This window comes from Streptomyces sp. ME19-01-6, assembly GCF_033793745.1.
In the GTDB taxonomy this organism is placed as follows: Bacteria; Actinomycetota; Actinomycetes; order Streptomycetales; family Streptomycetaceae; genus Streptomyces.
In genome coordinates, this window is sequence record NZ_JARAXF010000015.1 from 115,344 (window position 1) to 173,014 (window position 57,671).

A 57,671-nucleotide genomic window follows, 5' to 3' on the forward strand; every position below is an offset into this window, starting at 1 on the left:
CGCCTCCTCGGTCATGCGTCCGCATCGGGGCTCGTTGGAGCGCCGCACATTACAGGAGGGTAGCCACGGAGGGCGGATGATGCCGGACATCCGCTCCCTGGGATATCCACTGGTACAGGCGTTGAGATGGCTGGGGCAACACATCCCGGCGTCCGGTGCAGATGGCGACGCGCGCTGCCAGTTCCCGCAGTGCGGTGATCCCGCAGTCGGCAGCCAGGGCCAGCAACCTGTCGGGGACATACGAGGCTACTTCCTGGTGCCGGCCAGCGAGAGCGAGCAGTCGGGCGACCGCGAACAGATTCCGATGGGCTGCTTCCAGCAGTTCCCGCACGGCCTCATGGCCTGCCGATGTGTTCACGACGCGGTCGAGGTAGTGAACGGCACGCGGCAGCAGCGTCGGCTGCGCGCGCACGATTCCGGGGATGCGCCGAGACACCTCCGCCTCGGGGTCGATACGGGGCAGCGCATATCTGAGGGCGCGCACGTCGTTGTTCTGTATGCCGCGGCGCCACACCTCTGGTGGGCTCCCTGCGACATCGCGTGCCGACCCGGTGAATAAGCTGGCCACCGGTTCGGTGGCGCTCTTCTCCGCTGACAGACGAAGCCCGAGAGCTTCGAGCTCGGCTTCCACTGCGGCACGGACATGCTCAGCTTCGGCGGTGTCGTGAACGAAGACGTGCCAGTCGTCGCCCCAGCGAATCCACCGATCCGGCGCCATCACGGCAAGACGCGCATCGATCGTATGTAAGGCGGCTGTGCCGAGCCGGTTGGCCCAGCGATGCCCGGGGAGAAGAGGGCGGCCGGTCCTGCGGTGCAGTTCCGTCAGCTGCTGGGCGAGCGTGTCGGTCATCCAGGGCGCATCGACTAGCACGTGCAGAGGAAGCGACTCACCGAAACGATGAACGTCGAGTTTCAGGACGAGCGGTAGATCCGTCTGGCGACCGAGCGCGTGCATTCGGTCCCGTCGCGCGCGGTAGGCGCGGCGGTAATCCCAGTCTGTAAAGCGGTAGCTGAATACCTCAGGGTACGGCCGGTGGTGGTGTAGAGAGCGTTCGACCAGGAGGTGCATGTGGGCGCGTACCGCCGCGTGCACGACGGGTATGTCTTCCGTGCGCCGGGCGAGTGGGACCCGAAGCCACCCGACGTCGAGCTGCGGCGGCGCAGACAGGGTTCCGTCGGCCAGCGCATGGGTGACGTCGGCGGCGCCGAGAGCGTCGGGGATCCAATCCGTCATCAGGTCGTGGCTGAAACTCATGCTGATCGCCCTGTTCGGCGGGGTGGCGTCGCCTCTCACAGCGGCATGATGTCACCCCGCAGGCAATTGCCCTGTGGTATCGCCAGAGGGACTGCGCGGCGCAGAGGGGGAACATGGTCAACGGTTCGACGTCGCAGGAGGGGTTGGACGTCCTCGCGGCGCTGGGTGTCTTGGTGGGAAAGACGCCCAGCCATGCCGACGGAACGATGAATCTGCTGCTGTCGCACATGCTGGACACCGCGGCCGTCGCCGACATCATGTGGGAGCAGTTTTTGGCCCCGTCCACCCGGCGGCTTCTTGACGAGATCGCCGGAGGTACGGGCAAGGGGCGCGGGTTTTTCGTGTGGCTCTGCGGAGTGCACGACTGTGGGAAAGCCACTCCAGCCTTCCAGAGGAGATGGCAGACCGAGGCTGCGGCGGTACGGGCGGCTGGGCTGCGATGGCATGAGCCGACCGCCCAGCGGTTCGATTGGCATCACGGGCGTGCCGGAGGACACCTGCTGCAACGGCTGCTCAGGGATGCTGAATGGCCGGACGAGCAGATCGCTTGGGTATGGCCGATTGTGGCAGGCCATCATGGCTTCTTTCCCCTCGCGAGTGCCCTGAGGCCGGACCCCAGAGCGCGTGGCCAGTTGGAGGGCGACGAGCGCTGGGCGACAGTGCAGCGGGCTCTCGTTCAGCGCCTCACCGAGGAGCTGGAGCTAAGCTCGTTCGCAGACCTCGCGCCTGTGCTGGTGCCGACACGTGCTGCTCAGTTGCACCTGAGCGGGTTCGTCGTGATGGCGGACTGGATCGCCAGCGGCTCCAAGCAGTTCCCCGGTGTCGACTCGTTGGGTGAGGTGAGCTTCGCCCGGGCGCGGGATCGTGCCGACAAGGCATGGACGAAGATCGGTCTGCGGCGTGGCTGGGGGAAATTGCCCGAGCCGGATTCCGATGCTTTCGTGCAGCGGTTCGGGTGCGAGCCGCGTCCCTCGCAAGTGCTGGCCGTGGAGACGGCACGGCAGATGGAGGCTCCGGGGCTGTTGATCGTCGAGGCTCCTATGGGAGACGGCAAGACCTGGGCCGGGCTGATGGCGGCGGAAGTGCTGGCCGCGAAATTCGGCGCGGACGGCGTGTTTGTCGGTATGCCGGAATGGGCGACTCATGACCCCATGTTCGGGCAGGTCAGACGGTGGGTTAGCCGCATTGACGAGAGCTTGGCCGCGCGCGTCTCCCTGCTGCACGGGAAACGTATCCTCAACAAAGACTGGAGTGAGCTGCTGAGCCAACCGCCCGAGGCTCGGCTCAGCGCGGTCGGCGAATGCGGAGAGTCGGCGGAGGGCGGTCGGCGCGTACCCGGAGGCAGTGGGCAGGTACACGCTGAGCCATCGGGGTCGCAGGTACCTGCCGAGTGGTTCTTCGGCTACGGGCGCGGGCTTCTGTGTCCCTTCGTCGTCACACCTCTTGACCAGCTGCTGTACGCCACGACCCGCACCAAGTTTGTCATGCTCCGTATGGCAGGGCTGATGGGCAAAGTCGTCGTGCTCGACGAGGTCCACGCCACCGACGTCTACACCTCGCAGTTTCTTCTGGAGGGCGTGCGCTGGTTCGGCCAGGCTGGCGTACCTGTAGTGCTGCTGTCCGCGACGCTGCCGGCCTCACAGCGTCAGGCTCTGGTGGACGCCTATCTCGCGGGGGCCGCAGGACGTGAGGAGTACACGGCTGACGATCTCAGCCAGCCTGAGGGCTACCCTTCCATCACTGCGGCTTGGAGAGCACCGGAGGGCATCGGACACCGTTCCACTGCACCATCCTGCGCGAGCCGACGTGCGGACTTGCCCCTCACCGTCGAACTCATGCCGGAGCCGGTCCCGCAACCACGTGCCGATCCTGCTCTGCATCGGATGGCACAGGACGCCGCCGACGCGGCTGTCGCCGATCGGCTCGAGGAAGAGCTGACACATGGCGGATGTGCCCTGGTTATCCGTAACAGTGTGGAGCGGGCCCAGACACTCTGCACCGCGTTGCGTAAGCGCTTCGGTGACGAAGTAGTGCTGCTGCACGAGCAGCTCCCCCTCGGAACACGCGCCGATCGCACGGCGCACTGCCTGCGCCAGCTAGCCCCGCAACAGGATGGCCCCGAACGCGAGTGGCCCACCCGATTCGTCGTGGTCGCCACCCAGGTGGCAGAGCAGGCATTTGATGTTGACGTGGACCTTCTGATCACAGACTTGGCCCCGATTGACCTGCTGCTGCAGAGAATCGGCCGTCTGCACCGTGGTGACAAATCGCTCCGTTCCAATCGGCTTGCAGCGCCACGTGTGATCGTCACGGGTTACGCCTCCGGGGACGCCACAACTGGGGCAGACGACATCGACAGGGCTGCGGGTGGCCGTGGCATCCCGCAGTTCCTTGCGTGCACCGAATCCCTTTACGACCGCCATCTGCTGCTGCACACGGCGGCTTTGGTGTTCAGTGCTGCCGGACGCCAGGGCGCATGGAGCATCCCGGGAGACATTCCCTCGCTCGTGGCGGCCGGATACGGCAGCGAGGATGTGACTCCGCAACCGTGGCGGGACGCAGCACAGTCAGCCCGATGGCGTTGGGAAGATGAGCAACGCAAACGGGCACATAATGCCTCACATCACCTTCTGACAAGACGCGGTGACAAAGAAGGGCCGACGCTGGCCGGTCTCCATTACCTGACCGTTCCTCCCGGCAGTGGTGACAGCGGCCTGACCGCCTTGGTGCGGGACCGGGATCCGGGCGTGGAGGCCGTCCTCCTGGTGCGGGATGGCAGGAGATACCGGACACTTTCGGGAAGTGTTCTGGCGGAGGACGGCGCCCTCCCGGATGAAGAATGGGTCAACGACGTTCTCGCAGGCGCGGTGAGACTCCCCGCGAGTTGCGGCCCCGGGGTGGCCGATGCTCTCCATGTCCCGCCTGGCTGGGACAAACACCCTTGGCTGGGCCGTAGCCGCGCTCTGGTTCTCGAGGCCGATGGAACCTCTGTCCTTTCCGGGCGGCGGCTACGCTTCGACACCATTCTCGGGCTCATGGACGACGGCCCTGTTGGCTGAGGGGCCGTGGAGGGAGCGCGGCGTCTTTCGCGTGGCGTTGCAAAGAGGTGCCCGGAGGTCATCGTTTCCGCCCGTCAGCCCTTTTGACCTGGAAGTGGGGCGAGGGTGAGCAGGCCGCAGCCGTAGGCCTTGGCTGGGCCGATTCCTTCCAGGAGCCGGGTGGTGAACGCGGCAGGGTCGGTGACACGCAGGCGGCCTTCGAAGGTGGCGCTGTGGAAGGTGACGCGGGGGCCTTTGCCGTTCTTCGTGAATGAGTGGCGACGGTGGGCGGTGATGCGTACCTCACGCGCCGGGTTCGGATCCCAGGCCCCCTTCTCAGCCCCGGGGTCGCTGTCGGCCGTCGTTTGGGCCAGACCGGGGGCAGGGGCGTCGGTGCGGGATACGGGAATGTCGAAACCCCACCGTTCAGTGCGGGTGAGGAACCAGTCGAGCTGTGCGGCTGCGGTGCGATGGGCCATCCTGAAGCCCCGCCTGCGCTTACTGTCTGAGCCGTCCGCAATTCGGGCTGCCTGGGCAGGCGTGGGCTTGGTCGGATTCTGAGTGTTCTGTACCGGGTTGGCGGTCAGACGGAACGCGAACTCCCGTCCGGTGGCGATCTGGTCGAGTAGGGGGGTGTAGTCGCGGACGGCTGCGTGTTCCCCCTCAGCGTCGGGCCATCCGGCCTTCTCGACCACGTGGGTCCAGTCGGGCTTGGACCGGGTGAGGACGAACAGGTATGGCCGGTGGGGGTTGTCGGCGTCAAGTCGCCACAGAATGCGCTCCCCTTCCGGGCTTCCGGGGATGCCGCCCACGACGGCGGCGTGCATCGCGCGGGGATTGGCCAGCAGTACGCGGCTCTCGGCGCGGAGTGGATTGATACGGATCCGGGAGAGGTAGGTCATGGCGGTCACCAGCCCAGCAGGGCGAAGGGGTCATGTCCGGCGGCCTCGTCCTGGCCGTTGATGACGTTGGCGTCGGGCTGTGGGAAGCCGGTGGGGATGCTCAGCCAGCCGTGGCGTACGCGCCGGCTCGTGAAGCTGCGGGCGTAGGGGTCGAAGGACACTGGGGAGTCGTGGAGGACATCGTCGCCCTCGGGGTCCTCGATGGTGACCGAGCGGTCGATGCGCGCTGGATACAGGGGATGGTCGAGGTCACGCTCGCGTCCGCACTGAGCGGCGTACTGTTCGCGAGCTCGCCGGGAGGCCTGCCACGGCTCCTCTGCCAGAATGTCCTCGAGGCTTCCCTCACGGAGCCCGAGGGATACCGGCTGGGTGGGCGGGCAGGAGCGGCGCCCGAGTGCGAGTGGGAACGCGGGGGCACGGACGGCGTGGTCCAGCGTCTTCATCAGCTCGCGAGGACCACTGACGGCGGCCAGGAAGACCGCATCCTGGAGGTAATAACGGGTGGTCACATGGGTGTGTTTGGGCGGTGAGGTCGGCTTCTGGAGGCCCTTGGTCGAGACGCCGGCCTGAGGCAGGGGGCGGCCCCGGTAGTCGCTGACGGTGTGGTAGTCACGCAGCATCGTCCCGGGCTGGTCGACGCGGATACCCAGGCGCAATGGAAGCAACTCGTCGAGGGGTTCCTCGCGGGCACGTCCGGCCGCCGCAGCCAGCAGGCCGATCACGCCGGATTTAGTGGGTTCTGCGCTAGTCTCGCGCCGGTTGAAGGCACTGCGTGAGCCCCATGCCTGGAGCGGCCCGGCCAGCCGGAGCAACAGTACCGTCTGGCTATTGCTTTGCGTTTCTTGTGAGCCGGTGGAAGGTGTTGTCATCAGGCGGCCTGCTTGACGGTGTCGGTGAGGTAGGCGCGAAGACCGGCCAGGAGCTGGGGGAAGGTGACGGCCTCACCGAAGGTGTCCGTGAGCAGCTCTGTGGTCTGTCCGCTGTCGGTGAAGGTGTGGCACAGGGAAGTGAAAGCCGGCGTGTCTCCCCAGGCCCGGGTGGCCGTTGCGTACTCGCGTGCGAGACGGCGGGCGGAGGCCGCTGCGATACCGGAGGAGGTCGCGACCGGCTCTTCGAAGGCGGAGACGAGATTGACGGGCTGGTCGTCGCGCACCACGACCGCAACCAGGCTGGGCAGAGTCCGGTGGGCAAAGGAATTGCCGTAGCCGGTGGGCATGGAGCGAGCGAAGGAGGTAACGAACTCCTCGACCGCGGTGACGGCCGCCTCCTGATCCGTGAGGTTGTGCAAAAGCTGGTGCAAGCCGACTGACGCGTAGCGGTAGAGGGTGGCGGAGTTGAAGCCGATGGTCCCGATCATGCCCGCACCGGTCTCCTCCCCCTTCTTCGTCTCGTCGTCGACCGCTGTGAAGTAGTCGAATTCCAGCTCGACCGCATGGGTGGACAGCGCATGAGCCACCTGTGTGGCCGCGTCGACGTTCAAGGCCGGGATGTCGGCGACCATGCGGCCGAACAAGGCGACGTCCATGGGGTGACCAGTGCTGAATTTTTTCTGGACCGGCAGCTGCTTGATCTCGGCGGCCAGCTCCGTATCGTCGAGAGCGGCGAGTTCGGCGGCCCGGTCGTGGATAAGCGCGGCCACGTCGTCGAGCTGGCGATGGCCGTAGAAGAACAGATAGGCGGTGTCGCCCTCCTTCTTGCCGGCACTGATCTTCAGCGGTGCCAGCAGTGCGCCCGCCAGGCGGGCCGAGGCCTCGGTGTCCAGGCCGGTCCGATCGGCGATCCTGTCGGCGAGGGCCCCGTTGATACGCCGGGTGCGGGTGGCCAGGTCCTGCTCGGGTACCCGCTCGGTGAAGTGGACGCGGGTGGCACGCTTCCACGCTTGGGAGGAGACCCGGGACCGGCGGACACCGCCGTAATACGCCTCTTTGGGGTTGCCCTGGTCGTCGCGGTTGAGGTTGGCCGGAGGCACGGTCTGCAGGATATGGACATCGACGTAGGTACGAGGCGGGGGAAGTGCCATGGGGTCCTCCGGTGAATCGGTCGGTGAAGTGCAACGGGTGCGGTCTTTACACGCTTCGCTCGGCGAGGTCTTCCAGGACGGTGGCGGCGTGGCTCGGCGTGAGCAGGCGAGCACCCAAAGGTCTGTGGGTGAGCTCTAGGAGGCGTTCACGGGAGCTTCCGTGTCCGGTCGCGACCCCCAGGTGTGGTACGCGAGTCCCCAGGTGCGGCGGACACGCCGGCGCGATTCGGGGTAATGCCAGTCCTTGATGTCACGCAGCAGTCGGTCGTAGTCCAATGGCTGCCCGATGGTGCGCAGTTGTGTGACCAGTCCGCGCAGTCGGTACACCAGGGTGGGCACGGAAGTGGCGTTCACCGCGGCCGCGACCCGGCGGTCAATGGCCTCCTCGCTGAAACGGTCGCTGCGGCGCAAGGCGCGCAGGGCGTCCCCCACACTCGCTCTGGGCTTGTGCATGGGGCGACGCTGGCTTTGCTGATGGAGGCCGTAGAGCGACAGGGCCGCGTGCTCAGCCTCGAGTTCCGGGGTGACTTGCCCGTCAGTAGGACTGGTGTAGAAGGGCCAGAGCGCAGGAACGGTGGCCGCGGTATGTCCCAGCCCGGACCTCAAGGCGGCCAGATCTTCGCCAGGGGGCTCCATGGGTGCCTTGCTCCTGGGATCCATGCGCCAGGTTCCGTCGGTTCGGACGTACTGGGCCCAATAGCGTGTGGTGGAGGTCGTCGAGGTGCTGGTGGGGTCAGGGGTGGTGGGCACAGCGTGCACCCTTCCTGCGGAGAGCTCGATGGTGGTGGTGTCCTACGCCGAGTTGCCGCGGCCAGCGCTCAGGCGGCCTTACGTCGAGCAGCCCGGCGGGGGAGGATCGCGTCCATCCGGTCTCGGAATCCGCGCTCGGCAGTGCTGAGCCGATACACACGCTCCTTGCCGTCTTTGGCCACGATCCGACCGCTGAAGAGATTGGGAGCCGCAGTGGAAAAGACCTGCTCGGCTACCTTCCATGTCTCCCGCCCGGCTTTCTCCTCCCACGCCTCGAGCCCTTGCTCGGATCGGTCGAAATCCTCACCGACCTCACGCAGCCCGACCAGCAGGCGTCGCATCAACGGATCGAGAGCGTGCAGCAGGGTCTCCCCCGGGCGCTGTCCCTTGTCCCAGGGAATCGGCTCACTGCCGGCGGCCCGCCGCAGGTCGGAGGAGAGATTGTTCACCGCACCGGCAAGCTTCTCCGCCTGCGCCACAGCCTCCAGCACGCAGCCGAAGATGATGCCGTCCGGGTTCAACGCGGCCAGTGGCAACGGGATTTCATCGAAGAACACATCTTCAATAACTGATGATTGGATGCCGTAGACCATGCCGGTCAGCTCCAGCCGCAGCGGATACCCCAGAGGCAATCCTTCCCGCACCACACTGAGCTGATCAAGCAGGACGCTGGTATGGAAACCAGTGTGAGTGTCCGTCGCCTCACGCTGTTCGCTGACATGGCTGACGGCCAGTAGAGCCTCCAGACCACGCCAGGCCGCCCTGCCTGGCTGATGCCGACGAGGGCGTACAGCGGATGCCGCCCCAGGCTTTCCGGCCTGCTTCTTCCGGGCTTTTGCGCTCTCGACAATCCACGAGGTGTGCGGTTCGTGATCGGGCGCCGTATCGAGCCGGTCACCAGCTGCGACAATGACTCGCTGGACCCGTACTCCCCCCTGAGTGTCCTCAGGGACAAGCCGGATACGCCGCGCCTGCCACGTCCACACATCCAGCAGCCCGCGGGACGGGCGGATCTGCCAAGCAGGCGTGGCACACGACAGCGTGTCCTCGACCCTGCCCTCGACGGCGCGCCGCCGCCATTGCGGCAGGTCATCCGACAGCGGAGCCTGACCGAAGGGGATGTTCAACAAGAGAGTTTCAAAAATGGTGCGCCCCACCGGCATGACGACGCCCAGCTGCCCCAGGGGCCCGACTGGGTTACCGGTCGTCTTGCCTGCTTTGACCTGCGGGTCACCGACGACACCGGTTTTGATGGCGGCCGTGTCCCAGCAGTGCGTATGGACCAGCCAGCGGGCTGCCTGCGCCGGGGTGAGGGGCAGCGGATCTCCCTCAGTGCGGGAGGAGAACAACGGCACGTTATTACCCGTAGCGGCTGTGGCGACCAGCAGGCTTGATCCCTTGGTCTCACCCTTCGCCGTGTGCAACCCCGCCACCTGAGCGAAGGGATCGACGGCATCGAGCAGATCGAAGGACCGGCGGTGTTTATCCAGGTATGCAGTCAAGGCTGCACTCTGCTGAGGCGAGAAGGCCCCCGCACGGAACATGTCCAACCACTCGGCCGCATCCGCAGGCGGACCGAGAGCGTCGACGACGATCGGCAACAGCAACTGGCGGAAGATCGCGGGCTTCTGCGTGGGCAGGTCGACCACGATGTCCTGGAACTGATCTGCGCTCAGAAGGAGACGCCGCACGCCAACCTTCTCGAGCGAACCAAGCCCGCCCTGCGGCCCTCCCCTTGCAACCGTGCCGACAGTCCTCGCAGACAGCCACGGCTCATCCAGCAAACTGAACAAAATTGGGCTCCCCTCCCAATTTCCTCCGTCTAGCGACGTGGCGTCAGCCTTGCACACCGGCCCACAGCTCCGCATGATGAATGCCAGAATCCACCTGCCCCAGTCTTACTCGCCAGCACACCATCGCGGGTCGGGGATGTTCCGTTCCTACGTCTGCACCGCGGGTTGTCCCCGCGAGCGCGGGGATCACCAGGGGTGAGCGCGGGTGAGGCCCGCGCCCGCCCTCGGTACAACCCTTAGCCCGCGCAACGGGGTGATCCGATCCGCCAGAGGCGGGCCTGGGACGACCCCGCAGACGCGGGGAGCAGCAAGCCTTCAAGGCCATGTGCCTCCCTTTTCGACACCACCCCAGGCCCGGGAAGCAGGCCGACACGGCCGCCTTCTCCAGAGCGGTCACTTGACCACCCCCGGGGTGCGGTAGCAGTCCAGCCCGCCCGCAAAGTCCTTGGTGGTCTTGGGACCATGCCTGCGGGCGCGGGGAGCAGCTTGTGGGCGGGCTTCCGCTTGGAGTCGCGGAGGGGACCATCCCCGCCGGTGCGGGGAGCAGCCCGCGACTTCCCTCGCAACCGGCCCGCCGCGGGGGACCATCCCCGCGGGCGCGGGGAACAGGGACTGCCAGTGATCACGCCCGCGCAGGCGGCGGGACCATCCCCGCGGGTGCCGGGAGCAGGCCAGGCTGCGGGCCCAATAGAAGACGACGGTGGGACCATCCCCGCGGGTGCCGGGAGCAGATCCGCAGCAAGACCTCGGCGTCGAGTCCTGCGGGGCCATCCCCGCAGGTGCGGGGACCAGTGTTCGATCTGCAGCCGGATGGCCGGCAGCGTAGGGCCATCCCCGCGAGTGCGAGGAGCAGCATCCCACGGCCTGACGGTCGCGCTGCACCGCGGGACCATCCCCGCAGGTGCGGAGAGCAGTATCGAGTGGCGGACCTCCTACAGCCGCACCGGGGCCGTCCCCGCGGGTGCGGGGAGCAGACATCCATCTCAGGCTCGCCACGCAGACCCGCGGGACCATCCCCGCAGGCGCGGGGAGCAGTTGGGGCTGGAGCCGCCGAAGCGGGCAGAGCCCGGGACCACCCCCGCGGGTGCGGGGAGCAGCGCGCGTTCACCGCGGGGTCGTACAGCGCCGTGGGACCATTCCGCGGGCGCGGGGAGCAGAAGGTCGTCGGCCCGGTGAGGCGGATCCGCCGGGGGCCATCCCCGCGGGTGCAGGGAGCAGTGGTGGCTCAGAATCCAGCCCAGCACGCCCGCGGGACCATCCCCGCGGGTGCGGGGAGCAGGCTGGGGTTCTGATGGCCATCGCCTTCGAGGCGGGACCATCCCACCGGGCGCGGGGAGCAAACTGCCTCTCCCCTGTTCTTCTCTATACGTGTGGGACCATCCCGGCGGGCGCGGGGAGCAGCTCTTCGAGGAGGACCGCACCGACCGTGCCGAGGGACCATCCCCGCGCGCGCGGCGAGCAGTCCCTACGTTGCCGGTACCGCCGTACATGTTGAGGACCATCCCCGCGGGCGCGAGGAGCAGCGAGACTTCTCAATCTCAGCCTTGAGGCTCACGAGACCATCCCGCGGGCGCGAGGAGCAGACCGGCGACAAGTTCGCCGCCGGGTTCGTCAAGGGACCATCCCCGCGGGCGCGGGGAGCAGGTGGACACTGCAGCCGTGCTCTCCCTCGTCGCGAGACCATCCCCCCGCGAGTGCGGGGAGCAGAGCTTGCGGGCCGCGATGGTGACCGGCGGCTGGGGACCATCCCCGCGGGTGCGGGGAGCAGCCGGCCCCGGGCCTCAGGGGCCGCAGACTCAGGGACCATCTCCGCGGGTGCGGGGAGCAGTGAGTTCGGCGAGGTTGATGTATGCCGAGTTCGGGACCATCCACACGGGAGCGGGGAGCAGGGGTCGATGAGGTTCGCGCCGTCGCATGGCCCGGGACCATCCCCGCGGGTACGGGGAGCAGCAGACTCCGCGACCTGCGGATTTACCGCCGAGCGTCCCCAGTATTGAACACTTCCAGAGATTCCGACATCAAGAACATAAGGACATCGCTTCCCGTCGAGACTTTGCCCAGGGCTCTCACGCTACAACCTTACGGCTGGTCGACGCTCCAAAGGGGTCGCTGCCGGTCAACCTCCTTGAAGAACTTCTTGTGATGGCAAGGTGATGGCACTCGCCCTCACTACGCCATGATCAGCCACCTGTTACGCCGGGCATCGGCGCATCCAGGGTGGAGTCACGCACTCCCCCACCGGAGGTGAACCAAGTGGCTTCTCAGTCTCCTGAACGCGGCCGGGTGTACCGGCGTTGCGGCTGCCGTCGCCCGGACGGCCGGCAGTTCGGCGCCAGCTGCCCCCGGCTCCACAACGGTTCAAGGCACGGATCCTGGGCTTTCGCTGTAGACCTGCCCTCGGCCGACGGCAAGCGCCATCCGCTGTGCCGTAGCGGATTCGCCACGCGCAAGGCCGCCGAGACAGCGCTCGAGCGCGCCCTGGAGTCCGAGCGGACCGGCCTGGACTGCAGCGAGGATCTCACTCTGGCCACGTATCTGGGCGAGTGGCTGCGTCTCAAGGAGAAGGTGCTCAAGCCCACCACGTTCGCCCGCTACCGCGACCACGTGCACGCCGATCTCATCCCGTCCTTCGGACGGCTGCTCCTGACCGATCTGCGGGCCCGGCACGTCACCGCCTGGAGTGAGGCCGAACTCGCCCGCGGACGCGGGCGCACCGCCGTCTACCGGATCGGCGCCACCTTCTCCAGCGCGCTTGGCCATGCCGTGCGCACGCGTGTGATCGCGGCCAACCCGTGCCGGTATGTGCTGCTGCCCCGTCCGGTCGCGCCGGAGCGGATCTGCTGGAATCCCACCCAGGCCGCGGCGTTTCTGCGGCACAACCACGCTCACTACGGCGATCAGATGGCCGATCTGTTCGAGCTGCTTCTGGGCACCGGCATGCGGCGTGGTGAGTCCCTGGGGCTGCACTGGACGGATGTCCACCTGGCCGAGCGGATGCTGCTGGTGCGCTGGAGCCTGACGGCCGTGAACAACAACCGCCTCTACCTCGGCCATCCCAAAACCAAGGCCAGCCGGAACTGGGTGAGCCTGGCCCCTCGCGTGGTCGCCGCACTCGAGCGCCAGGCCGCGCTCGCCCGGGCCAGCCAGCCCAAAGGCACACCGCTGGAGGGGCTGGTCTTCTGCCGCCCCGACGGCTCGCCGCTGCGCCCGCAAGGGGTGCTGGTCGAGCTGCGGCGGCGCGCCACAGAGCTCGGTCTGCCGCGGATCGGGGTGCACGACCTGCGACACACGGCCGCCACCATCATGATCAGCTCGCGGGTGCCGCTGGCGGTGGTCTCCAAGACGCTGCGCCATTCGACGCTGGCCACCACGGTCAACCTCTACGGCCATCTGCTCCCCCATGCCGCCCGCGACGCTGTCACTGCCATCGGCACCGCCCTGGAACGCGCCGACCGCAAGCACGCCACCGCCGATACTGGCGGTGCGTCAGAACAGCGGGCGGCCTGAACTCTCCGCCCGCCCTGCTTACCGCTTGGGCTTCTCGCTGCTGCGGTGCCCCTGGTCAGGGGCACCGTGGCGGTGGCGGCTTAGCGTTCACCGGATGTCATCACGTTGCCATCACGTGTCACACGAACGCAAACAGCGGGCCTGCCATCACTGGCAAACCCGCTGGTCACACCGTCGGGACGACAGGATTTGAACCTGCGACCCCTTGACCCCCAGTCAAGTGCGCTACCAAACTGCGCCACGTCCCGGTGCTTGTCCGGCTGGGGCTCTGGCCCTGGCCGGTCGCGCAAGAGAACAATACCGCACTTCAGGGGGTGGTCGCTGCCACCTTTCGGTGGGGGCCTGGCGGGCTGGGGATGGATCTCTTGGTTACGGTGGGTTCGAAGGCGATGGCACAGCGTGCCCAGATTTGGCTGGTTCTCTGACTGAAGGGGGCTGGCGTGAGGGGCTCAGGCGTGGGTGTTCAGCCAGGTCAGTAGGTCCTGCTGGACTTGGTCACGGTTGGTCTCGTTGAGGATCTCGTGCCGGGCGTCGGGGTAGCTCGTCCAGCTCAGGTCGTGGGTGCCGAGGTAGCGGAAGTCCTCGAGGAGTTCGTGGACCAGTGTCAATCGCTGGTTGCACGGGTCCTCGGCGCCCACGGCGATGTGGACCGGCAGCCGGGTCGGGATGCGGGCCTGGTTGTGGGGGTTGTTGATCTTGCGGACGGCGCGGACCCAGTCGAGTGACAGGCCGGCACTGAAGGGGAAGCCGCATCGCTCGTCCGCCCTGTAGGCGGCCACCTCCGTGGGGTCACGCGAGAGCCATTCGTAGCCGGTGCCGGGTTCGTAGGGGTCGTTGAAGGAGGCAAAGAGTTCGGTGGTGAAGCCGGACAGGGCGGTGCGGCCGCGCCTCTCGATTTCGGTCTCGAGGCGGGCGATGGCCTCGTCGGGATCCGTCGCGGGCAGTGAGCGGAAGGTGCCGGAGAGGATCAGGCCGGACAGTTCGCCGCCGTACTCCTGGGCGCAGTCGCGGGCGAGCATCGAGCCCATGCTGTGGCCCAGCAGGAACAGTGGCGTCCCGGGGAGCGCCTGCCGGGTGCGGTCGCCGATGGTGCGCAGGTCCGTGACGATGGCCCGCCAGCTGTCGCCCTCCTCGCCCACGACGCCGAAGCCGCCTGTGGAGGCGGCGGTCGCGCCGTGGCCGCGGTGGTCCGAGGCGACCACGGCGTAGCCGTGGTCGCACAGGAAGCGGGCGAAGCGGTCGTAGCGCTGGGCGTGTTCCGCGGCGCCGTGGGCGATCTGGACGATCGCGCGAGGGGTGCGGGCCGCCTCCGGTAGCCAGGTGTAGGTGGCCAGGCGTACGCCGTCCGGGGTGGGGAGGTGGTCGGTGTGGTGGGTGATGCCGTCCGTCGGCATGCCGTCTCATCTCCTGTGCGGGCGGGGAGGGGACCGGATCACTCTTCCCTCTGAGGGACGGGATCACTCATTCCCCCTGAAGACGGGGTCCGCTTTCCCCTGCGCCGCGCCTCGGCGTCTTCTCCTCACACGATCCGGTCAGAGTGTTGACCCCGGGCCCGTGGCCTGTGAAACGATCAAGCGCTGCACGCACCACTGCACACTCCTGCTCCGCACAACTACGTGTTCCAGGAGGACCGTTGGAGACCGCAGACACTGCCGCCACAGCCGAGCCCGTCGCCGACGACGAGCCTGTTGCCGATGACGCCGCGCCGCCCTCTCTCTCCCGCCGCCGCTTCCTGCAGGCCGCCGCCGGTACCGCCGCCGTGGCCGGGGCGACGGCCGGGTTGCCCGTGCAGAGCGCCGCCGCCCAGGCGCGGCAGGCCTCGCTCACCTTGTCGTTCACCGGGGCCACCAACGGCGCCGCGACGCTTTCCCCCTCCGGTGACCGGCTGGTCGTCGAGGTCCAGAACGTCCTGTGGTCCCTCCCCCGGAAGGGCGGCGCCGCCACCGCGCTCACCCCGCCCGACCTGGAGCCCACGCGGCCCGTCTTCTCCCCCGACGGCAAGCTGCTGGCGGTCTGTGCGTACCGGGGCGGCGGCTTCCATCTGTGGACGCTGCGCCCGGACGGCTCGGATGTGCGTCAGCGAACGGACGGGCCCTGGGACGACCGGGGTCCGGCGTGGTCGCCGGACGGCACCCGGATCGCCTTCGCCTCCGAGCGCGGCGGCGACCCGGTGGCGGGCAGCCCGTACCGGGTGTGGGTGCTGGAAGTGGCCACCGGGGAGCTGACCCGGCTGACCGGGGTGCCGGGGCAGGACGGGCCGCTGCAGGACGGCGCCTGGGAGGACTTCGACCCCGGGTGGTCCCCCGACGGCGAGCGGGTGTTGTTCGTCCGTGGCCGGCTCGCCGGGACGGCGCTGGACGCCCGTACGGTCGCCTCGGTACGGGCCGACGGCAGCGGGCCGGTGACATTGGAGCACACCGAGACGGCCGCCGGGGTCCAGGTGCTGGCGCCCTCGGTGTCGCCCGGCGGCACGCTCGCCTATCTGCGGACCACCCCCGCCCCCGAGGCCTCCTGCACGCTGGTCGTGGACGGTGCGGCCGTCCCGGTGGCGGGCGATGTGCAGCCGGTGCCGCCGCGCTGGACGGACGGTGGGGAACTGCTGCTCACCGTGGACGGGCGGTTCCGGCTGGTGCGGCCCGGGGCGCCGGGCGACGGGGAGGAGATACCGTTCAAGGCCGCCTTGCCGGTCGACCGGCCGCGCTACCGCGTCAAGCGGTACGACTTCGACAGCGGCGGCGGGGCGCGGCCGGTGCGCGGGGTGCACCTGCCCGCGCTGTCCCCGGACGGGCGCCGGGTGGCCTTCGCCGCGCTGAACTCCCTGTGGGTCGCGGACACCACCGGCGGCCGTGCCCCGCGCCGGATCGTGCGGGCCGCGCCCACCCGCTATCTGCTGGCGCCGACGTGGACGCCCGACGGGCGCGCGCTGGTCTACGCGGACGACCGCGACGGGCTGCTCGCCGTACACCGCCGGGACCTCGCCTCGGGTGAGGAGACCGAGCTGGCCTCGGGGGGCCGGGTGCATCCGGCACTGTCCCCCGCCGGCGACCGCCTCGCCTGTATCGACATGTCGGGAAACCTGATCGTGCGCGACCTGGCCGCCGGCACCGAGCGCGCGCTGGCCGCGCCGCTCGGCGGCGGTGGGCTGCCCGGCAGGCCGAGCTGGTCGCCGGATGGACGCTTTGTCGCCTATTGCGATCGCAACCGGCTGAACCAACGGTTCCGCGAGGGCTACAACCTCATCCGGGTCGTGGACGCGAGCAGCGGCGCGGCCAGGCTGTACGCCCTGGCGCCGCACACCTCGCTCTCCGACCGCTACGACTCCGGCCCCGTCTGGTCCCCCGACGGCCGCCATCTCGCCGTGATCGCCGAGTCCGCCCTGTGGCTGCTGCCCGTACGGCCCGACGGGACCCCGGACGGCGAGCCGCGCCGGCTGACCGAGGAGAGCGCCGATCACCCCTCCTGGTCGGGGGACTCGCGCTCCATCCTGTATCTGTCGGCGGGAAAGCTGCGGCTGCTGGACGTCGAGCGCGGCACGGCCCGCACCGTGCGCGTCCCGCTCGAGCACCGGCGCCCGAGCCCCGCCGACACCGTCGTCCACGCCGGGAGGTTCTGGGACGGCACCGGGGACGACGGCACCGTCCGCGACGACGTGGACATCGTGGTGCGCGGCGGGCGCGTCACCGCCGTCGAGGCGCACCGCGCCGGCCGCCCGGCGAAACGCCGCGTGGACGCCTCCGGGCGCACCGTCGTGCCCGGTCTCTGGGATGCTCATACGCACCCCTGGCAGTACACCTACGGCGCTCGGCAGACCGTGCTGCAGCTCGCCTACGGCATCACCACCGCCGTCTCGCTCGGCGGCTTCGCGTACGAGCAGGCGCGGCTGCGCGAGGCCATCGCGGCGGGCGCGCTGGCCGGGCCCCGGCTGCTGGCGACCGGGGAGCTGCTGGACGGGCCGCGCGTCGCGTACAGCATGGGCCGGGCGCACCGCACTCGGGAGGGGCTGCGCCGCTCGCTGGAGCGCGGCGCGGCGCTCGACTGGGACTTCGTCAAGACGTATGTGCGCGCGCCCGGCTGGATCATGGAAGAGGCCGCCCGCTTCGCGCACGACCGGCTAGGGGTGCGCACCGGCAGCCATCTGTGCTCGCCCGGGGTGCAGCTGGGGCAGGACCTGACCACCCATCTGCAGGCCACGCAGCGCCTGGAGTACGGGCATGCCACCACGGCGACCGGGCAGTCCTTCCAGGACGTCACGGAGATCTACACCGCCACGGACTTCCGTCTGATAGCCACGCCGTTCACGGCTTCGCCGCTGGTGGGGGCCGACCCCTCGCTGGCCGAGGACGAGCGGGTGACCCGGCTCATGCCGCCGTGGGACACCGCCTTGGTGCGGCAGCTCGCCGAGACTCCGCCCACCACCGCCCAGCTCGCCACCCTGCGCACCGAGATCGGGGTCTACCGGCGGATCCTCGCCGGCGGCGGGGTGGTCGCCCTGGGCACGGACGCGCCGCTGGTGCCGGTGGGGCTCCATCTGCACCTGGGGCTGCGGGCGCTGCACCGATACGGGCTCTCGGCGGCGGAAGCGCTGCGCACCGTGACCCTGCTGCCCGCGCGGGCGTTCGGCGCGGACCGCGACCTGGGCACGCTGGAGGTGGGGAAGCTGGCGGACCTGACGGTCGTGGACGGCGATCCCTTCACGGACTTCGACTCGCTGGTGCGCACGGTGTCGGTGCTGCGCGGCGGCGTGCCGTACGGGCGGGACGACCTCGTCCGGGCCTTCCCGGAGGGCGGCCGGGTACGGCACGGGAAGTCGGCGGAGCACTGGCTGGAGGTGGGGCGGCTGCTGCGGCGGGACACCTGCTGCGACGCGGAGAGGTGAGGGCGCCCGGTGGTTGGGCGTGGCGTGATGACGGCGTGCGATGGCGGCGCGTGGTGTGTCGTACCGCGCATGACTTGATCGGGGCGTGGGCGTGCGTGCCTTGGTTCCGTACGGCCCCTCATTCGCCCGCCCGCCTCCCCAGCGCCGCGCCGAGGGCAGCCGGCGCCTCCGCCAGCGAGGGGCCGTACCAGGTGAGATGGCGGCCGCTGACCAGCGCCGCGGGCAGGTCCGGGAACGCCTCGGGGCCGTCCTCGGCGGTGAAGCGGTACGGCTCGTCGGGCAGCACCACCAGGTCGGCGCCCGACGCGTTCAGCTCGGCCAGCGGGACACGGGGATAGCGCTCGGCGTGCTCGGCGTGGACCAGGTCCACGCCGAGCCGCGCGAGCAGGTCGCCCGCGAAGGTGTCACGGCCCAGCACCATCCACGGGCGGCGCCAGATGGGAACCACGGCGCGCCTCCTGGGCCCGGCGGTGGCCGGCAGCCGGGCCCAGGCCGCCTCGGCCTCGTCCAGCCAGCCGGGGCGGGCCAGGCCGCAGCCGTCCACCAGCACCCGTTCCAGCTCGCTGAACGCCTGCTGAAGGCCGCGCACCTCGGTCACCAGGACCGTCAGGCCGGCGGCCCGCAGCGCGGCGAGATCGGGCGCGCGGTTCTCCTCCTCGTTGGCGATCACGAGATCCGGGGCGAGGGCGGCGATGCGCGCGGTGTCCGGGTTCTTGGTGCCGCCGATCCGCTCCGCGCCCAGCCCCGCCGGGTGGCTGCACCAGTCGGTCACCGCGACCAGCAGGCCGGGGGCGGTGGCGGCCACGGCCTCGGTGAGCGAGGGGACGAGGGAGATCACGCGCCGTACGGGGATACCAGGGCTCATGGACTCAACCGTACGGATGGCATCAACCGTACGGTTCGAAGGCGGCACCGCGGCCCTACGGCCGCCGCCGCGGGCCGGAGCGCTTTCTCCGGCCCGCGGCGGCGGTTACTGCTTGCGGCTGGTTCCGGTGGCCGTCAGGGGCTCACCGGGGCCATCTTGTCGACGATGCCCGGATGGGCGTCGATCCACTTCTGGACGCCCTGCTCGACATTGCCCTTGCCGGCTTCCTGAACGGCCTGCTCCAGGCTCGCCAGTTCCTTCTCGGTCATGTGCCAGTTCTTCAGCCACCCGTAGAACTCGGGGTACTTCTTCGGGAAGGACTTGTGGCCCAGCGAGCGGATCTCGTTGTTGGCCCCGAACGCCTTCTTCGGGTCGGCCAGCTTGGTGAGCTGGTACTTGTTGTACGCCCAGTGCGGGGTCCACAGCACGACGGCGACGGGCTCCTTCTTGGCGTACGAGCGCTGCAGCTGGGCGAGCATGGCCGGGGAGGCGTTGTTGGTGACCTCGTACTCCTTGTCGAGGTCGTACTCCTTGAGGACCGTGCTCTTGAGCAGCTGCATCTCGCCGGTGCCCGGCTCAATGCCGATGATCTTGCCCTTGAACTCGTCGGCCTTGCCCTTGAGATCCGCCAGGGACTTCACGTCCTTGACGTAGGAGGGCACCGCGATCTCCAGCGAGGTCTTGTCGTACCACGCCCCGATGTCGACGAGGTTCTTCTTGTACCGGTCCCAGTACTGCTTCTGGGCGACCGGCAGCCAGCCGTCGAATTCGACGTCGATCTGCCCGGCGCTCATCCCGGTGAACATGGAGCCCACGTCGTACTGCTTGATCGACGGCTTGTAGCCGCGCTTCTCCAGGACGTTCTTCCACAGGTAGGTGGTGGCGATGTCCTCGTCCCAGGGGAAGTAGCCGATCCGCGGCTCGGCCCCGGCCTGCTTGCCCTTCTGGGCGGCACCGGCGGCGCCCGCCGGGGCGAGCTTGTCGACGAGGCCGGGGTTCTTCTTCAGCCAGGCGCGCACGCCCTCCTGCTGCTTGCCCTTGCCCGCGTCCTGGATGGCCGCTTCGAGGCTGGTGAGCTGCTTCTCGGAGAGCTTGAAGTCCTTCATCCACTTGGCGATCTGCGGCTCCTTCTGGGAGAAGCCCTTGCGCCCGATGGTGTGGATGCCGTCGCCCTTGCCGAAGGCGCCCTTGGGGTCGGCGAGCTTGGTGAGCTTGTACTTGCTGTACGCCCAGTGCGGGGACCACAGGGTGACGGCGACCGGCTCCTTCTTGGCGTAGGAGCGCTCCAGCTGGGAGAGCATGCCCGCGGTGGAGCCCTTGACCAGCGTGTACTCGCCGTTCAGGTCGTAGTCCGGGAGGACCTTGTCCTTCATGATCTTCATCTCGCCGGCGCCCGGCTCAATGCCGATGATCTTGCCCTTGAAGGTGCCGGCCTTGCCCTTGAGGTCGTCCAGGGACTTCACACCCTTGACGTACGAGGGCACCGCGACCTCCAGCGAGGTCTTGTCGTACCAGGTGCCGAGGTCCTCCAGCTGGCCCTTGTACTGCTTCCAGTACGAGGCGTGGGTGGCGGGCAGCCAGGCGTCGGTCTGCATGTCCACCTTGCCCGCGGCCATACCGGTGAACAGCGCGCCGACGTCGTACGCCTGCAGATTCGGCTTGAAACCGCGCTGCTCCAGAATTTCCTTCCACAGGTAGGTGGAGGCGACGCCCTCGTCCCAGTTGATGTAGCCGATGTTGACCGCGCGGCCGTTGCCGACGTCGGCGGCGACCTTCTGGCCGTCGTCGTCGCCGCCGAAGACATTGAGGCCGCCCGCGACGAGTGCGAGAACGACGACGCCGACCATCGCGACCGAGGTCGCGGGGCGCCACTGCAGCACCTTCCATCCGCCCACGGCGTTCGCGGCCTGCTTGGCCAGGGCCCGCCGGCCGAGCGGCGAGACGCGCTGGTTGAGGGCGCCGGTCATCCGGTCCAGGTACATGGCGAGGATGACCACCGCGATGCCGCCCTCGAAGCCGAGGGCCACGTCGACCGAGCTGATCGCCTCGAAGACGGAGGAGCCGAGGCCGCCGCCGCCGACCATGCCCGCGATGACGACCATGGACAGCGCGAGCATGATGGCCTGGTTGATGCCCGCCATGATCGTGGGCAGGGCGAGCGGCAGTTGGACCCGCAGCAGGGTGCGGCCCGGGGTGGTGCCGAAGGCGTCGGCCGCCTCGACCAGCTCCGAGTCGACCTGGCGGATGCCCAGCTCGGTCATCCGTACGCCCGGCGGCATGGCGAAGACGATGGTCGCGATGACGCCCGGGACCACGCCGACACCGAAGAAGAAGATGCCGGGGATGAGGTAGACGAAGGCAGGCATCGTCTGCATGAAGTCCAGCACCGGGCGGAGCACGGCGCTCACAGCGCGGTTGCGCGAGGCCCAGATGCCCAGCGGTACCGCCAGCACGATCGTGATGGCACCGGCGACCAGCACCAGCGACAGCGTCTCCATCGCCTCGTCCCACTGCTCGATCGAGTCGATGAGCGCGAAGCCGGCGAAGGCGAGGACGGCGGGCAGCAGGCCGCGCAGCCACCAGGCGAGCACCGCGAGGATGCCCGCGAGGAGCAGGGGGCCGGGGGCGGCGAGCACATCGTGCACGCCGTCGTACATCCCCTGGACGACCTGGGCGATGAAGTCGAAGAGCCATGCGAAATGGTCACGGAGGAAGTTGATGCCGGACCGGATCCAACTTCCGAGCTCGATCCTAGGCACCGGCGATCACCTTCCCCTCAGGAGCGTCAGGAGCCCCCGGGCTCTTGGTGGCCTTGAGTGCCTCGGGCCCCTTGGGGGCCGCGGCCGCCGCGCCGTCCGCCCCCGGCTCCGGCTCGCCGAGCACGGCGAGCAGCCGGGCGCGGGGGACGACGCCGATGAGCGAGCCATCTTCCTCGTCGGTCACCGCGACCGCGACGCCGCTGCGCGAGCAGGGCGTGAACAGCTCGATGATCGGAGTGTCGGCGGTGACGGTCGCGGGGGCGGCCGCCAGGACGTCGCTCTCGGTGCGCAGCACCGTGCCGTCCGGGGTGGTGGTGCCCAGCGCCTCCTCGGGATCGGCCATGATCGCGCCCGCGGTGAGCACCCGGGTGCGGTCGACGTCCTGGGTGAAGGAGGCGACATAGTCGTTGGCCGGGGTGACCAGGATGTCCTCGGCGGTGCCGATCTGGACGATGTGGCCGTCGCGCATGACGGCGATGCGGTCGCCGAGGCGCATGGCCTCGTTGAGGTCGTGGGTGATGAAGACGATGGTCTTCTTCAGCCGCTTCTGCAGCTCCAGCAGCTGGTCCTGCATATCGCGGCGGATCAGCGGGTCGAGCGCGCTGAAGGACTCGTCCATCAGCAGCAGGTCGGCGTCGGTGGCCAGCGCACGGGCCAGGCCGACGCGCTGCTGCATACCGCCGGAGAGCTCGTCGGGCCAGGACTTCTCCCAGCCCGCGAGGCCGACGAGGCCGAGCGCCTCGGCGGCGCGCCGCTCGCGCTCGGCGCGCGGCAGGCCCTGCACCTCCAGCCCGTACGCGGCGTTCTCCAGGACGCTGCGGTGCGGGAAGAGCGCGAAGTGCTGGAAAACCATGCTGATCTTGTGGGAGCGCACCTCGCGCAGCTCGCGCGGGGCCAGGGCCGTCAGGTCCTGGCCGTCGAAGAGGACGCGCCCGGCGGTCGGCTCCAGCAGTCCGTTGAGCATGCGCAGCAGCGTGGACTTACCGGATCCGGACAGACCCATGACGACGAATATCTGACCTGCCTCGACGGCGAAGGACGCGTCGATGACCGCCGCCGTCGTGCCGTTCGCGCGCAGCTCGTCGCGGTCCGTGCCGCCCTCGAGCTTCGCCACCGCCTCATTGGGTCGTCTGCCGAACACCTTGTAGAGGTGTTCGGCTTGCAGCCTGGACACATATACCTCTCGGGTCGTACCAAAAAACGACCCGCCACCCCCGCCGGCAGGTCGTGGAGCGGGCGGTGTCCGACCGCGTGCCCGGCGCAATAGTTGTCTTGCTCTCACGGGTCCGCTCCGGGTGCGCGCCTGCCCTGAACCTTTTGGCGTAAACCAATCGGTGACCCAGATCACATCGCCGGGGCGTTCCTGTCAGTGTCGTGCGGCATCATCGAGGCGTGACCCGACGCCTGATGCTCCTCGACACCTCGTCCCTCTACTTTCGCGCCTATTTCGGGGTGCCGGAATCCGTCCGGGCCCCGGACGGCACCCCGGTGAACGCCGTGCGCGGGCTGCTCGACTTCATCGCCCGGCTGGTCCAGGACCACCACCCCGACGACCTGGTGGCCTGCATGGACTTCGACTGGCGCCCGAAGTGGCGGGTCGACCTGATCCCCTCGTACAAGGCGCACAGGGTGGCCGAGGAGGCCCCCGCGCAGGGCGCTGTGGACCAGGAGGAGGTGCCCGACACACTCTCCCCGCAGGTCCCGGTGATCGACGAGGTGCTGGACGCGGTGGGGATCGCCCGGGTGGGCGCCGAGGGCTATGAGGCGGACGACGTCATCGGCACGCTCGCGGGCCGGGCGGCCGGCCCGGTCGACATCGTCACCGGCGACCGCGACCTGTTCCAGCTCGTCGACGACCGGCGCGCGGCGCGGGTGCTCTACCCCGTCAAGGGGGTGGGCACGCTGCAGGTGATCGACGAGAGCGCGCTGCGCGAGAAGTACGGCGTGGGCGGCGCGGGGTACGCGGATCTGGCGCTGCTGCGCGGCGACACCAGCGACGGGCTGCCGGGCGTCCCCGGGATCGGCGAGAAGACCGCGGCCAAGCTCCTCGCCTCGTACGGCGACCTGGCCGGGATCATGGCCGCGGCGGCCGATCCCGCCTCCAAGCTGACCCCGGCGCAGCGCAGGCGACTGGAGGAGGCGCGGGAGTATGTGGCGGTCGCACCGAAGGTGGTGCGGGTCGCCTCGGACGTTCCGCTGCCCGCCTTCGACCCGGCCCTGCCGCGCGGACCGCGGGACCCGCGGGCGCTGGAGGGGCTGGCGGAGCGGTGGGGACTCGGTGGATCACTGCGCAGACTGCTCTCCACTCTTGAGGAGTGAGGTGTTAGGTTAGGTAACCCTAACTCGTTTGTGGATCAGGGAGGTGGCTGTGGCAGATCGTCCGGCCCGCAAGACGCCGCAGGTCAACCGGGCGCGAGTGGCGCGCACCGAGCGGCTGACGCCCCACCTGACGCGGGTGGTGCTCAGCGGCGGGAGCCTGGCCGGCTTCTCCGCCGGCGAGTGCACCGACCACTACGTCAAGCTGCTCTTCCCGGCCGAGGGCGTCGTCTACCCCGAGCCGTTCGACCTGGCGCGGGTCCGTGCCGAGTTCCCGCGCGACCAGTGGCCGCGCACCCGTACCTACACCGTGCGCGCCTGGGACCCCGCCGCCCAGGAGCTGACCTTGGACTTCGTGATCCACGGGGACGAGGGCCTGGCCGGGCCATGGGCCGCGCGCGCCGAGCCGGGCGAGGAGATCCTCTTCGTCGGCCCCGGCGGGGCGTACGCGCCGAGCCCGGAGGCCGGCTGGCATCTGCTCGTGGGCGACGAGAGCGCGCTGCCCGCGATCGCCGTCGCGCTGGAGCGGCTCGCGGAGCGGCCGACGGGCGCGCCGGTGCGCGCCCTGATCGAGGTGGCCGGGCCCGAGGAGGAGCTCAAGCTGAGCGTGCCGGGCGGGGCGGAAGTCAGCTGGCTGCACCGGGGCGGCGGGCGGGTCGGCGAGTCACTGGTGACGGCCGTGCGCGCGCTGGACTTCCCGTCCGGCCAGGTGCACGCGTTCGTCCACGGCGAGGCCGGCTTTGTGAAGGAGATCCGCCGCTGTCTGCGGATCGAGCGGGAGGTTCCGCGCGAGTGGCTGTCGATCTCCGGCTACTGGCGGCGCGGCCATGACGAGGACGGCTGGCAGGCGTCCAAGCGGGACTGGAACCAGCAGGTGGAGGCGGAGCAAGAAGGGGCTGAGAGCGGTGCGGGGGCCGCGGGCGGCGCAGAGGCTGCGGGCGGCGCGGGGGCCGCGGCGGCCTGACGCGCCGGACCGGGCCTGACCTGCGGGGCCCGGTTCGATACACGCGGCAGCCTGGCCTGACGCGGGTCAGCCTGGCGACGCGCGGCAAGCCGGCCCGACGCACGACCCCGGCCCGACAGGCGGGGCAACCCAGGCTGATCCGCGGGCCCGGTCCGTTACGCGGGGCCCTGCTTGTCTCCGCGGGGCTACTCGCCCTGGCGCGCGGCCCCGGCCGACGCGCGGAGCTGCCTGGCCTGGTCCGCGGGCCCGGACCGATGCGCGGGGGCGGCCCCGGCGGTGTCGTTCCACCGCCGGGGCCGCCCTTCATGGTCCGCGTGTACGGTCAGACCGACCGCTGGTACGACCGGAAGGTGCGGGTCGACAGCCGGACCGCGACCAGCGCGAGGGCCAGCAGCGCTCCGCCCCGGCCCGCCACATCGCCCCAGTCCGGGTCTGCCGCCATGGCCGAACGGCCGGTCACCAGTGCCCAGTTGACCGGGTTGAAGTCGGCGATGTGCCGCATCCACCCCGGCATCAGGGACGGTGCCATAAAGGCCTCGGAGAGGAAGGTCAGCGGCAGCAGCAGGAAGGTGTTGATGCCGATGATCGACTCGCGCTCCCGGACCAGCATGCCCAGGGCGTTGGAGAGCGCGCCGACGACCGTGCCGAGCAGCACGGACGCCACGATCAGCAGCGCCAGTCCGGTGATGCCGCCCGGGTAGTCGGCGCCGCCGAGCTTGCCGAGCGCCACGATGATGACGGACTGCACGGCGGTGTTGATGCCCTGGGAGACCACATTGCCGTTCATCAGGGCGCCGCGGGATACGGGTGTGGTCAGAAAGCGGTTGAGGGTGCCCCGTTCGATCTCCTCCAAGGTCCCCATGCCCGCCCACATGTTGGAGGACAGGGCGCTCATCACCACGATGCCCGGGACCAGGTAGTCGAGATACGAGCTGGTGCCGAAGCCGCCGAGGTCGGTGATCTTGCGGAAGAGGGAGCCGAAGAGGAACAGCCAGATGACCGGCTGGATCAGGTTGATCAGCAGGAAGACGGGCTGGCGCCAGTAGGCCATCAGCTGGCGCTGCGTCATGTACCAGGTCTGGGTGAGGGCCGCGCTCATCGGGCACCTCCGGCGGCGCCGGCCGGCACGGGCGCCTGGGCCGCGGCCTGCGCCTCGGTGAAGCTGCGGCCCGCGTAGCGCAGGTAGACGTCGTCCAGGGAGGGGCGCGCGACGGTCGCGGCGGCCACGGCGGCGCCCGCCCGCTCCAGGGCGGTGAGCAGCGTGGGCACGGCGGCGGCGCCGTCGTCGGCGCGGACGCTGACCCGCCGTCCGTCCACGCCCACCTCGTGCACGCCCGGCAGCGCGGTGAGCGCGTCGCGCAGCGGCGGCTCCGCGCCGTCCCCGACGGTTTCCCGCAGCTCCAGGTGGACGGCGTCGCCGCGCAGTTCGCCCTTGAGTTCGTCCGGGGCGCCCTCGACCACGACCCGGCCGCGGTCGACAATGGCGATGCGCTCGGCGAGGCGGTCGGCCTCTTCGAGGTAGTGCGTGGTGAGCAGGATCGTCAGGCCCTCCTCGCCCGCGAGCCGGGCGATCTCCTCCCACATGGCCGCGCGGGCCTCGGGGTCGAGCCCGGTCGTGGGCTCGTCGAGGAAGAGCACCTCGGGGCGGTGGACGAGCCCGAGCGCGACGTCGAGCCTGCGGCACATGCCGCCGGAGTAGCCTTTGACCGGGCGGTTTCCGGCATCGGTGAGGTCGAAGCGCGCCAGCAGTTCATCGGCACGCCGGGCGCAGGCGGCGCCCCGCAGCCCGTACAGCCTCCCCTGCAGCAGCAGGTTCTCCCGCCCGGTGGCCACCGGGTCGGCGCCGGACTTCTGCGCCACGACGCCGATGGCGGCGCGCACCCGTCCGGGGTGGCGGAGCACATCGTGTCCGGCGACCGCCGCCGTGCCCGCGTCGGGCCGGGCGAGGGTGGTGAGGATCTTGACGGTGGTGGACTTCCCGGCCCCGTTGGGCCCGAGCAGGCCGAAGACGATGCCGGACTCGACGGCCAGCTCCATGCCGTCCAGGGCCTTCACCCCGCCGGGGTAGGTCTTGGCCAGTTGGTGCGTTTCCACTGCGAGCGTGCGCTTGCGCGTGTGGTGCGGGGTGTGTCCCCCGTTTGTTGGCGCCATGATGGCGTATCTCCACTCTGATCTGTCGTACGACGTCGATTTGTCGCGTGCGAAATCCGCCGTACCGATCCGCGGGTGGAGAGCCGGGCTATCCTGGGTGTGCCGCACCTCGATCGCCTGGCCTGCCAACACCGCAGGTCCGGTCCGGGGTCAGGGCCTCGGCGCGCACTGTTGGCGCAGCGCGCGCCGGGGCCTTCTTCGCTCTTTCTCACTCTTTGGGCTTGGTTCTCTCCTCTATTTCGACCCATTCCGCCGGCATCTCGCCGGTCCGGCTCAGCCTCTGCCATGCGGCCGTGCCGGAGAGGCTGCCCGCCGCGAGCTCCTCACGCAGGGACCGGACCCACTCCGTCTCGGCGCGGGTCATGTGCAGTTGATACTCCGTCTCCAGCAGGAACACCCTCGGCAGGCCCTTGGTCAGGGCGTCGAGCGTGCCGTCGAGGGCCTCGGCCTGGGCCTCCAGCGCCTCGGCCCGCTGCCGCAGCAGCTCGTCGGCCTCGTCGACGGGCAGAACCAGGATCAGCGAGAGCGCGGCAGAGAAGACGGGGTACTCCCGGGCGGGGACGGACACCAGCTCCGCCAGCCAGTCGTGCAGCTCCCGTCGGCCGTCCTCGGTCAGTCCGTACACCGTGCGCTCGGGGCGGAGCCCGTGCCGCTGAGTGCCGGCGACCTCGACGAAGCCGTGCTTCTCCAGGTTCTGGACGACGGTGTAGAGCGAGCCGTACTTGATCTTGATGCTGTGGTCCTTGCCCCGTCGCCGGAGCACCTGCGCGATCTCGTACGGGTGCATCGGCCGCTCACTCAGGAGCGCCATCACCGCGAGCGCCAGGGGGTTGCCCAGCTTGCGTCGCTTCGCCGTCACCATCATCACCTCGCCCCCGTATATCCGTCGACGAACATATCGCGACTCAGCAGGGAGCGTCAACAACCGCGATGTATCGCGACTGCTCCGACTCCGCGGCCGCGGGCGGCCCCCGGGAAGCGGCGTGGGACGGGCCGTGCCCGCCGGGGAGTCGCCCCGGCCGGGCACGGCCCGTGAAGAACGCCGCGCGGTGGGCTCAGCCGACGGAGGAGTACGCCACCACGCCGCGCAGCAGCGCGTCGACCGCCCGGCGGGCGCTGCGCGCCACCGTGCCCTCCGGGGCGGCCGCGGCGATCTGGCCCAGCACATCGATCACCTGCTTGCACCAGCGCACGAAGTCGCCCGCGGGCATTTGGACTTCGCGCAACACCTCGTCCAGTCCATGTCCGGAGGCCCAGCGGTACGCGGCCCAGGCGAAGCCCAGGTCGGGCTCGCGCTGGCCGACCCCCTCCGCCTGCTTGATCTTGTGGTCGTCCTCCAGGGCGTCCAGCCGGCCCCAGACGCGGACCATCTCTCCCAGCGCCTCCTTGGCCCGGCCCGCGGGCAGCTTGGGCGGCAGCGCGTCGTCCGCCGCCCGCGCCTCGTAGACCAGCGCGGAGGCGCAGGCCGCGAGCTCGGCGGGGGCCAGCCCCTCCCATATGCCGTCGCGCAGGCACTCGCTGGCGAGCAGATCCAGCTCGCCGTAGAGGCGGGCGAGCCGCTTGCCGTCGTCGGTGACCTCCTCGCCGCTCAGATAGCCGAGCTCGGACAGCAGGGCGCAGATCCGGTCGAAGGTGCGCGCGATGGTGTTCGTACGCCCCTCGATGCGCCGCTCCAACTGGCGGGTGTCGCGCAGCAGCCGGTGGTAGCGCTCGGCCCAGCGGGCGTGGTCCTCGCGCTCGTCGCAGCCGTGGCAGGGGTGGGCCCGGAGGGCGGCGCGCAGCCGGGCGATCTCGGTGTCGTCGGCCGCGGCCGAGCGCTGCTTGCGATGGCGGCGCGCCTCGTGGTGGCCCGCCTTGGTGCGCAGCGCGGACGCCAGATCCCGGCGGGACTGCGGGCTGCGCGGATTGAAGGACCTGGGGATCCGCATCCGCTCCAGCGGCTCGACCGGCACCGGAAAGTCGATCGCGCCCAGCCGCTTGACCTGGCGCTCGGCGGTGAGCACGAGCGGGCGCGGCCCGTCGTGGTACTCCAGGCCGCGGTGGCCACCGGTACGCCCGGCCGGCAGCCCGGGGTCCAGCACCAGCGCGAGCCCGGCGTACTTGCCGGTCGGGACGTGGATGACATCGCCGGGGCGGAGCTTCTCCAGCGCGTCGGCGGCGGCCGCACGCCGCTGCGCCACGCCCTGCCGGGCCAGCTCGGTCTCGCGGTCCTTCAGGTCGCGGCGCAGCCGCGCGTACTCGTCGAAGTCGCCGAGATGGCAGGTCATGGAGGCGCGGTAGCCGCGCAGGCCCTCCTCGTTGCGCTGCACCTGCCGGGAGATACCGACGACCGCCTTGTCGGCCTGGAACTGCGCGAAGGAGGTCTCCAGCAGCTCGCGGGAGCGGTGCCGCCCGAACTGCGAGACCAGATTGACCGCCATGTTGTACGAGGGCTTGAAGGAGGAGCGCAGCGGGTACGTGCGGGTGCCGGCCAGGCCCGCGAGGGCGGCCGGGTCCATCGCGCGCTGCCACAGCACCACGGCGTGGCCCTCGACGTCGATGCCGCGCCGGCCCGCCCGGCCGGTCAGCTGGGTGTACTCGCCGGGGGTGATGTCCGCGTGCTGCTCGCCGTTCCACTTGACGAGCTTCTCCAACACCACGGAACGCGCGGGCATGTTGATGCCGAGCGCCAGGGTCTCGGTGGCGAACACGGCCTTGACCAGCCCGCGGACGAACAGCTCCTCCACGACCTCCTTGAACGTCGGCAGCATCCCGGCGTGATGGGCGGCGATGCCCCGCTCCAGGCCCTCCAGCCATTCGAAGTACCCCAGCACATGCAGGTCTTCGTCCGGGATGCCGGCCGTGCGCTCCTCGACGAGGGAGCGCACCTGGGCGCGCGCCGCCTCGTCGTTGAGCCGCAACCCGGCGTACAGGCACTGCTGTACGGCCGCCTCGCAGCCGGCCCGGCTGAAGATGAAGGTGATCGCGGGCAGCAGCCCCTCGGCGTCGAGCCGCTCGATGACCTCGGGCCTGCCGGGGGTCCAGATCCGGCTGCGCTGGCGGCGCTCGCGCTCCCGGTCCGCCTCGCGCATGTTGTTCCGGCCGCGGCGCTTGTCGCGGCCGAAGCTGGGCCGGGTGTTCTCCATCCGGGCCAGCCGGACCAGGTCGGGATTGACCTCCCGGCGGCCGGCCTGGCCGTCCCCCTGCGCGCTCTTCTCCTCGAAGAGGTCGTACATCCGGCGCCCGGCCAGCACGTGCTGCCACAGCGGGACGGGGCGGTGCTCGGCGACGATCACTTCGGTGTCGCCGCGGACCGTGTCGAGCCAGTCGCCGAACTCCTCCGCGTTGGAGACGGTGGCGGACAGCGACACCAGCGTCACCGACTCGGGGAGGTGGATGATGACCTCTTCCCAGACGGCGCCGCGGAACCGGTCGGAGAGGTAGTGGACTTCGTCCATCACCACATAGCCGAGCCCCAGCAGCGACTGGGAGCCCGCATACAGCATGTTGCGCAGCACCTCAGTGGTCATCACGACCACCGGGGCCTCGGAGTTGATGCTGTTGTCACCGGTGAGCAGGCCGACCCGGTCGGCGCCGTAGCGCTTGACGAGGTCGGTGTACTTCTGGTTCGACAGCGCCTTGATGGGCGTGGTGTAGAAACACTTGCGGCCCTGGGTGAGTGCCAGGTGGACGGCGAACTCGCCCACGATGGTCTTGCCCGAGCCGGTGGGGGCGGCGACCAGCACGCCCTTCCCGGCCTCCAGGGCCTTGCACGCCTCGATCTGGAACGGGTCCAGCCCGAAGTCGTACATCTCGCGGAAGGGGGCCAGCGCGGTGGCCTCCTCGGCCGCCCGCAGACGGGCCGCGCTATAGCGCTCGGCGGGAGATAGCTCGTCGGTCATCGTACGTACGAGACTACCGGCCGCCTCTGACAACGCACGCGATCTTTCTTGCCGATCGGGACGGGCGGCGGGGGCACGCGCCGGCCGGGGTCAGGCGCCCGTGCCCGGCCCGGGCGTCCCCAGCAGCCGCACGGCGCCGGGGACCGTCGTGGCGGTGAGCGGCAGCGGCCCCAGGCGCTCGCCGTCCGCGTACGCGGTGAGGCCTTCGGCTGCCAGGGTCACCGAGGCGGCCCGGTGGGTGGTGACCACCCGGTGGCCGAGGTGGGTGCCGCGGTAGACGCGGGGGAAGACCGTCAGCAACGTGGTGCGGCCGCACGGGCCGACGACCGTGATGTCGAAGAGCCCGTCGTCGAGGACCGCGCCCGCGCAGATCCGCATGCCGCCGCCGTACGAGGTGGTGTTGCCGACGGCGATCAAGGCGGCCTCGACCTCCCGCTCCGGCCCGCCGTCGAGGCTCATCCGGTAGCGGACGGGCCGCAGGGCCGCCAGTTCGGCGAGCATGGCGAGGTCGTAGCGGAGTCGGCCGCGCGGCCGGCGCATCCGGTTGCCTCGCTCGTTGACCCGGGAGTCGAAGCCGGAGGCGAGGACGGTGCCGAACCAGACGTCGCCGACCCGCCCCAGGTCGACCTCGCGGCCGCCGTCGCCCTTGAGCGACGCGGCGATCACCCGGGCCGCGGCGCCCGGGTCCCGTATCGGCAGCCCGGTGGCCCGGGCGAAGTCGTTGCCGCCGCCGACGGCGATCACCCCCAGTGGGGTGCCCGTCCCGGCGACCGCCTGGAGGGCGAGCGAAACCATGCCGTCGCCCCCGACGGCCACCAGTGCCCCGGTGCCGCCGGCCACCGCCTCGCGGGCCTGCCGCAGCGCCTCCGCGGCGTCGGCACCCACCACGGCCCGCGTGGTGAATCCGGCGCCCCGCAGGGCCCAGGCGGCGGGCCGGGCGGCGTGAGCGCCGCGCCCGCGGCCCGCCGTCGGGTTGACGAGGAGGGTGATGTCGCAGGTCACCCGCGGACCCTATCGGCCGGCTCAGGTGGCGTCGTCGTAGCCGTTCCGCCGGGTCGGGCCCGGGTCAGCGGCGTCGGGAGCGTCGTTGGGGCGGGACGACGGGGACACCTGCTCGATGTCGCCGATGGGCGCGGGGGTCAGGTCGAGGTCGGAGGCCTCGTCGTCGCTGAGCCCGGCGTCCGGGTTGCCGCGGCGGCGCCGGCGGTCGTTGAAGAGGGCGACGCCCGTGGCGCCGAAGTACAGCACCACGATGGGCGCCGCGAGCAGCGACATGGTCAGCGGGTCGCCGGTGGGCGTGGCAACGGCGGCGAAGACGGTGATGCCGATGACCATGCCCCGCCACCAGCCGAGCATCCGGCGACCGGTGATCACCCCGCCGAAGTTCAGCAGCACCAGCAGCAGCGGGAGCTCGAAGGCGAGGCCGAAGACGATCACCATGCGCGTGACGATGTCGAAGAACTCGTCCGCGGGGAACAGGTTGTCCCAGTTCTCGGGGGTGAGGCCGACCAGGGCCCCGGCCGTGGTCGGCAGTACGGCGTAGGCGAGCCAGGCTCCGGCCAGGAACAGCGGCACGCCCGCGGCCACGAAGCCGAGCGCGTACTTCTTCTCGTGGTTGTGCAGGCCGGGCGCGAGGAAGGCCCAGAGCTGGTAGAGCCAGACCGGGCTGGAGACGACGACGCCGGTCATCATGCCCACCTTCAGCATGATCGTGAAGGGGGCGAGAAGGCCGTTGGCGGTGAAATCCGCACAGGGCTTGGCGTGCCCGGACCCAAGGCCTTCGCCGTCCTTGCAGCCGACGGTGTCGCTCACCGGGCCGGTCAGGAACTCCGCGATCTGCTTGTAGTAGATCAGCGCGACGACCGTGACCACGATGATCGCGACGACCGCCTTCAGCAGTCGGTTGCGCAGCTCACGCAGATGCTCCGCGAGAGGCATCCGCCCCTCAGGGTCCTTCTGCTGTTTGCGGGCAGACTTGAGCAACCCACGTCCTCGTCTCGTGCGAAGGCCGTCGCGGGCTCAGCGAGCCGCGGCGGCACTCTCGGCTTGCGTCGGCTCCGTCAGCCCTGGGCGGTGCGGTTGGGCTCGGTGACCGGGCGGGAGCTGGTCACGTCCCCCGGGGCCGCCTGGATGGTCCGGGGCGCGGCCTGCGCGGCGGGGTCGGCAGGCGCCGTGGTCGGGGCCTCGGCGGTCTTCGCCGCCTCGTCGTCCTTCTTCATGGCCTTGGCCTCGCTCTTGAGGATGCGGGCCGACTTGCCGAGGGACCGTGCCATGTCCGGGAGCTTCTTGGCGCCGAAGAGCAGCAGGATGACAACGAGGATCAGAACGATCTCGGTGGGCCTCAGATTGCCGAGCATGTGCGACTACCTTCTCGCCGGGGCGGCGTAACTTTCATGCCTGCCGTTTGGGATCGGACTGGCGTGCTAGTGCTGGCAGCGATCGTAACCCGCAGGGGTAAACCCTGGGCAATGCCCGTGCATACTTCCCGTTTCGACCACGGCACCGCCGCCACGACTGCGCCATGCAGCCTACCCCGCGGATCCGTGCGTCAGTCCCTGGCCTCGGTCAGCCGCCGCTTCTGACGAAAGTACGTCTTCCGACAAAGGTGCGTCGTGCCGCCCGTTGCGCAGCGCGTCCATGTGGCCGCCCAGCGGGGCAGTGGCCCGTTCCAGGTCCTCGGCGGCCCGGGTGATCCGCCGCGAGCTCTCCCCCACCTGCCGGGCCAGCCTCCGCACCTCCACGAAGACCCGTACGGCGAGCACCGCGAGAACCACGATTCCCGTGAAGGCAAGGGCGAGGGCAAGCATCGGCCAGAGCATGGACCAGAGCCTATCGGGGGCCCGGGCCTCGGACCTTCACCGCTGGGGGTCAGACCTTGGAGTGCAGCCGCAGCGTGCTCACCCCGCCGCCGGTGAGCAGCTCCACGATCCGCTCCCCCGCCGGTTTGCGCACCGCCGACCCGCAGTCGGGGCAGGTGAAGGAGTAGAACGTGGTGCGGTCACTGCCTCCGATCGCCAGCCGCAGGGCGGTGGCCGCCAGCTCGAACCGGCCACGGCAGTCCGGGCAGGCTGCCTTGAAGATCACCGAGGTGGGTTCCCCCCCAGCGGTCACTGTGCGTGTCCCTTCACTCGCCATAGGCCGCGAGCGCCCGCTGCGCCGCGTCCCGCGCGCTGTCCGCCAGCCCCCGCGGGGAGACGATCCTGCCGTCCCTGCCCAGCCGCAGCGCCAGGCGGCGCAGCGAGCCGGGCTCGGGGGTGCGCAGCGTGATCCTGAGGCCGCCGTCGGGCAGCTCCTCCGCGCTGTCGTGCGGGTAGTACTCGGCGACCCAGCGCCCGCCGGGGCCGACCTCGACGACCACCTCGGGGTCCTCGGCGCCGGTCTGCACCAGCCCGGCGGACAGGTCCGACAGGTCGCGCAGCTCGATCGGCGGCGGGTCCGCGGGCTCGTCGAGCAGCTTGATCTCCGCGACCCGGTCCAGCCGGAAGGTGCGCCGCGCCTCGGAGAGCCGGCACCACGCCTCCATGTACGTGCGGCCCACGGCGAACAGCCGGATCGGGTCGACCTCGCGCTCGGTGAGCTCGTCCCGCGCGGGTGAGTAATAGCGCAGCCACAGGCGGCGGCGCTCGGCGATGGCCCGGTCGACGTCGGCGAAGACCCCGCCCTCCGACTCGAAGGTGACCGACAGCCGGGAGCTGGCGCCGGCCGCCTCACCGGCGGCGGCCTCCAGCTTGGCCGTGGCGCGCAGCAGGGCGTCCCGGTCGCCCTCGCGCAGCCCGGGGAGGGTGGCGACGGCGCGGGCGGCGACCAGCAGCGCGGTGGCCTCGTCGGCGGCGAGCCGCAGCGGCTCGCCTGTGCTCGTGCCGGTGGCATCGGGGTTGTGCCACCAGATGCGCTCGCCGTCGGTGTCGATGTCCAGCAGGTCGCCGCCGCGGAAGCTGGTGCCGCACAGCGGCAGCACATCCAGGTCCGAGATCAGCTCGTCCTCGCTGATGCCGAAGGCGCGGGCGACATCGGCGACACGGGCGCCGGGGCGCTCGCGCAGATATGTCACCAGGGACAGCATCCGGCGGGTCTGGTCAATGGCGTTTCCGGCCATGCGAAGCCGTCCCTCCCTCAGCCCTTGGCCACGGCGCGCAGCCGGTCGACGACATCGGCCCGCAGCTCGTCGGGCGCCAGTACGACCACGTCCGGGCCGAACTCCACCAGCCAGGCGTCGAGCCCGTGTCCGTACGGGATATCCAGCTCGTCCCAGCCGTCGCCCAGCGAGCGGGTGTGCAGCGCCCTGGCCCGCAGCGGGTAGCCGTGGCCGGAGCGCAGCTTGATGCGCGCGGTGCGGGTGGCGGTCTCCCCCGACCACCGCTCCACGGTCTCGCGCACGGTGACGTGGTCGGGCACCTCGGCGGTGTACGACCCGGCCCGCAGGCGCACCTTGCCGGTGATCCGGGAGAGCCGGAAGACCCGCTCGGCCGTGCGCTCGCGGTCCCATCCGGCCAGGTACCAGTGGCCGCGCCAGCACTCCAGCGCCCACGGCTCGACATGGCGCTGCCGGGGCTGGGCGGCATTCGACTTGCGGTAGTCGAACATGACGGGGCGACGGTCGCGGCAGGCGAGCATCAGGGGTTCGAAGGCCGCCTCGTGGACCGGGATGCGCGGCTCCAGGGCGCCGGCCGGCTGGGTGTCGTACGGGTCCTCGGCGAGCGGCATCCCGGCGGCGCGCAGCTTCTGCAGCGCGCCGCTGGCTGCGCCGGCGAGCCGGGCCTGCTGCCAGACCTTCGCGGCCAGGCCGAGGGCCGCGGCCTCCTCGGCGTCCAGGGTGATCGGGGGGAGGCGGTTGCTGTCGCGGCGGGCGAGGTAGCCGATTTCGCCGTCGACGCTCTCCACGGTCTCGATGATCAGGCCGAGTTCGCGCAGGTCGTCCTTGTCCCGCTCGAACATGCGATTGAAGGCGTCGTCGCCGGCGCCGGAGCCGATGGCCCCGGTGGCTGCTGCCGCAGTAGCCGCCGCAGCCGCCGCAGCCGCCTCAATGTATGCCTCTATGGATTCCCGCAACTCGCGCTTGGTCAACGGACGCCGGGTTCCCAGCAGGCACAGCGCCAGATTCATCAGCCGCTCGGCCTTGGCAATCGCCATCGACGCCCCTTCTTCGTGACCTTCCGACCGTGACCGTACCGCTACCGGGACGCGGGACAAAAGCCGAGGGCCCCTGCCGGACGGCAGGGGCCCCGGGCGGGCGCTTCGGCCACGGGCTCAAGGCTCACCCGCGGGCCTTCGGCGCGCCGGGCCTCAGACGGCGACCAGGTCGCACACGAAGATCAGCGTCTCGCCCGGCTTGATCCGGCCGCCGCCGGCGCCCCGGTCGCCGTAGGCCAGGTGCGGCGGGATGGTCAGCTGGCGACGGCCGCCGACCTTCATGCCCTGCACTCCCTGGTCCCAGCCGGAGATGACCTGGCCGGCGCCGAGCTGGAACTCCAGCGGGGTGCCGCGGTTCCAGCTCGCGTCGAACTCCTCGCCGGTGCTGAAGGCGACGCCGACGTAGTGGACCCTGACGGTGGCTCCGGCCTTGGCGACGGGGCCGTCGCCCTCCCAGATGTCCTTGATCTCCAGGTCCTTCGGCGGCTCGCCGCCCGGGAAGTCGACCTCGGGCTTGTCGATGCTCACGAACTTGCTCCTCTTACGTGGTGGGCAACCTGCCCAGTCTTACAGAACCGCCGTCTCACAGAACGGCCAGGATGTCGACGGAGAAGACCAGCGTGGAGTTGGCCGGGATGCCCTGCTGGGCCTCTTTTCCGTAGCCCAGGTCCGGCGGGATGACGATCAGCACGCGGCTGCCGACCTTTTTGCCGGTCAGCCCCTGCGCCCAGCCCTTGACGACCTGCTGCAGCGAGAACTGCGCGAGCTGGCCCTTCTTGTAGGTGGCGTCGAACTGCTTGCCGCCGTCCCACACCACGCCCTTGTACTGGACGAGCAGCGTGTCGCTGGCCTTGACCTTCGGCCCGTCGCCCTCGATGACGTAGGCGGACACGAGCTTCTTGGGCGCGGCCTTCTTGGGGACATCGATGGACGGCGCCTTGCCGTCGGTCTCGGTGCCGACCTTGGGCAGGTCGAGGTTGGTCTGCGCCACCGTGTCGCCCTTGGCCGAGCTCTTGCCGTTGAAGGCGTTCACGATGTCGACGACGAACACCATGGTGTCGGTGCCCTTGATCCCGGCCTGCGGCTGGCCCTGCTTGCCGTATCCGAGGGACGGCGGGATGGCCAGTTCCACGCGGCTGCCGACCTGCTTGCCCACCAGCCCCTTGTCCCAGCCCGGGATGACCTGGCCGATGCCGATCTGGAAGACGGCGGGCTTCCCCCGGTCGTAGGAGTTGTCGAAGACCTTCGCGGTGTTCCAGATCTGGCCGAGATAGTCCACCTGGAGGTAGTCGCCCGCGGCCACCTCGGCCCCGTCGCTCTTGATGACCGTCTTGACGGCCAGATCCGCGGACGGCTGCCCCGTGCCCTTGGCGACCTTCGGCTTCTCGCCGAACTTCGTACCGCCGGTGATGGCCGGCACCGGCCCGCTCACGATCTCGCCGGTGGGCTCCGCGGCCTTCGGGCTACTGCTCTCCGGAGAGGGCGAGGCCTTGGAAGACTTGGATCCTGCTTTCTCACTGCCGCAGCCCGCGGCGGTGAGCAAGCCGGCGGGCACGGCAAGAAGTACGGAACGTCGGCGCACGAGAGTCCTCGTCGGGTAGATCCTGCGGGGGCAACGCGCGCCACTCTACGACGTGCCAGGGGCCCCGTACGCGAAACGTACGGGGCCCCGTGCCGGACATGGGCCGTCCGGGCGCCGTGGTCACATTCCGGCGATCAGTTTCTCCACCCGGTCGTCCACCGAGCGGAACGGGTCCTTGCACAACACCGTGCGCTGCGCCTGGTCATTGAGTTTGAGGTGCACCCAGTCGACGGTGAAGTCGCGGCGCTGCTCCTGGGCGCGGCGGATGAAATCGCCGCGCAGCCGGGCACGGGTGGTCTGCGGCGGCACCGACTTGCCCTCGAAAATCTTCAAGTCGTTGCACACCCGGGCCGCCTGACCCCGCTTCTCCAGGAGGTAGTACAGCCCCCGGCGGCGGTGGATGTCATGGTAGGCGAGGTCTATCTGGGCGACCCGCGGGTGGGACATGGTGATGTTGTTCTTGGCGCGGTACCGCTCGATCAGCTTGTATTTCATCACCCAGTCGATCTCGGTGGCGATCCGGTCGAGCTCTTCGGTGCGCACCGCCTCCAGGGTGCGGCCCCACAGTTCGAGGACGCGCTCGACGGTGCCGGTACGGATTCCGCGGCGCTCGCAGAAGTCGACCGCCTTTTCGTAGTACTCCTGCTGGACCTCGAGGGCGGATGCCTCGCGCCCGCTGGCCAGGCGCACCTTGCGCTGTCCGGTGATGTCGTGGCTGACCTCGCGGATGGCCCGGATGGGGTTCTCCAGGGTCAGATCGCGCATGACCGTGCCCGCCTCGATCATGCGCAGCACCAGGTCGGTGGCGCCGACCTTGAGCAGCATGGTCGTCTCGGACATGTTGGAGTCGCCCACGATGACGTGCAGCCTGCGGTAGCGCTCGGCGTCGGCGTGCGGCTCGTCGCGGGTGTTGATGATCGGCCGGGAGCGGGTGGTCGCGGAGCTGACGCCCTCCCAGATGTGCTCGGCGCGCTGGCTGACGCAGTACACCGCGCCGCGCGGCGTCTGCAGCACTTTGCCGGCGCCGCACAGCAGCTGCCGGGTCACCAGGAAGGGGATGAGAATGTCGGCGAGGCGGGAGAACTCGCCGTGGCGTGCCACCAGATAGTTCTCGTGGCAGCCGTAGGAGTTCCCCGCCGAGTCGGTGTTGTTCTTGAAGAGATAGACGTCGCCCGCGATTCCCTCCTCGTGCAGGCGGCGCTCGGCGTCCACGAGCAGACCTTCGAGAATGCGCTCGCCTGCCTTGTCGTGGGTGACCAGCTCGGTCACGTTGTCGCACTCGGGGGTTGCGTATTCCGGGTGCGAGCCCACGTCGAGATAGAGGCGGGCGCCGTTGCGCAGGAAGACATTGCTGCTGCGGCCCCAGGAGACGACACGGCGGAAGAGGTAGCGCGCCACTTCGTCAGGAGACAACCGGCGCTGTCCCCTGAATGTGCACGTGACGCCGTACTCGTTCTCCAGCCCGAAAATGCGGCGGTCCATGCCTGAACATTACGCCTGACGGCCTGCTCTGAAACCGGGTTCGACGGCACGGTTGCGATCATTTTCCGTCTCAGGTTCACCCGGTGTCACCTCTGGTGCGCCGGCGAGGAAGCGCGCGGTGGCCAGAAGTACGGCCAGGGCGACCGCCCCGGCCGCCCCCGGGACGGCGAAGCCCGCCGCGACCCCGCCGAGCTCCATCACGGGCCCCGCGGCAGCTGTTCCCGCGGCGTTGCCGACCACGAAGGTGGTCACCAGCCAGGAGAACGCCTCGGTGACCGTGCCGCGCGGGGCGTGCCGGTCGACGACCACGAAGACGCAGGCGAGCGCGGGGGCCAGGAAGAGGCCGGAGAGCCCGGCGAGGGCGGTCATCGCGACCACTCCGGGCACGAGGACCAGCGGCAGATAGCCGAGCGCCAGCGCGGCCACCAGGGCCCGCAGCCGGCGCTCCGGCGGGCCGGCCCAGGGCCGCGCGCCGTACGCGAGGCCGCCCACCAGCGCGCCGGCGCCGAGTGCGGAGAGCAGATAGCTGGAGACCATGCCGCCGCCGTGCTCGTCCGCGTATCCGACGGCCGCCACGCCGATCGCGCCGAGGGCGACGCCGACGAAGAAGAACGTGCCGAGGAGCACCAGCAGGCCCCGCGAGCGCAGCGCGCCGAGCCAGTGCGCCTCGCGCGGGGCCGAGCGCCACCGCCGGGAGGGCGGCGAGACCACGACCGACAGCGCGCCCGCGACCCCGATCGCGTTGATGACCAGCAGCGCCGCCGCCTCCGACCAGAGGGCGACAAGGGCGGTCACCAGCAGCGGCCCGACGGAGAAGATCACCTCCTGTGCGACGGCGTCCAGCGCGTAGGCCGCGTGCACCCACTCCGCACGCCCGAGCACCCCTGGCCACAGCGCCCGCAGCCCGCCCTCCAGGGGCGGGGTGAACAGGCCTGCGGCCAGCATCGTGGCGTACGCGACGGGCAGCGGGTCGAGCCCGACCGCGGCGAACGCGGCCATGGCGAGCGCGGACGCCACGGCCGCGGGCAGCATCACCCGCGGCTGCCCGTAGCGGTCCACGGCCCGGCCGAGCAGCGGCTGGCCGACCGCGTTGCCCACGCCGTAGACGGCGGACAGCGCGCCGGCCAGGGCGTAGCTGCCGCCTTCGGCGCGCGTGAAGAGCACGACGGCGAGGGCGGCGGTGGCATTCGGCAGCCGGCCGATGAGCGTGCCGATGAGGAGGCGGGCCGCGTGCTTGCTGCGCAGCAGGTCCCCGTAGCCAGCGGCCATCGTCTGCCCTTTCTGTTCGCGATCTCCCCGGGCGCGTCCGCCCGAGGTTTTACGTATAACGTCCGCCGTTATACGTACCATGGTTGCCGACCGCGGTCCACCTCACGGTGGGTGGGCGACCGTGATGACCATGACAAGGGGAAGCCGCGATGGTGGCGAGCGCGAAGGGCGACCGCGCGCCGGGGGCGCACGCTCCCGATACGCGGGGTGGGGGCGCGGGCGCGTTCGCGGGCCCGGCAGCCCTGGAGGGCCACGGCGCGGCGAAGACCGAGGCCGACGAGGGCGGCCGGGCCCCGCACCGGGAGCACACGGGCGACGCGGGCGACGAAGGCGGCCGGACGACGCCCGAGACGAGTGCCGTCCCGGGGTCGGGCGCGGGGCGCGGGGGCCGGCCGGGAGCGGGGGCTCGGGCGACCAGTCGGGACGTGGCGCGGGTCGCCGGCGTGTCGCAGGCGACCGTCTCACTGGTCCTGGGCGACAAGTGGGCCGGACGGGTGTCGGAACGCACCGCGGCGGCGGTGCGCGCCGCCGCGCGCGAGCTCGGATACCGCCCGAACCTCGCGGCGCGCAGCCTCCGCCTCGGCCGGACCAGGACCGCGCTGCTCGTCGTCCCGGCGCTCACCACGGAGTTCTTCGCCCGGGTGTACACCGGCGCCGCGCGCGTGGCCGCCGAGGGCGGCTTCGGCGTGGTGCTCTACCCGTCCCCGGAGGGGGTGGGCCCGGCGCGCGACCCCTTCGACTCGGCGCGCGCCTCCCTCGACGGCGTGATCGCCTCCTCGATGGCGGCGGACGCGCTGGCCGCGGTGCGCGGCGGGGGGCTCCCGCTGGTGATGCTCGACAGCTCTCCCGATGAGGACACCGCGGCCGCCACGGTCAACCTCGACATCGCCGACGGCATGCGGCAGGCCGCCGGGCACCTCCTGGGCCTTGGACACCGCCGTCTCGCCCATCTCGCGGCTGCCGTGGACACGTGGACCTTCCGGGTCCGCGCGCGGGTCCTGGCGGCGGCGGTGGGCGCGGTCCCGGGCGCCTCCCTGCACACCGAGACGGCCCCCCTGACCGTCGACGAGGGCCGCCGGGCGGCCGAACGGGCGCTCACCCGCCCCGGCCACCGCCCCACGGCGCTCGTGTGCGACGACGACATCCTGGCGGCCGGTGCCTGCAAGGCCGCCCGGCGGCTGGGGCTGCGGGTGCCGGACGACGTCTCGGTCACGGGCTTCGACGACCTCGCGCTGGCCACGGCGGTCGACCCGGAGCTGACGACGGTACGGCTGCCCGCGGAGGAGGTCGGCGCGGCCGGCATGCGGGCCCTGATAGCGGTCCTGGCCGGCGAGCCGGCGCGCGACACGTCGCTGCCGGTGGAACTCGTCCCCCGCGGCTCCAGCGGCCCGCCACCACGCTAGGGGGCGCGGTTTCCCGCCTGCCCCGCGGCGCGTGGCACGCGCTCCCGGCTACCGCTGGGCGGTGGCCCCTCACAGCCACCGCTTGTGCCCTGCGCGCCGCGCGGGGGCGGATGCCGACGGGGCCCGACCGGTGCCGGGAAGGGGCGGGTGTGGAGCCGCGCCGATGTGCGGCTCGGCCGCGTGGCCCCCAGCCGGCGGTGGCGCGGCCCGGTCCGACGGCTCTCCCGACACGGCCCAGGGCACATCAGTAAAGGTTTGCCTGGCCGCGAGGCGTCCAGGCACCGCCAAGCGGTAGCCGGGGCGGCCCTACCCGGGTTTTCGGCCAACCGAGGGACAAAGCACGGCCGCTCGCGGCGCGCGGCGTCCCGGAACGCCCAGAGGGGCAGACAGACGCCATAGCGCGCCTCGGCTGGGGCCGGGGCGCGCCGGATGGGTGGGGTGGCGGGGGTTTATTCCTCTGTCTCGGAGGACTCCTCAGCCGGGGTCTCGGCGTCGGTCTCGGCCTCGGAGTCGGCCGAGGCGCTCTCCTGCTCCAGGAGGCGGCTCAGCTGGCGGCCCAGCACCCGCTTGAACTTCCGCTGCTGCGGTCGCGTCCGGTCCAGCAACGCGACCTCGAGCTGCTCGGCGGTGAGGCTGCGCTCGCCGCCGTTGTTGTCCCGGGTGAGGGACTCGATAGCCAGTTTCAGCGCCTCCGCGAGAGTCAGACCGTCCTGGTGGCGCTGGTCGAGATAGCTGCTGATCTGGTCGGCGTTGCCGCCCACCGCGACCGAGCCGTGCTCGTCGACGATGGAGCCGTCGTGCGGCAGCCGGTAGATCTGGTCGTCCTCGGGGCCGTCCCCGACCTCGGCGACGATCAGCTCGACCTCATAGGGCTTCTCCGCGGCGCTGGAGAAGATGGTGCCGAGCGTCTGGGCGTAGACATTGGCGAGGCCGCGAGCGGTCACATCGTCGCGGTCATAGGTATAGCCGCGCAGGTCGGCGTAGCGGACACCGCCGATGCGCAGGTTCTCGAACTCGTTGTATTTGCCGACCGCCGCGAAGGCGATCCGGTCGTAGATCTCGCTGACCTTGTGCAGCGCGCGGGACGGGTTCTCCGCGACGAAGAGGATGCCGTCGGCATACTGCAGCACGACCACGCTGCGGCCGCGCGCGATGCCCTTGCGGGCGTATTCGGCGCGGTCGGCCATGGCCTGCTGGGGCGATACATAGAACGGCGTCGTCACCGGTTATCCGTCCCTTTCTGTCAATGGCGAATGCATTCCGGGTCAACCGTCCCCTCAGAGCAGCGAGGCCCGCGGGCCGTCCGGCTCCTCGAGCCGCCGCTCGTGGATGGTGCGGGCGATCTCGGACACCTCCGCCTCGGTGAGCCTCTTGAAGCCGTCCTCGGTGATCACCGTGACGATGGGGTAGATGCGCCGGCCGAGGTCGGGGCCGCCGGTCGCCGAGTCCTCGTCGGCGGCGTCGTACAGCGCCTGGACGACGGCGGTGGCGGTGTCGGATTCGGTCAGGTCCTCGCGGTACAGCTTCTTGAGCGCGCCGCGAGCGAACAGCGAGCCGGAACCGGTGGAGGCGAAGCCGTGCTCCTCGGAGCGCCCGCCGGTCACGTCGTAGGTGAAGATGCGGCCCTTCTCGCGGTCGACGTCCCAGCCCGCGAAGATCGGGACGACGGCCAGGCCCTGCATGGCCATGCCCAGATTGCCGCGGATCATGGTCGACAGCCGGTTGGCCTTGCCCTCCAGGGAGAGGGTGGTGCCTTCGACCTTCTCGAAGTGCTCCAGCTCCAGCTGGAAGAGCTTGACCATCTCCACGGCGAAGCCGAGCGTGCCCGCGACGCCGACGGCCGAGTACTCGTCGGCCGGGAAGACCTTCTCGACGTCGCGCTGGGAGATGAGATTGCCCATGGTCGCGCGGCGGTCACCGGCGAGCACCACGCCGCCGGGGAAGGTCGCCGCGACGATCGTCGTGCCGTGGGGGGCCTCGACCGCGCCCTTCACCGCGGGGAGCGGGCGGTTCCCCGGGAGCAGCTCGGGCGAGTGGGCGCCGAGGAAATCCATGAAGGAGGACGAGCCCGGCGTCAGGAAGGCAGCTGGTAGACGCCCGGTGCTACGAGTGTTGGCTTCCACGCGTTTCCTTCCAGGTAGGTGACAGCCCGACGACCGATGTCGGGATCATCTCCCAACTTGCCGATGGCCGAATTGCAGTTGAAGCACAGTACGCCACGGACCTTACCCGTCTTGTGGCAATGATCCACATGTACAGCCGAAGCCTTCAGGCAAATCACGCAGAGCCCCATCTGAGAAGCGACCATCTGGTCACGCTCGGCTTCGGTGATGCCGTACTGGCGCTTCAGATGTCCTGCACGACCTTTTATCGCCTTGCACGCCTTGCAGAGGGTCGCCAGACCGTCCGAGGCACTGCGGTTCCGTGTCCACTCGCTGTGCGGCTTGATCTCGCCGCAGGTACGGCAGTACTTGTGCCCTCTGGGCACATCCACCCTAGGTCGGATGTTGCACCCCTTGGCTAACTGCCGCTGCTGGTGGTACGCGGCCGCACACTCCCGGCAGTAGGCCTGCAAGCCGTCACGCGTCGACTTGTTCCGCGCGAACGCCGCTCGCGGCTTGTGTTGCTTACACCGCGAGCAGCGCTTCACACCCTCTTCGCTTGCCAACTCCGCCCCCCTCGCCTTCGATTCGAAGGCTACTCGCCGCCTTTCTGAACGAAACTTCGAACGAAGTCCTCTGCGTTCTCCTCGAGTACGTCGTCGATCTCGTCCAGAACCGAGTCCACGTCGTCCGACAGCTTCTCCTGCCGCTCCTTGAGATCTTCCGCCGCCTGCGCGTCCTGCGCCTGCTCCTCGACCTCCTCGGTCGCGCGTGACGCCTTCTGCTGTCCGCCGCCGGTGTCCTTGGTCGCCATATCCCTCACCCCGCTCGGTTTGCCCCAGCTTGATTCGATCGGTCAGGATCAGACCCTACAAGCCGGGTCCGACATCGGCCTCGCACTTGTTACAACGCACGGAGGCCACCTTCATGATTCCCGGCCGCAGCGCATTTCAGCCCCCCGAGAGCACCCGGACCAGGTCTTCGGCCGTGCGGCAGCGGTCCAGGAGCTCCTTGACGTGGTTCCTGGTGCCGCGCAGCGGCTCCAGCGTGGGGACCCGCTGGAGGGAGTCCCGGCCCGGCAGATCGAAGATCACCGAGTCCCAGGAGGCCGCGGCCACGTCGTCGGCGTACTGCTCCAGACAGCGGCCACGGAAGTAGGCCCTGGTGTCCTCCGGCGGCTTGCTCCGGGCCCGGGACACATCACCCTCGTCCAGCAGCCGCTTCATCTTGCCGCGGGCCACCAGACGGTTGTACAGGCCCTTCTCGGGGCGTACGTCGGCGTACTGCAGGTCCACCAGGTGCAGCCGGGCGGCGTCCCACTCCAGTCCGTCACGGCGCCGGTAGCCCTCCATGAGCTCGCGCTTGGCGACCCAGTCCAGCTCGCCGGACAGGCTCATCGGATCCCGCTCCAGGCGGTTCAGGACGTCCTCCCAGCGGGTGAGCACGTCCCGGGTCTGCTCGTCGGCGTCGGCGCCGAAGCGGTCCTCGACGTACTTGCGGGCCAGTTCGAAGTACTCCATCTGGAGCTGCACCGCGGTGAGTGTGCGGCCGCTGCGCAGCGTGACCAGGCGGCGCAGGGTCGGGTCGTGCGAGACCTGGTGCAGGGTGCGCACCGGCTGGTCCACGGCGAGGTCCACGGCGATGAAGCCGTCCTCGATCATCGACAGCACCAGGGAGGTGGTGCCGAGCTTGAGGTAGGTCGAGATCTCGGAGAGGTTGGCGTCACCGATGATCACATGCAGCCGCCGGTACTTCTCGGCGTCGGCGTGCGGCTCGTCGCGCGTGTTGATGATGGGGCGCTTGAGCGTGGTCTCCAGGCCCACCTCGACCTCGAAGTAGTCGGCCCGCTGGCTGATCTGGAACCCGTGCTCATGGCCGTCCTGGCCCAGGCCCACCCGGCCGGCGCCGGTGACGACCTGCCGGGAGACGAAGAAGGGGGTCAGATGGCGCACGATGTCCGAGAAGGCGGTCTCCCGCTTCATCAGGTAGTTCTCATGCGTGCCGTAGGAGGCGCCCTTGTTGTCGGTGTTGTTCTTGTAGAGGTGGATCGGCTGGGCTCCGGGCAGCTGGCCGGCGCGCAGGGCGGCCTCGGCCATGATGCGCTCGCCCGCCTTGTCCCAGAGCACCGCGTCCCTGGGGTTGGTCACCTCGGGGGCGGAGTACTCGGGGTGTGCGTGGTCGACGTACAGCCGGGCACCGTTGGTGAGGATCACATTGGCCAGGCCGATGTCCTCGTCCGTGAGCTGGCTGGAGTCCGCGGACTCGCGGGCGAGGTCGAAGCCGCGGGCGTCCCGCAGCGGGTTCTCCTCCTCGAAGTCCCAGCGGGCACGGCGCGCCCGGTGCATCGCCGCCGCGTATGCGTTGACGACCTGGGATGAGGTGAGCATGGCATTGGCGTTCGGGTGGCCCGGGACGGAGATCCCGTACTCCGTCTCGATCCCCATTACTCGCCGTACGGTCATGCGGCCCTCCTTGCCCGGCGCCGTCCCCGGGCGGGGTCGGCGCTCAAGTACCGCTGTGCTTCCGGTCCGTGCGCGGCCCCCGATCCTCCGCACCGCGACGCCGCGGTACCGCAGAGCCTAGAGCCGCCACGCGGCCCAGAGGCGATCATTTCAGTCATTGCTCCGGTCCGGCTCGTAGGTGCCCGCTCACTGTGCTGACAGGTCCGACATACACATCCGAAATCACGGTCCGAAAAGCGCATCCGGCTGCGGATGCCCCGTCCAGGACATCCGCAGCCGGACAGCGGTGTTACAGGTACTGACCGGTGTTCGCCACCGTGTCGATGGAGCGTCCCGTGTCCGCGCCCTGCTTTCCGGTGACCAGGGTGCGGATGTAGACGATCCGCTCGCCCTTCTTGCCGGAGATCCGGGCCCAGTCGTCGGGGTTCGTGGTGTTCGGCAGGTCCTCGTTCTCCTTGAACTCGTCCACGCAGGCGGCGAGCAGGTGGGAGACCCGAAGGCCCTTCTGGTTGTGGTCCAGGAAGTCCTTGATGGCCATCTTCTTGGCCCGGTCCACGATGTTCTGGATCATGGCGCCGGAGTTGAAGTCCTTGAAGTAGAGGACTTCCTTGTCGCCGTTGGCGTAGGTGACCTCCAGGAAGCGGTTCTCCTCGGACTCGGTGTACATCTGCTCGACGACCGACTGGATCATGCCGCCGACCGCGGCCTTCGGGGACCCGCCGTGCTCGGCGAGGTCGTCCGCGTGGATCGGCAGGGTCTGCGTCAGGTACTTCGAGAAGATGTCCTTCGCGGCCTCGGCGTCCGGACGCTCGATCTTGATCTTCACATCGAGGCGGCCGGGGCGCAGGATCGCCGGGTCGATCATGTCCTCGCGGTTGGAGGCACCGATGACGATCACATTTTCCAGGCCCTCGACACCGTCGATCTCGGAGAGCAGCTGGGGAACGATGGTGTTCTCCACGTCCGAGCTGACACCGGAGCCGCGGGTCCGGAAGAGGGAGTCCATCTCGTCGAAGAAGACGATGACCGGCGTGCCCTCGCTGGCCTTCTCCCGCGCCCGCTGGAAGACCAGCCGGATGTGCCGCTCCGTCTCGCCGACGTACTTGTTCAGCAGCTCGGGGCCCTTGATGTTGAGGAAGAAGCTCTTCCCCGCGGGCTTCCCGGTCACCTGGGCGACCTTCTTGGCAAGGGAGTTGGCCACCGCCTTGGCGATCAGCGTCTTGCCGCAGCCGGGCGGGCCGTACAGCAGCACACCCTTGGGCGGCCGCAGTTCGTGCTCCTTGAACAGGTCGGGGTAGAGGTACGGGAGCTCGACCGCGTCCCTGATCAGCTCGATCTGGTTGCCCAGGCCGCCGATCTTGGTGTAGTCGATGTCCGGAACCTCTTCGAGGACGAGCTCTTCGACCTCGCTCTTGGGTACGACCTCGTAGACGTAGCCGGAGCGGGGCTCGAGCAGCAGGGCGTCACCGGGGCGGATGGTGGTGTCCAGCAGCGGCTCGGCGAGCCGCACCACGCGCTCCTCGTCGGTGTGCCCGATCACCAGGGCGCGCTCGCCGTCCTCAAGGACCTCCTTGAGGGTGACGATGTCCCCGGCGCGCTCGTACTCCATGGCCTCGACCACATTGAGCGCCTCGTTGAGCATGACCTCCTGGCCCCGCCTGAGGTCCTCGAGATCGACGCTCGGGCTGACGTTCACCCGGAGTTTCCGTCCTCCGGTGAAGATGTCGGCTGTGCCGTCCTCGTTCGCCTGCAGAAACACCCCGAAGCCGGCCGGCGGCTGCGCGAGCCGGTCGACCTCCTCCTTGAGGGCCACGATCTGGTCGCGGGCCTCACGGAGCGTGTTGGCGAGCCGCTCGTTCTGCGCGGACACGCCCGCCAGGTTTGTCTGCAGCTCGACGATCCGCTCTTCGAGAATCCTCGTGTGCCGCGGAGAGTCGGCGAGCTTGCGTCGCAGGACGGCGATTTCCTGCTCGAGATAGGCAACCTGGCCGGCTGGGTCTTCAGACCCCCGCCCCGGCCGGATGCCGCGGTTGATGTCGTCGTCGTGGGCTGCCACGGTCCTCACCTCCTCCAAGGGGAGCTGGACGCTTCCTGACCCTACCTGGGCCGGTGCGGGTTGAAACCCCTAGATCACAAACCCGGTCGGCGTGTGTCCGATCTTCACCCTTGCGCACTCCCTCACGCCAGGTGAATACCCACCCAACAACATCGGAAAGCGACCGGTTGTATCGTCGAGATGGTCAACACCCGCCAAGGCTGGCGCTATTTAGTCAATGTTGAATCATGTATCAGGGGACGGCAGATCGTGACTGTACGGAACGAGGAGCTCGGTGATCTTGAGGTCTGGATCGACCAGGATCTGTGCACGGGCGACGGCATCTGTGCCCAGTACGCACCCGAGATCTTCGAACTCGACATCGACGGTCTAGCTTACGTCAAGAGCGCCGACGACGAATTGCTGCAGGACAAGGGCGCGACGACGCGCGTCCCGCTGCCCCTGCTCACCGAGGTCGTGGACTCCGCCAAGGAGTGTCCCGGCGATTGCATCCATGTACGGCGGGTATCTGACCAGGTCGAGGTGTACGGTCCCGACGCCGACTGACCGCGACCACACCGGTCCGCCGCGCCCCGTCCCGGCGTGACGGGTCAGACACTGCCCGCGACCGGCAGCGCCTTGAGTACGAACTTGCCGTCCTTCCACTGCCAGTTGACCTTGCGCTGGAGGTCCGGGCAGCAGCGCGGCACCTGCTCCGAGGAGTATCCGAGCAGAGTGGCCGAAATCTTGGTTCCGCGCAGCGCGAAATCCTTGATGCTCATGCCTTCCCTGGGGTCCAGGAAGGTGGCGACGATCCGCGGCCGCCCCGGGCCCGCGCCGCTCCCCTTGCCGGCGGCTTCCTCGCCGCTCCCCTTGCCGTCCGGCTGAGCCAGCACATAGATGCCGCTGGGCGGGGTGCCGGTCTCCGAATGGCAGCGCACCACGGCCACCGTCTCCGGCCGCCCGTCACCGTCCAGATCGCCCGAGGCGCGGTCCGTGACGTCCGGCTTCTGGGAACCGCAGTCCACGGGGTAGTCCGCGGCGGTGGGGTCCGGGGCCTTGACGATCGGGGCGCGCGGGGCGCCCGACCCCGGCGCGGAGGCCGTGGTGGTGTCGGTCGTGGCCTTGGCGTCGGAGGGCTGGAGCACCGCCGCCCCGGCGACGACGGCGGCGAGGGCGGCCGCCGTCGCGAGCCAGTGCACCGGCCGGGGGTGGGTGTGCGGGAGGTCCGGGCCCAGAGGCAGCACGCGGCGTGACTCCTGTGAGAGCGGTGGCGTCAGGGGGGTGCCCCGCATCGTGCCACATCTCACACGGCGCGGCCACCGCCTCCCCCGTGGAATTCCGGCGGAAGTCGGTGGCCGCGCCCAGGTGTTGGTGCGGGGTGCCGGTACGGCTCGGATCAGCCGCGGTCGGCCGAGCCGTTTGCGGGGCTCTCCGCGCCCCGGCCGCCCGCTCCCGCGTCCCCGGCCGCCCCGCCGCTGCCCCAGCCCGCGTAGTCCTCGCCGTAGGCGCCCTTGGCGGGCCTGCGGCGGCGCAGCGGGGGCTCCACGCCGTCCGCGAGGCGGCGGGCGGTGAGCAGGAAGCCGGTGTGCCCGATCATGCGGTGGTCGGGCCGCACCGCCAGGCCCTCGACGTGCCAGGTGCGGACCATGGTCTCCCAGGCCGCGGGCTCGTTGAAGGTGCCGTGCTCGCGGATGGCCTCGACGGTGCGGGCCAGCTGCGTGGTGGTGGCGACGTACGCGCACAGGATGCCGCCGGGGACGAGCGCCTTGGAGACGGGCCCCAGGCACTCCCAGGGGGCCAGCATGTCCAGGATGACGCGGTCGACGTCGGTGTCGGAGAGGTTGTCCTGCAGGTCGCCGACGGTGAGCCGCCAGGCGGGGTGCGGGGCTCCGAAGTAGCGCTCGACGTTCTGCTGGGCGATCTCGGCGAAGTCGGCCCGGCGCTCATAGGAGTGCAGCATGCCCTGGTCACCGATGGCGCGCAGCAGGAAGGTGCTGAGCGACCCCGAGCCGACGCCCGCCTCGACGACGCGCGCGCCGGGGAAGATGTCGGCCATCGCCAGGATCTGCCCCGCGTCCTTGGGGTAGACCACGGCGGCACCGCGTGGCATGGACAGGACATAGTCGGGGAGCAGGGGGCGCAGCGCGAGGTACGCGACGTTTCCCGTGGTGCGCACGACGGTTCCCTCGGGGGCACCGATCAGCTCGTCGTGGGGGAAGGAACCCTTGTGGGTGTGGAAGTTCTTCCCGGCCTCGAGCGTGAAGGTGTAGTGGCGTCCCTTGGGGTCGGTGAGCTGGACCTGGTCCCCGACCTGGAAGGGCCCGCGACGGCGGGCGGCACCGGTCGGTTCGGACATGCGGCCAGCCTACCGGGCCTGCGGGGATGTCCCGACCGCCGGTCCGGCAACGCCGGCCCGCAGGCGAGCGAACCTCTCGAAGCGAGCCTCTCAAGAAGGCGTCGTCCTGGCCATCGCGGCCACGAAGGCGCGCTCGACGTCGGCCGTCGACAGGACCCCGTAGATCTCCCCGGTCTCCTCGACCACCAGGTACTCGGTGGCCGGGGTGGCACGCAGGGTGTCCAGCAGCTCCTCGCCCGTGAGTTCGGCGGAGACCCGCATGCCCTCCTTGAGGTCCTGGGCGAGGCCGCTGACGGCGACCCAGGGGCGGCGGTGCTCGGGGATCCCGACGATGGCCGCCTCGCGCACCACGGCGGTGGGCGCGCCGTGACCGTCGACCACGACGAGGGCGCGCGCCCCGGCCTCGTTCGCGCGGCGCAGCGCCTCCGAGAGGGGGGTGTCCGCGGCGACCGGGACGGCACGCCGGGTGAGCGTACGGGCCCGCAGGTCCGGGAGGCGCTCGCGCAGGCGGGCCATGCGCAGGCTGTTCCCGGCGCCGGTCCAGATGATCGCGGCGAGTATGGCGGCGAGCAGCGCGTCGGTCAGCGAGTCGATACTGCCGAAGCCCTCGGCCTCGTCCCCGAACCCTCCGGTCTGGGTGGCCAGCGGCAGGCCCACCAGCACCGCCACGGCGAGCGCCCGGCCGGTCCAGGCCGCGGCAATGGTGCCCGTCATGGGCTTGCCGCTGATCTTCCAGACGACGGCCCGCAGCATCCGGCCGCCGTCCAGGGGGAGGCCGGGCAGCAGGTTGAAGGCGGCCACGATGAGGTTGGAGATCATCAGCCCGGCCAGCAGCACCCCGGGCACCGTGCCCGGCTCCACGACCAGCATGCCGAGGTAGAAGACGCCGGAGAGGATCAGGGAGAGCAGCGGCCCGACGAAGGCCAGGACGAACTCGCGGCCGGGCGTCTCGGACTCCTTCTCGATCTCCGAGACGCCCCCGAAGAACTGCAGCTGGATCCGGCGCACGGGGAGCTTGAAGCGCAGCGCCGCGACGGTGTGGGCGAGCTCGTGGACCAGCACGGAGGCGTAGAAGGCCACCGCGAAGAAGAGCGAGACGATGTAGCGCGCGGCGCCCAGCTCGGGCAGCACCCGCTCCAGCTGGCCGCCGAAGACCCAGGTGATGAGCGCGGCGACCAGGAACCAGCTGGGCGAGACGTATACGGGCACACCGAACGGTCGGCCCATCAGAAAGCCGCCGCCCACCTCACGGGGGCGCTGCGGCTTCTCGCCCTCGGGCTCGGTCGTGCGGTCCGATCCCCCGCTGTCGGACTGCCGCTGCCCGCTGTTGTCCACGGTGTCCCCTCGTCGGATGCGTCGTTCGCACCCCTTCTTCGGTATGGTCCCCACGATCATGCAGTGCGAGGACCTCGGACGTCGATGGTATGCGTCCGGCTGTCGGTGGCGGGCCGTAGGGTCTGCGCCATGGGAACCTCCACCGGGAAGGCCGAACGGGCCGATCGGACGCCGAAGTCCGGTCGGCCTTCCGCCGTGCCGCCGCCAGCGTCTCCGTCAGCGCCGTCGTTGTCGCCGTCGCGCGCGGCGGACTTCATGCAGTGTCCGTTGCTGTACCGCTTCCGAGTGATCGACAAACTGCCGGAGAAGCCGAGCGCCGCCGCGACCCGGGGCACGGTGGTGCACGCGGTGCTCGAGCGGCTGTTCGACGACCCGGCCGCCGAGCGCACCGCCCCGCGCGCCCGCTCGATGGTGCCGGGCGAGTGGGAGCGGCTGCTGAAGGCGCGGCCGGAGCTGACGGAGCTGTTCCGTACGGAGGACGGCACCGAGGACCCGGAGCGGCTGGAGCGGTGGCTGGCGGATGCCGAGCGGCTGGTCGAGCAGTGGTTCTCGCTGGAGGATCCGACGCGTCTGGAGCCCGCCGAGCGGGAGCTGTATGTGGAGACGCGGCTGGATTCCGGGCTGACGCTGCGCGGCTATATCGACCGGGTGGACGTCGCGCCGAGCGGCGAAGTGCGGATCGTCGACTACAAGACCGGCAAGGCGCCCGCACCGCAGTACGCGGCGGACGCGCTGTTCCAGATGAAGTTCTACGCCCTGGTGCTGTGGCGGCTGCGGGGAGCGGTTCCGCGCCGGCTGCAGCTGGTCTATCTGGGCAGCGGCGATGTGCTGACGTACGACCCGGACGAGTCGGACCTGCTGGGCGTGGAGCGCAAGGTGCGGGCCCTGTGGGAGGCGATCTCGCAGGCGATGGAGACCGGCGTCTTCCTGCCGCGCCGGACCAAGCTGTGCGGCTGGTGCGACCACCAGGCGCATTGCCCGGAATTCGGTGGGACTCCCCCGCCTTATCCGCCGGACACCGTGCCCGCGCAGTCCGGCAGAATGGGGCAGGTCTAGCGGTCCAGCGAAGGAGAACCTGTGGCTATCCGCGTCCTACTGGTCGACGACCAGCCGCTGCTGCGCACCGGCTTCCGGATGATTCTCGAGGCCGAGCAGGATCTCGCGGTCGTCGGCGAGGCGGGGGACGGTCTGCAGGCCCTGGACCAGGTGCGGGCGCTGCAGCCGGACGTGGTGCTGATGGACATCCGCATGCCGCGGATGGACGGCGTGGAGGCGACCCGGCAGATCACCGGCCCGGGCCGGGACGGCCCGGCCAAGGTGCTGGTCCTGACCACCTTCGACCTCGATGAGTACGTGGTGGAGGCGCTGCGCGCGGGGGCCAGCGGCTTTCTACTCAAGGACGCGCCCGCCCATGAGCTGGTACAGGCGATCCGGGTGGTGGCGGCGGGCGAGGCGATGCTGGCGCCGAGCATCACGCGGCGGCTGCTCGACAAGTACGCCGGGCATCTGCCGTCCGGCGAGGAGCCGGTGCCGGACACGCTGCACACCCTCACCGAGCGCGAGGTGGAGGTCCTCAAGCTGGTCGCCAAGGGGCTGTCCAACGCGGAGATCGCGGCGGACCTGTTCGTCAGCGAGACGACGGTGAAGACCCATGTGGGGCATGTGCTGACGAAGCTGGGGCTGCGGGACCGGGTACAGGCCGCCGTCTACGCGTATGAGAGCGGGCTGGTGCGCCCCGGCGCGCAGTAGCGCGCGAGCCCCCGGTTCGCGCCGAGGTGCGTCTGCGCACACCACGGCGCGCCTTCGCGCCAAGATGCCTCAAGACACCCCGAGACACCCCAAGACGCACCGGCATATGCCGAGGGCCGTATCCCCCGCCGCCGCCTGGCGGTCCGGGATACGGCCCTCGTCGCTGTCCTTGTCGCTGCCCGGGGTCCGGCCGGGCTCAGTTGTCGTCGGCGCGGCCGAGCTCCCACAGCTGGAGCATGGTCGAGGAGTCGAGCAGGTACTCGCTTCCCACGATGCCCTCGCGGGCGGCCACGTACTGCTTGCCCTGCCACAGCGGCAGATACGGCACATCGCTCGCGACGATGTCCTGGATCCGCTGGAGGTCCTTGACCGCGAGGGCCCGCTGGGACTCCTGCCGGGTCCTGGGGATCAGCTCATCCTGGACGGTCTTGTTGTGGTAGGCGGAGTTGAGCCAGTTGTCCTTGGTGAGGAACGGCGCGATGTAGGTGTCCGGGTCCGGGAAGTCGGGCAGCCAGCCCATGCCGTAGACGGCGTACTCCCGCTTGGGGACGGCCGGGCGGAACTCGGTCCACTTGACGCCCTTGATCCTCACCGAGAACAGGCCGCTGGCGTTGAGCTGGGCCTGGAGCTTCTTGAACTCCTGGGCCGTCTCCGGGCCGTAGTGGTCGGTGGTGTACGTCAGCGTCAGCCGCACCGGGGTGTCGATGCCGGCCTGCTCCAGCAGATCGCGCGCGGCGCCGACGTCCGGGTCGCCGTACTCGTTGTGGAAGGAGTTGGTGTGCGAGGAGATGTTGCTGGGGACCATCGAGTAGAGCGGCTCGGCGGTCCGCTTGTACACATCGCGCACCAGGGCCTGGCGGTCCACGATGTGGGCGATGGCCTGGCGCACGGCCTTGTTCTTCACCACCGGGGCGGAGGTGTCGAAGACGAGGTAGCGGATGCCCTGACCGGAGGTCTCCTGCAGCTGGATGCCCTTGACCTCGCCGGTGTCCAGCCGCTCGATCTGCTCGGGTGAGAAGCCGCGGTTGACGACGTCGACGTCGCCCTTGGTCAGCGCCTGCTCCATGGTCTTGGCGTCGTCGAAGAAGCGCATCTCGACCTTGTCGCTGCGTAGCTGGATGTCGCCCTGGTACTGGGGATTCCTGGTGAAGACCACCTTCGTCAGCCGGTTGCCCTGCACCTCGGTCTTCGCCGTGTACGGGCCGGAGCCCACTATGTCGAAGCCCTTGTGCACCGCGTCCTTCCGGTAGACCTCGCTGTCGAGGATCGCCGCGGCGGGCGTGGTGAGCTTGGAGGGGAACGTCGCGTCCGGGGTGGCGAGGTGGATGACGACCTCGCGGTCGTTGGGGGTCTCCACCTTGTCCACGTTGGACAGCAGGGACCACACCCCGCTCTGGTCCTTGATCCGCAGCACCCGCTCCAGCGAGAACTTCACATCCGCGGAGGTCAGATCGTGGCCGTTGGAGAACTTCAGCCCCTCGCGCAGTTTGCACCGGTACTGCTCGCTCTGCCGGTCCTGGAAGCCGCACTGCTCGGCGGCGTCAGGGATGGGGTCGGTCCCGGAGCGGGGCAGTCTCATCAGCGTCTGGAAGGTGCTGTGCAACACGCTCCAGGAGCCGAAGTCGTACGCCTGGGCCGGGTCCAGCGGCGCGGTCGCCACCTTCGACGCCTCGATGCGGTCGGTGCTCCCCACGACGATCGCGCCGTCGTCCGAGCCTGCGCCGTCAGTACCGCCGCACGCGGCGAGCGTGGAGGTCATAAGGCCCGCCAGGACCGGCAGCACCAGCGACTTGCGGTTCATTCTCGGGAGTCTCCCTGCGATCGATCAACTACTCGCGAAGAGATTAGTCCGCGGCGCCAGCCCTACTGGAACACAACGAAGTTGAGGCGTTATCACGCCCCGATAACATGTAACGGTTCACCGATATCCGGACGCCGTCACGTTTCATGTGGCATGCCATCAATCCGGACACATAGGTCCACGCAAATCAGGCCAGACGGGACCCGAAGCAGAGCACCTCCACCCTCTCGTCGGCGGGCGCGGTGAGAAACATCACTTTCCGGTCGCGCCGCGAGGTAAGCGGAATTAGGGCAGTCCATTTCTCGGCCTGCCCTTTACCGAAATACGCTCAGTGCGCGATCAGTGCATTCCGGTGATCAGAGTGCGCAAAAACGGAACGTCGACTTCTTCCAGCGAGCCGACGATCGTACGCCCCACGGCGGGTTCGATCGTCACCAGCGACGGCACGGCCACCACCTGGCACCCGGCCGCCTCCGCCGCCGTCACCCCGGTCACCGTGTCCTCCACCACCACACAGCGCGCCGGGTCCGCGCCCAGCCCCGCGGCGGCGAACAGATACGGATCCGGGTGCGGCTTGGTCCGGCCGATGTCGTCGCCCGCGACCGTGAGCGCGAAGTGCTCCGGGCCGATCGACCGCAGCACCGCCTCCATCACGCGCCGGTGGGAGGCCGAGACCAGCGCGGTGGGCACACCGTGCGCGGCCAGCTCGGTGAGCAGCCTGCGGGCGCCGGGGAGCAGCGGCACGGTGCCGTTGAGCAGCTCGGTGAAGCGGCTGTTCAGCAGCCCGGTCAGCTCGGCGAGCGCGATGTCCGCGCCCGTGGCCTCGATCAGGAAGGAGGCGCTGCGGGTCATGGGGCCGCCGACGACCACCTGGCGGTACTCCTCGGCGAGCGCGTGGCCGAGCTCGGCGAAGATGGCGACCTCCGTGTCCCACCAGATGCCCTCGGTGTCGACCAGGGTGCCGTCCATGTCGAGCAGGACGGCTTGCAGGGCGGAGCCTTCGGCCGTACGGGTGTCGACGGCGGGGATGCTGCTGGTCATCCAATCACCTCCGGGCGAGGGGCACGAAGGCCGGCCGCCTTCCGCGATATCGCGATGTCGTGATTTCACGATGCGGAAGACGACCGGCCTCTACCGGATCGACCAGTGTACGACGGCCCGCTGCGCGGCGCCCGGCGGTTGCCCACCGGGCGCCGCGCAGCGCGGCCGAGGCATTACCGTGCGTTGAAGTACTTGGCTTCCGGGTGGTGGATGACGATCGCGTCGGTGGACTGCTCGGGGTGCAGCTGGAACTCCTCCGAGAGCTTGACCCCGATCCGCTCCGGGCGCAGCAGGTCGGCGATCTTCGAGCGGTCCTCCAGGTCGGGGCAGGCCCCGTAGCCCAGGGAGAAGCGCGCGCCGCGGTACTTGAGGTCGAACATGTCGGCGACGTCCTCGGGGTCCTCGGACGCGAAGCCGAGCTCGGCGCGTACCCGGGCGTGCCAGTACTCGGCGAGCGCCTCGGCCAGCTGGACGGACAACCCGTGGAGCTCGAGGTAGTCGCGGTAGGAGTCGGCGGCGAACAGCTCGGCGGTGGCCTCGCCGATCTTCGAACCGACGGTGACGACCTGCAGCCCGACCACATCGGTCTCGCCGGACTCCTCCGGGCGGAAGAAGTCCGCCAGGCACAGACGCCGGCCGCGGCGCTGGCGCGGGAAGGTGAAGCGGGTCAGCTCGCTGCCGTCCTCGTTCAGGAGGACCAGGTCGTCGCCCTTGGACACACACCGGTAGTAGCCGTAGACGACGGCCGCCTCCAGCAGGTTCTCGGTGTGCAGCTTGTCGAGCCAGCCGCGCAGCCGCGGCCGGCCGTCGGTCTCCACCAGCTCCTCGTAGCTCGGCCCCTCGC

45 protein-coding genes, 1 tRNA gene and 1 pseudogene (1 of these 47 only partly in view) are annotated in these 57,671 nt (G+C 70.1%); 9 read left to right on the plus strand and 38 right to left on the minus strand.

Features of this window, described 5'->3' with window-relative positions; all coding sequences use genetic code 11:
- Positions 1-49 precede the first annotated feature (49 nt).
- On the minus strand, positions 50-1,255 hold the full coding sequence (locus PV419_RS29295; protein WP_319694073.1) for a hypothetical protein: 1,206 nt from the start codon (positions 1,253-1,255) through the stop codon (positions 50-52).
- Between the two features lie 113 nt (positions 1,256-1,368).
- On the opposite strand from PV419_RS29295, the gene cas3 reads away from it, so the two are divergent.
- Positions 1,369-4,314, plus strand: coding sequence for a CRISPR-associated helicase Cas3' (cas3, locus tag PV419_RS29300; protein ID WP_319694075.1), 2,946 nt, complete (start codon positions 1,369-1,371; stop codon positions 4,312-4,314).
- A 74-nt stretch (positions 4,315-4,388) separates the two neighbouring features.
- Here cas3 and cas6e read toward each other — a convergent pair whose 3' ends face one another.
- The 5 genes from cas6e to casA form a co-directional block, all read right to left on the minus strand.
- Positions 4,389-5,195 carry a type I-E CRISPR-associated protein Cas6/Cse3/CasE gene (gene cas6e, locus PV419_RS29305; RefSeq protein ID WP_319694205.1) on the minus strand — a complete coding sequence of 269 codons (807 nt, stop codon included), beginning with the start codon at positions 5,193-5,195 and terminating at the stop codon, positions 4,389-4,391.
- A 5-nt stretch (positions 5,196-5,200) separates the two neighbouring features.
- Positions 5,201-6,064, minus strand: a complete 864-nt coding sequence (gene cas5e / locus PV419_RS29310; protein ID WP_319694077.1) for a type I-E CRISPR-associated protein Cas5/CasD — start codon at positions 6,062-6,064, stop codon at positions 5,201-5,203.
- Positions 6,064-7,215, minus strand: coding sequence for a type I-E CRISPR-associated protein Cas7/Cse4/CasC (gene cas7e / locus PV419_RS29315; RefSeq protein WP_319694079.1), 1,152 nt, complete (start codon positions 7,213-7,215; stop codon positions 6,064-6,066). Before cas7e ends, cas5e begins: the two co-directional genes overlap by 1 nt.
- A 135-nt stretch (positions 7,216-7,350) precedes the next feature.
- Positions 7,351-7,875 carry a type I-E CRISPR-associated protein Cse2/CasB gene (gene casB / locus PV419_RS29320; RefSeq protein ID WP_319694206.1) on the minus strand — a complete coding sequence of 175 codons (525 nt, stop codon included), beginning with the start codon at positions 7,873-7,875 and terminating at the stop codon, positions 7,351-7,353.
- A 158-nt stretch (positions 7,876-8,033) separates the two neighbouring features.
- On the minus strand, positions 8,034-9,758 hold the full coding sequence (casA, locus tag PV419_RS29325) for a type I-E CRISPR-associated protein Cse1/CasA (protein ID WP_319694080.1): 1,725 nt from the start codon (positions 9,756-9,758) through the stop codon (positions 8,034-8,036).
- Between the two features lie 2,253 nt (positions 9,759-12,011).
- Between casA and PV419_RS29330 the strand changes: the two genes are divergently transcribed.
- Positions 12,012-13,265: a tyrosine-type recombinase/integrase gene (locus tag PV419_RS29330; protein ID WP_319694082.1), complete on the plus strand. Its 1,254-nt coding sequence runs from the start codon at positions 12,012-12,014 to the stop codon at positions 13,263-13,265.
- A gap of 174 nt (positions 13,266-13,439) precedes the next feature.
- Here the strand turns inward: PV419_RS29330 and PV419_RS29335 are convergent.
- Together PV419_RS29335 and PV419_RS29340 are read right to left on the minus strand one after the other, a co-directional pair.
- A tRNA-Pro gene (locus PV419_RS29335) sits at positions 13,440-13,513 on the minus strand.
- Between the two features lie 201 nt (positions 13,514-13,714).
- Positions 13,715-14,659, minus strand: a complete 945-nt coding sequence (locus tag PV419_RS29340; protein ID WP_319694084.1) for an alpha/beta hydrolase — start codon at positions 14,657-14,659, stop codon at positions 13,715-13,717.
- A gap of 239 nt (positions 14,660-14,898) precedes the next feature.
- On the opposite strand from PV419_RS29340, the gene PV419_RS29345 reads away from it, so the two are divergent.
- On the plus strand, positions 14,899-18,141 hold the full coding sequence (locus PV419_RS29345; protein ID WP_415925402.1) for an amidohydrolase family protein: 3,243 nt from the start codon (positions 14,899-14,901) through the stop codon (positions 18,139-18,141).
- A gap of 118 nt (positions 18,142-18,259) precedes the next feature.
- Here PV419_RS29345 and PV419_RS29350 read toward each other — a convergent pair whose 3' ends face one another.
- The 3 genes from PV419_RS29350 to PV419_RS29360 form a co-directional block, all read right to left on the minus strand.
- On the minus strand, positions 18,260-19,006 hold the full coding sequence (locus PV419_RS29350; protein ID WP_319694086.1) for a helical backbone metal receptor: 747 nt from the start codon (positions 19,004-19,006) through the stop codon (positions 18,260-18,262).
- A gap of 134 nt (positions 19,007-19,140) precedes the next feature.
- Positions 19,141-21,765, minus strand: a complete 2,625-nt coding sequence (locus tag PV419_RS29355; protein ID WP_319694088.1) for an ABC transporter permease/substrate binding protein — start codon at positions 21,763-21,765, stop codon at positions 19,141-19,143.
- Entirely contained in the window at positions 21,758-22,939 is a 1,182-nt protein-coding gene (locus PV419_RS29360; protein ID WP_319694089.1) for a glycine betaine/L-proline ABC transporter ATP-binding protein, read from the minus strand. Before PV419_RS29360 ends, PV419_RS29355 begins: the two co-directional genes overlap by 8 nt.
- Positions 22,940-23,172: 233 nt before the next feature.
- Between PV419_RS29360 and PV419_RS29365 the strand changes: the two genes are divergently transcribed.
- On the plus strand, positions 23,173-24,084 hold the full coding sequence (locus PV419_RS29365) for a 5'-3' exonuclease (protein ID WP_319694208.1): 912 nt from the start codon (positions 23,173-23,175) through the stop codon (positions 24,082-24,084).
- A gap of 49 nt (positions 24,085-24,133) precedes the next feature.
- Positions 24,134-25,045, plus strand: a complete 912-nt coding sequence (locus PV419_RS29370) for a siderophore-interacting protein (protein ID WP_319694091.1) — start codon at positions 24,134-24,136, stop codon at positions 25,043-25,045.
- Positions 25,046-25,367: 322 nt separating this feature from the next.
- On the opposite strand, the gene PV419_RS29375 is transcribed toward PV419_RS29370, so the two are convergent.
- The 15 genes and pseudogenes from PV419_RS29375 to PV419_RS29445 all read right to left on the minus strand — a co-directional run bounded on the left by PV419_RS29375 (position 25,368) and on the right by PV419_RS29445 (position 40,540).
- Complete coding sequence (locus PV419_RS29375) at positions 25,368-26,144, minus strand: ABC transporter permease (RefSeq protein ID WP_319694093.1); 777 nt, start codon at positions 26,142-26,144, stop codon at positions 25,368-25,370.
- Positions 26,141-27,196, minus strand: coding sequence for an ATP-binding cassette domain-containing protein (locus PV419_RS29380; RefSeq protein ID WP_319694095.1), 1,056 nt, complete (start codon positions 27,194-27,196; stop codon positions 26,141-26,143). Before PV419_RS29380 ends, PV419_RS29375 begins: the two co-directional genes overlap by 4 nt.
- Before the next feature lie 208 nt (positions 27,197-27,404).
- Positions 27,405-28,061, minus strand: coding sequence for a PadR family transcriptional regulator (locus PV419_RS29385; RefSeq protein WP_319694097.1), 657 nt, complete (start codon positions 28,059-28,061; stop codon positions 27,405-27,407).
- A 190-nt stretch (positions 28,062-28,251) separates the two neighbouring features.
- Complete coding sequence (locus PV419_RS29390) at positions 28,252-31,077, minus strand: DEAD/DEAH box helicase (protein ID WP_319694099.1); 2,826 nt, start codon at positions 31,075-31,077, stop codon at positions 28,252-28,254.
- Positions 31,078-31,167: 90 nt separating this feature from the next.
- Complete coding sequence (locus PV419_RS29395; RefSeq protein WP_319694101.1) at positions 31,168-32,079, minus strand: diacylglycerol kinase; 912 nt, start codon at positions 32,077-32,079, stop codon at positions 31,168-31,170.
- A gap of 21 nt (positions 32,080-32,100) precedes the next feature.
- Positions 32,101-33,015 (minus strand): twin-arginine translocase subunit TatC, encoded by a 915-nt coding sequence (tatC, locus tag PV419_RS29400; RefSeq protein WP_319694103.1) that lies wholly within the window; start codon positions 33,013-33,015, stop codon positions 32,101-32,103.
- A gap of 122 nt (positions 33,016-33,137) precedes the next feature.
- A complete protein-coding gene (gene tatA / locus PV419_RS29405) occupies positions 33,138-33,434 on the minus strand; it encodes a Sec-independent protein translocase subunit TatA (RefSeq protein ID WP_319694105.1) in 297 nt (98 codons plus the stop codon).
- Between the two features lie 270 nt (positions 33,435-33,704).
- Positions 33,705-33,896 (minus strand): annotated as a pseudogene (locus PV419_RS29410) (hypothetical protein); the annotation flags it as partial.
- Between the two features lie 49 nt (positions 33,897-33,945).
- Positions 33,946-34,212 (minus strand): hypothetical protein, encoded by a 267-nt coding sequence (locus PV419_RS29415; protein ID WP_319694109.1) that lies wholly within the window; start codon positions 34,210-34,212, stop codon positions 33,946-33,948.
- On the minus strand, positions 34,202-35,173 hold the full coding sequence (locus PV419_RS29420; RefSeq protein ID WP_319694111.1) for a WYL domain-containing protein: 972 nt from the start codon (positions 35,171-35,173) through the stop codon (positions 34,202-34,204). Before PV419_RS29420 ends, PV419_RS29415 begins: the two co-directional genes overlap by 11 nt.
- Before the next feature lie 17 nt (positions 35,174-35,190).
- Complete coding sequence (locus tag PV419_RS29425; protein ID WP_319694112.1) at positions 35,191-36,207, minus strand: WYL domain-containing protein; 1,017 nt, start codon at positions 36,205-36,207, stop codon at positions 35,191-35,193.
- 153 nt (positions 36,208-36,360) lie between these two features.
- Positions 36,361-36,735 (minus strand): FKBP-type peptidyl-prolyl cis-trans isomerase, encoded by a 375-nt coding sequence (locus PV419_RS29430; protein WP_319694114.1) that lies wholly within the window; start codon positions 36,733-36,735, stop codon positions 36,361-36,363.
- A gap of 55 nt (positions 36,736-36,790) precedes the next feature.
- Positions 36,791-37,789, minus strand: coding sequence for an FKBP-type peptidyl-prolyl cis-trans isomerase (locus PV419_RS29435; RefSeq protein ID WP_319694115.1), 999 nt, complete (start codon positions 37,787-37,789; stop codon positions 36,791-36,793).
- A gap of 120 nt (positions 37,790-37,909) precedes the next feature.
- Complete coding sequence (gene pafA, locus PV419_RS29440) at positions 37,910-39,271, minus strand: Pup--protein ligase (RefSeq protein ID WP_319694117.1); 1,362 nt, start codon at positions 39,269-39,271, stop codon at positions 37,910-37,912.
- 9 nt (positions 39,272-39,280) lie between these two features.
- Entirely contained in the window at positions 39,281-40,540 is a 1,260-nt protein-coding gene (locus PV419_RS29445; RefSeq protein WP_319694119.1) for an MFS transporter, read from the minus strand.
- A gap of 425 nt (positions 40,541-40,965) precedes the next feature.
- Here PV419_RS29445 and PV419_RS29450 point away from each other — a divergent pair, with 425 nt between their 5' ends.
- Entirely contained in the window at positions 40,966-41,943 is a 978-nt protein-coding gene (locus tag PV419_RS29450) for a LacI family DNA-binding transcriptional regulator (protein ID WP_415925403.1), read from the plus strand.
- Between the two features lie 449 nt (positions 41,944-42,392).
- Here PV419_RS29450 and prcA read toward each other — a convergent pair whose 3' ends face one another.
- The 6 genes from prcA to arc all read right to left on the minus strand — a co-directional run bounded on the left by prcA (position 42,393) and on the right by arc (position 48,563).
- Positions 42,393-43,166, minus strand: a complete 774-nt coding sequence (prcA, locus tag PV419_RS29455) for a proteasome subunit alpha (RefSeq protein ID WP_319694122.1) — start codon at positions 43,164-43,166, stop codon at positions 42,393-42,395.
- 54 nt (positions 43,167-43,220) lie between these two features.
- A complete protein-coding gene (gene prcB / locus PV419_RS29460; protein WP_319694124.1) occupies positions 43,221-44,066 on the minus strand; it encodes a proteasome subunit beta in 846 nt (281 codons plus the stop codon).
- Positions 44,018-44,611 (minus strand): endonuclease VII domain-containing protein, encoded by a 594-nt coding sequence (locus PV419_RS29465; RefSeq protein WP_319694126.1) that lies wholly within the window; start codon positions 44,609-44,611, stop codon positions 44,018-44,020. Before PV419_RS29465 ends, prcB begins: the two co-directional genes overlap by 49 nt.
- 29 nt (positions 44,612-44,640) lie before the next feature.
- Positions 44,641-44,859: a ubiquitin-like protein Pup gene (locus tag PV419_RS29470; protein ID WP_319694127.1), complete on the minus strand. Its 219-nt coding sequence runs from the start codon at positions 44,857-44,859 to the stop codon at positions 44,641-44,643.
- Positions 44,860-44,995: 136 nt separating this feature from the next.
- Positions 44,996-46,507 (minus strand): depupylase/deamidase Dop, encoded by a 1,512-nt coding sequence (gene dop, locus PV419_RS29475; protein WP_319694128.1) that lies wholly within the window; start codon positions 46,505-46,507, stop codon positions 44,996-44,998.
- Positions 46,508-46,796: 289 nt separating this feature from the next.
- Entirely contained in the window at positions 46,797-48,563 is a 1,767-nt protein-coding gene (arc, locus tag PV419_RS29480) for a proteasome ATPase (RefSeq protein WP_319694129.1), read from the minus strand.
- Between the two features lie 249 nt (positions 48,564-48,812).
- On the opposite strand from arc, the gene PV419_RS29485 reads away from it, so the two are divergent.
- Positions 48,813-49,109, plus strand: a complete 297-nt coding sequence (locus PV419_RS29485; protein WP_319694130.1) for a ferredoxin — start codon at positions 48,813-48,815, stop codon at positions 49,107-49,109.
- A gap of 44 nt (positions 49,110-49,153) precedes the next feature.
- On the opposite strand, the gene PV419_RS29490 is transcribed toward PV419_RS29485, so the two are convergent.
- The 3 genes from PV419_RS29490 to PV419_RS29500 form a co-directional block, all read right to left on the minus strand.
- Positions 49,154-49,789, minus strand: coding sequence for a hypothetical protein (locus PV419_RS29490; RefSeq protein ID WP_319694131.1), 636 nt, complete (start codon positions 49,787-49,789; stop codon positions 49,154-49,156).
- Between the two features lie 152 nt (positions 49,790-49,941).
- The gene (locus PV419_RS29495) at positions 49,942-50,901 is read right to left on the minus strand and encodes a tRNA (adenine-N1)-methyltransferase (RefSeq protein ID WP_319694133.1); all 960 of its coding nucleotides are present in this window, start codon (positions 50,899-50,901) and stop codon (positions 49,942-49,944) included.
- 90 nt (positions 50,902-50,991) lie between these two features.
- On the minus strand, positions 50,992-52,236 hold the full coding sequence (locus PV419_RS29500; RefSeq protein ID WP_319694135.1) for a site-2 protease family protein: 1,245 nt from the start codon (positions 52,234-52,236) through the stop codon (positions 50,992-50,994).
- An 84-nt stretch (positions 52,237-52,320) separates the two neighbouring features.
- On the opposite strand from PV419_RS29500, the gene PV419_RS29505 reads away from it, so the two are divergent.
- Both PV419_RS29505 and PV419_RS29510 read left to right on the plus strand, forming a co-directional pair.
- Positions 52,321-53,292, plus strand: a complete 972-nt coding sequence (locus PV419_RS29505; RefSeq protein ID WP_319694137.1) for a RecB family exonuclease — start codon at positions 52,321-52,323, stop codon at positions 53,290-53,292.
- 21 nt (positions 53,293-53,313) lie between these two features.
- The gene (locus PV419_RS29510; protein WP_014181038.1) at positions 53,314-53,985 is read left to right on the plus strand and encodes a response regulator; all 672 of its coding nucleotides are present in this window, start codon (positions 53,314-53,316) and stop codon (positions 53,983-53,985) included.
- A 196-nt stretch (positions 53,986-54,181) separates the two neighbouring features.
- Here the strand turns inward: PV419_RS29510 and PV419_RS29515 are convergent, their stop codons facing one another.
- From PV419_RS29515 to metH, 3 genes are all read right to left on the minus strand, one after another.
- The gene (locus PV419_RS29515; RefSeq protein WP_319694138.1) at positions 54,182-55,786 is read right to left on the minus strand and encodes an ABC transporter substrate-binding protein; all 1,605 of its coding nucleotides are present in this window, start codon (positions 55,784-55,786) and stop codon (positions 54,182-54,184) included.
- Positions 55,787-56,125: 339 nt separating this feature from the next.
- Positions 56,126-56,827 (minus strand): HAD family phosphatase, encoded by a 702-nt coding sequence (locus tag PV419_RS29520; RefSeq protein ID WP_319694139.1) that lies wholly within the window; start codon positions 56,825-56,827, stop codon positions 56,126-56,128.
- A 173-nt stretch (positions 56,828-57,000) separates the two neighbouring features.
- Positions 57,001-57,671, minus strand: the final stretch of a protein-coding gene (gene metH, locus PV419_RS29525; RefSeq protein ID WP_319694141.1) for a methionine synthase. It continues 2,878 nt past the right edge of the window; 671 of the gene's 3,549 nt are visible here — the last part of the coding sequence; its start codon lies beyond the right edge, outside the window; it ends in the stop codon at positions 57,001-57,003.

Bases quoted from the DNA above. Each gene is read 5' to 3' on its own strand.
- PV419_RS29295 (WP_319694073.1), bottom strand. From the start codon at position 1,255: ATGAGTTTCAGCCACGACCTGATGACGGATTGGATCCCCGACGCTCTC.
- cas3 (WP_319694075.1), top strand. From the start codon at position 1,369: ATGGTCAACGGTTCGACGTCGCAGGAGGGGTTGGACGTCCTCGCGGCG.
- cas6e (WP_319694205.1), bottom strand. From the start codon at position 5,195: ATGACCTACCTCTCCCGGATCCGTATCAATCCACTCCGCGCCGAGAGC.
- cas5e (WP_319694077.1), bottom strand. From the start codon at position 6,064: ATGACAACACCTTCCACCGGCTCACAAGAAACGCAAAGCAATAGCCAG.
- cas7e (WP_319694079.1), bottom strand. From the start codon at position 7,215: ATGGCACTTCCCCCGCCTCGTACCTACGTCGATGTCCATATCCTGCAG.
- casB (WP_319694206.1), bottom strand. From the start codon at position 7,875: ATGGATCCCAGGAGCAAGGCACCCATGGAGCCCCCTGGCGAAGATCTG.
- PV419_RS29340 (WP_319694084.1), bottom strand. From the start codon at position 14,659: ATGCCGACGGACGGCATCACCCACCACACCGACCACCTCCCCACCCCG.
- PV419_RS29350 (WP_319694086.1), bottom strand. From the start codon at position 19,006: ATGAGCCCTGGTATCCCCGTACGGCGCGTGATCTCCCTCGTCCCCTCG.
- PV419_RS29365 (WP_319694208.1), top strand. From the start codon at position 23,173: ATGCTCCTCGACACCTCGTCCCTCTACTTTCGCGCCTATTTCGGGGTG.
- PV419_RS29375 (WP_319694093.1), bottom strand. From the start codon at position 26,144: ATGAGCGCGGCCCTCACCCAGACCTGGTACATGACGCAGCGCCAGCTG.
- PV419_RS29380 (WP_319694095.1), bottom strand. From the start codon at position 27,196: ATGGCGCCAACAAACGGGGGACACACCCCGCACCACACGCGCAAGCGC.
- PV419_RS29385 (WP_319694097.1), bottom strand. From the start codon at position 28,061: ATGATGGTGACGGCGAAGCGACGCAAGCTGGGCAACCCCCTGGCGCTC.
- PV419_RS29390 (WP_319694099.1), bottom strand. From the start codon at position 31,077: ATGACCGACGAGCTATCTCCCGCCGAGCGCTATAGCGCGGCCCGTCTG.
- tatC (WP_319694103.1), bottom strand. From the start codon at position 33,015: ATGCCTCTCGCGGAGCATCTGCGTGAGCTGCGCAACCGACTGCTGAAG.
- tatA (WP_319694105.1), bottom strand. From the start codon at position 33,434: ATGCTCGGCAATCTGAGGCCCACCGAGATCGTTCTGATCCTCGTTGTC.
- PV419_RS29415 (WP_319694109.1), bottom strand. From the start codon at position 34,212: ATGGCGAGTGAAGGGACACGCACAGTGACCGCTGGGGGGGAACCCACC.
- PV419_RS29420 (WP_319694111.1), bottom strand. From the start codon at position 35,173: ATGGCCGGAAACGCCATTGACCAGACCCGCCGGATGCTGTCCCTGGTG.
- PV419_RS29425 (WP_319694112.1), bottom strand. From the start codon at position 36,207: ATGGCGATTGCCAAGGCCGAGCGGCTGATGAATCTGGCGCTGTGCCTG.
- pafA (WP_319694117.1), bottom strand. From the start codon at position 39,271: ATGGACCGCCGCATTTTCGGGCTGGAGAACGAGTACGGCGTCACGTGC.
- PV419_RS29445 (WP_319694119.1), bottom strand. From the start codon at position 40,540: ATGGCCGCTGGCTACGGGGACCTGCTGCGCAGCAAGCACGCGGCCCGC.
- PV419_RS29470 (WP_319694127.1), bottom strand. From the start codon at position 44,859: ATGGCGACCAAGGACACCGGCGGCGGACAGCAGAAGGCGTCACGCGCG.
- dop (WP_319694128.1), bottom strand. From the start codon at position 46,507: ATGACCGTACGGCGAGTAATGGGGATCGAGACGGAGTACGGGATCTCC.
- PV419_RS29495 (WP_319694133.1), bottom strand. From the start codon at position 50,901: ATGTCCGAACCGACCGGTGCCGCCCGCCGTCGCGGGCCCTTCCAGGTC.
- PV419_RS29505 (WP_319694137.1), top strand. From the start codon at position 52,321: ATGGTATGCGTCCGGCTGTCGGTGGCGGGCCGTAGGGTCTGCGCCATG.
- PV419_RS29515 (WP_319694138.1), bottom strand. From the start codon at position 55,786: ATGAACCGCAAGTCGCTGGTGCTGCCGGTCCTGGCGGGCCTTATGACC.
- PV419_RS29520 (WP_319694139.1), bottom strand. From the start codon at position 56,827: ATGACCAGCAGCATCCCCGCCGTCGACACCCGTACGGCCGAAGGCTCC.